Genomic DNA, 43,244 nt, shown 5'->3' with positions numbered 1-43,244 from the left:
ATCGTGGCGCTGCTGGAGGACGAGCGGGTCACCGTCGAGCTGATCAACGACGGCGTGCACCTGCACCCCTCCGTCCTGGACCTCGCCTACGGCACCGCCGGCGCGAACCGGGTCGCCCTGATCACCGACGCGATGGGCGCGGCCGGCATGGGCGACGGCCTCTACCCGCTCGGCCCGCTCCAGGTCCAGGTCAAGGACGGCGTCGCCATGCTCCCGGACGGCAGCTCCATCGCCGGGTCCACGGCGACCCTCGACCGGGTGTTCCGAAGAGCCCTCACCGTCGGGAGGCTGACGCTCGGCCAGGCCGTCGAGTCGCTGTCCGCCACCCCGGCCCGGCTGCTCGGCCTGGGCGACTCGATCGGCTCGCTGGAGACCGGCAAGCTCGCCGACCTGGTCGTGGTCGACTCGGAGGGCTACGACCTGGTCGCGGTGATGCGCCGCGGCCGGTGGATCATCGGCGGCGAGAGGTTCTCCACCGTCGAGCCCGCCTGAGCGACGCCGACGGCCGCCCTCCCCCACGCGGGGACGGGCGGCCGTCGCCGTGGAGTGGTGGTCCCGGTCGGGCCGCGGGCGGTGGTGGCTCAGGCCGCCGGTGCTGTCGCCTTGAGGACGCCGAGCAGCCGGGTGACCTCGGCGGCGACGGCCGCGCGGGCCGGCCCGAGGTAGCGGCGGGTGTCGACCAGCCGCGCGTCGTCGGCCAGGGCCCGGCGGACGGCGGTGCTGAACACCCGGTTGAGGTGGGTGGCGATGTTGACCTTCGTCATGCCGGCTTCCACGGCCGCGGTGAGGTCCCCGTCCGCCACACCCGAGGAGCCGTGCAGGACGAGCGGGACCGGCACCGCCCGGCGCAACCGTCCGATGAGCTCGAAGTCGAGCGCCGCGTCGCGGGTGGGCATCGCGTGCGAGGTGCCGACGGCCACCGCGAGCGCGTCCACGCCGGCGGCGGCGACGAACGCCGCGGCCTCGGCCGGATCGGTGCGCACACCCGGGGCGTGGACGCCGTCCTTGCCGCCGACCTCGCCCAGTTCGGCCTCCACCCAGACGCCCGCGGCGTGGCACCGCCGCACCACCTCGGCGGTGGCCCGCACGTTCTCCCCGTACGACAGCGCCGAAGCGTCGAACATCACCGAGGTGAAGCCCAAGTCCACGGCTTGGCCGACGAGTTCCACGGAGGTGGCGTGGTCCAGGTGGACCGCGACCGGCACCCGCGCGGCCCGGGCGACGGCCAGCGTGGCGGCGCCGATCGGCCCGAGGGCGCCGTGGTAGCGCACGGCGTTCTCGCTGATCTGCAGGATCACCGGCGCACCGGCGGCCTCGGCCCCGGCGACGATCGCCTGGGCGTGCTCCAGCTGGATGACGTTGAAGGCGCCGACACCGCACGCGGCTTCGGCAGCGGCGGCGGCGATCGGGCCGGTTCCGCTCAGGGGCATGGGTCGGACTCCTCGGTGGCGAAGGGGTGGACGTCCACGCGGGACCGCAGGGCGTGGTGGAGGGCGGGGTCGAAGTCGCCGGCCAGCGGTGCGGCGACGGCGGCCGCGGACAGTGCCACGGCCTCGGCCAGCCGGTCGGGCCAGGGCTCACCGCCGACCAGGCCGAGGGTGAGCGCGGCGACCGCGGCGTCGCCCGCGCCGGTGGGGTTGCCGGCCAGCCGCTCGGGCGAGCGGGCCCGCCAACCGCCGTGCGGGGTGACGGCGACGAGGCCGTCGGCGCCGAGCGAGGCGACCACCGCACCGGCGCCCGCGGCCCGCAGCCTGCGGGCGGCGGCCACCGGATCGGCCAGGCCGGTGGCGGCGGCGAGTTCCTCCGCGTTCGGCTTGACCAGGGCCGGTCCGGCCGCCAACGCCGTGCTCAGCGCCGTCCCGTCGGCGTCGAGCACCGCCGGGACGCCGTGCGCGTGCGCGCGCCGGAGCAGGTGGGCGTAGGCGTCCTCGGGCACGCCGCGCGGCAGGCTGCCGGAGAGGACCGCCGCCGCGGCGTGCGGCAGCAGGGTGTCGAGGTGGTCGAGGAACCGCGCCCATTCCCCGACGCCCACCACCGGGCCGGGTTCGAGCAGGATCGTGGTGTCCCCGGCGTCCTCCTCGACCACGGCCACCGTCCGCCGTGACTCGCCCGCGATCGCCAGCATGCGGTCGGCCAGGCCGGCGGACGCCAGTTCGGCGCGGATCGCCCGGCCGGTGAGGCCGCCGGTCAGGCCGGTGACCACGGTCGGGTGGCCGAGGGCGTGCAGGATCCGGGCGACGTTGACGCCCTTGCCGCCCGCGCGCTGGGCCACCGCCCGGACCCGGTTGCTGCCGTGCGGGCGCATCCGGTCCAGGTGGTGGGTGATGTCCAGGGCGGCGTTCAGGGTGACGGTGAGGATCACGCCGCCGCCCCCTCGCCCAGAAGGTCCCGCGCGAGCAGTCCGGCACCGAAACAGCCCGCCTCGTGGCCGAGTTCGGCGGGCAGGAGCTCGGGCATCGTCTGGAAGGAGAGCCGCGCCGTCAGAGCCGTCCGCAGTGGCGCGAAGTACGGCTCGCCCGCCCGGGCGAGGCCGCCGCCGATCACGATCCGCTCGGGGTCGAGCAGCGTGATCGCGCTCGCCAGGCCGTCGGCGAGCGCGTCGACGGCCTCCCGCCAGACGGTGGCGGCCGTGCGGTCCCCGGTCGCGGCGCGCCTGCCGACCTGCTCGGCGGTGACGCCCGCCTCCCCGGTGGCGGCGGTGTAGCGACGGGCGACGGCGGCCGCCGAGGCGAGGGTCTCCACGCAGCCGCGACGGCCGCAGGCGCACGGCTCGCCGCCGGGACGCACCACCAGGTGGCCCAGCTCGCCGGCCCGGGTGTGGCTGCCGGTGAGCGGCCGCCCGTCGACCATCAGCGCGGCGGCGATCCCGGTGCCGACGGGTACGAAGAGGAAGTCGCGGCTGCCGCGGCCGGCGCCGGCCCTGGCCTCGGCGATGCCCCCGGCCCGCACGTCGTGCCCGAACGCGACCGGGATGCCCAGGTGTTCGGACAGCAGCTGCCGGACGGGCAGGTCCCGCCAGCCGAGGTTGGCGGCCAGCACCGCGGTGCCGGCCGCCTCGTCGACGATGCCGGGCACGGCGATCCCCGCGGCGGCCGGGCGGAAGCGCCCGGCGAGTTCGGCGGCGCGGTCGAGGACGGTCTGGAGGACGGCCTCCGGCCCGCGTTCGGCGCGGGTGAACCAGCGCTCGGTGTGGCGGAGGCGGCCGTCCGCGGCCACCGCCGCGCCCTTGATGTGGGTTCCGCCGACGTCGAGGGCGATCGCCGTCGCGGTCACGGCCGGGTGAGCACGATGGAGCGGGTGAGGTTGCGCGGCTGGTCGGGGTCCAGGCCGCGGCCCTTGGCCAGTTCGACGGCGAGCCGCTGGGCGCGGATCAGGTCGGCCATCGGGTCCAGCGCGCTCACCGACAGCACGGCGCCGGTCGGCTCGACCTGGTCGACCAGCCCGGTCGGCGGCTCGCCGAAGAACCACACCACGCTGCCGCGGCCGGTGACGCTGATCGGGCCGTGCCGGTACTCCATGGCCGGGTAGGACTCGGTCCACGACCCGGAGGCCTCGCGCAGCTTGAGGGCCGCCTCGTGGGCCAGGCCGACCGTCCAGCCGGTCCCGAGGAAGGTGAACTGGCCCGCCTCGGTGGACTGTTCGGGCAACGGGGCGGTCAGCGCCCGCTCGGCGTGGGCGGCCAGGTCGGCGGGGGCGAGCCCGAGGCGGCCGCGCAGCAGCGCCAGCGCGGTGGTGGCGAAGCGGGTCTGCACCACCGACTTCTCGTCGGCGAACTCCAGGTCGACCACGGTGCCGGCGGCCGTGCCGATCGGGGTGGCGAGGTCGCCGGTGAGCGCGACGGTCGGCGTCCCGCCGCAGCGTTGCAGCGCGGCGAGCACCTCGGTCGTGGTTCCCGAGCGGGTGATGGCGACGACGCGGTCGTAGGCCCGGGCCGCCGGGAACTCGGAGGCCGCGAAGGCGTCGGTCTCACCGAGGCCGGCACCCTCGCGGAGGCCCGCGTACGCCTGCGCGATGTAGAGCGAGGTGCCGCAGCCGATCACGGCCACCCGTTCGCCGTGCTCGGGCAGTCCTGCGGGCTCCAGTTCCAGTGCCCTGCGCCAGCACTCCGGTTGGCTGGCGATCTCCCGTTCGACGTGACTCATCTGGCTCTCCTCGGTGGGGGCATGGGCGGCGCGCTCGGGGACAGGTCCGCACCGAGCGCCGCTTTCTGCTGCAAGCATCTGCTTGAAACTGCTCTATTCATAGCCCAACGCGTCATCTGTGAGCAATACTGATCCACCGAGTGCCTTGCGGCACCCGGCCGGCGAGGCAAACTCAGTTCGGCGTATCTGCTCGATGTTGAGCAAACAGTGGTCATGCAGCGCAGCTTCGTGCAGGTCGCACCATCCCCCACCCGGGCCACCGCGGGGTCGGCCCCCACTCGCAAAGGCGGTACCAGAGATGAAGCGGCGCCTTTTCGCCCTGTCCGCGGCCACCCTGGCCGGAACGCTCGCACTGTCCGGATGCGGCAAGGGCTCGGCCTCCGGTTCGACCTCCGCCGACGGGGTGACGACGATCAGGTTCGTCGCCGCCGACTACGGCTCCAACGGCCAGAACCCGAGTCAGGCGTACTGGCAGGGCGTGATCTCGGCCTTCGAGCAGCAGAACCCCGAGATCAAGGTCGACCTCCAGGTCATCAACTGGAACGACATCGACACCCAGGTCAAGACGATGGTGCAGAACGGCAACCAGCCGGACGTCCTGCAGACCGGCGGCTACGCGGACTTCGCCAAGAACGGCCAGCTCTACCCGGCCCAGGAGGTCCTCTCCGGCAGCACCGCGGCGGACCTGCTCCCCGCGATGGCGCAGGCCGGCGAGCAGGACGGCACCCGGTACGGCATCCCGTTCATCTTCACTTATGCGGTTTCGGACATGTCCTTGCTACGTTCCAGCGGTGCGATCCAGATCAAGAGATCCGGGCGTGCTGGGCTGGCGGGTGTTCTTCACCCGGCGTGAGCTCAGCTTGCCGCAGTCGAGTACGGACGTGATGGTCGATGCCGCTGCTCTGGACGACTGGTTGGACGAGAAGCGGATCGGGGACGGCTCGCCGTACCTGATCGATCCGCTCGGCCGGTACGACGTCGACCTGAACGACTACTTCGTCAGGGTGCTGGCCAACGAGCCGACCACGACCCAGGCGGCGGTCGCCTACGACCTGAAGCGGTTCCTGAAGTTCTTGTGGGACAACCGGGGCCGGCGGAGCTGGAAGGTTGCGACTGCGGACGACCGGGCCGCGTTCAAGCACTGGCGGCTGCACGACGCCGCCGGTCCGCGGGTGGAGATGACGACTTGGGACCGCGAGGTCGCCACGGTCCACCAGTTCTACCTGTGGGCCGTCGCGGCGGGCCATGCGGCCCGGAACCCGTTCCGGCAGCGGGCTTCCCGCGGCCGTGATCCGCGTCGGGCGCCGGGCGGGCCGACGCCGGCGGAGGCGTCGCACGAGGGGCGGTCCAACGACGTCGAGTGGCTGCCTGCCGGGACCTACCGGCTCTGGCGGGACACGGGGGTGCGCGGCTTCACGGTGCGGGGCCTGCCGGACCGGTCGTTCCGCGGTCGGTTCGCCTCGCGGAACGCCGCCTACACCGATGCGATGATTCGCACCGGGCTGCGGCTGTCGGAGCAGACCGCTCTGAGCCTGTTCGAGCTGCCCGAGCCGGTGCCGGGGGTGCTCAACGCCCGCACGTGGCTGCCGGAGGCGATAGCCAAGGGCGGCTCGGCCCGCAGGGTCTACTTCCCGGCGTCGGCGCTGAAGGACGTCTGGGACTACGTGGAGACGGATCGGGCGGAGGCCGTCGAGGAGGCCCGGGAGAAGGGCCTCTACGAGCGGATCCGTCGGCCGCTGATCGTCCCGGACCGGCGCCGGCCGGTGGCGGTGGTCGATGGCGAGCGGGTGGCGATCGGCAAGCTGGACGAGGGGGAGCGCCGCCGGGTCCTGATCGACACCCCGCAGGGCCTGGAGCCGGCGGCGCTGTGGCTGAACCGCTACGGCCTGCCGAGCCGGCCCTCGGGCTGGCAGGAGGTCTTCAAGACCGCCAACGCGCGCTGCGCGCGGCTGGGGCTGCGGGTTGCGTGCCACGCCCACGTCCTGCGGCACAGCTTCGCGGTGATCACGCTCGAACAGCTGTGGCGCGGGCACATCCAGGAGCTGGCGGCGATGACGCCGCGGCAGCGCGAGACCTACCAGATGGTCTTCGGCGATCCGCTGAACTGGGTGCGGATGCGCCTGGGCCACCGGTCGATCGAGACGACGCAGATCTACTTGCACACCTTGCAGGAGCTGGAGATGGAGACCCGGATGGCGCTGGTGCCGGACGGCTGGGAGCCGGCCGGTGTCCACCCCGAGGACCTGGTGGTGGCCGATGCCGCCTGAAACGGACACGGACACGGGGACGGCCGCAGGGCGCAGGGCCGGGCGGGGCAAGGTCTCGCCGCAGCCGGACGGCTTCTACGCACCCCCGGCGGCGGACGGGCCGGGCGGGCCGGTGGTGGAGTTCTTCGGCGAGGACGGGCGGCGGGCGGTGTACTCGTTCGAGCAACTGCCGTGCCCGGGCCTGCACGCCGTCCTGGCGGCGGCGTGGGCCCGGCGGGTCGGCCCGGCGGGGGGCTTGCGGACCCGCGGGGCGGCCGACGGGTCCTGGTCGGGCGTCGTGCGGCTGCTGAGGTGGCTGGGGGAGCTGGGCCGCCCGCCGCGGACCCTGGGTGCGCTGACGCTCGCCCACCTGCGCCGCTACGACCAGCACCGGCGGATGACGATTCAGGGGCCGGCGGTCGTGCAGGAGATGCACCAGGTGCGGGCGCTGCTGAAGGAGGTCGAGCCGCCCGAGGTGCTGCGGCCGCAGGTGCGGGAGTACCTGGAGCAGCCCGCCCGGCTCTACGACCGCTGGCACGTGGAGCAGGAGCGGCCGCAGGTCCCGGGGTACTCGGACCGCGAGTTCGCCGCGATCATGGCGGCCGCCCGCGGCGACGTGGCGGCCATCCGCCGCCGCCACCGGGCCGCGCGCGACCTCGTCGAGCGCTTCCGCGCGGCGCCGGAAGGCATGGACGAGCCGGCCCGCTCCCGGGCCGCCGCCCTCGCGCGGACCCTGGAGACCGGTGAGGTCCCCCTCGTGCACAAGACGCTGGCGGGCGGCGGCCGGGTCGCGGACATGGCCGCCTGGCGTGAGGCGGCCGGCGAGCTGTTCCTGACCACCCAGGACATCGTTCCCCTGCTGGTCCTCGGCGTCGGGTTGTCGGGCCGGAACACGGAGACTCTCAAGGAGCTGTCCTGCGAGCACCGGCTCCTGGAGGGCCGGGCGGTGGCGGTGAGCCTCCTCAAGCGCCGGCGGGGCAAGAGCCGCTCGCGCGAGACGATCCACTGGGAGACCGGCACCGACGGCTCGCGCCTGCGCACCCCGGGGGGCTGGTTCCTGCTGCTGCACGAGCTGGCGGCCGCCGGGCGGGTCTTCAGCGGCTCGCGCAGGGTGTGGTCGATCTGGGCGGCCCACCACCCCGCCGGCCCCAGCGAGGCGCTGGCCGCCCGGCGCGCGGCCCACGGACACATCGACCCCTTCGAGAACCGCCTGGGCCGGCAGCTGGACCTGTTCAAGTGGGCCGCCCGGCACGGGCTGACCGCGGACGACCCCGCCGACGGCGACGGGGCTGCGGGCGGGGCGCGGCCTCTGAAGCTGACCCTGGGCCGGCTGAAGAAGACGGTGGAGGTCCGCACCGCCCGAGCGGTGGGCGGGCACCTGCCGTCGGCGTCGCGCACGAACACCCCGAACGTCTCGTTCCTGCACTACCTGCGCAGCGATCCGCGGATCCGGGACTGGGCGGAGCAGGTCCTGACCGAGGCGCTGGAGGACGCCGAGGGCTCGGTGCGCGCCTTCCGCGGCCGGATCCTCGCCGGGCCCGCCGCCGAGGAGGCCGAACGCGACCCGCAGGCTGCGGCCGCGGCCCTGGGCACCACACCCGGCACGCTCGCCGCGGCGCGGGCCGGCGACCTGGACACCCTGGTGGCCGCCTGCCTGGACTTCGAGCACAGCCCCCACAGCGGCGGCGGGCCGTGCGACGTTTCGTTCCTGACCTGCCTGCGCTGCCCGAACGCGCTGGTCGCCGAGCACCACCTGCCCGCGCTGTTCGCGCTGCTGAACCAGCTGCAGGCCGACCTGGACGCGCGCGACGTCGACGACTGGGTCGGGCGCCACGGCGTCACCTGGCTGATCGTCACCCGCCTGGTCCTGCCGAAGTTCACCGCGGCCCAGCGCGAGCTGGCCCGCGCTCGGGCACCGCAGGAGCTGCCGACCGACTTCCTCGACGGATTCAAGGAGCCCTCGTGAGCGACTTTGCGGCCCCCGCTGCGGGCCCGGCCCGCGAACGCTTCCCCGCGCACGCGCCGGTGCTGGCCGGACGCCCGCTGGTGCCGGGGGTGCGGCTGGCCGACACCTCCCGGTTCGGCGACGACACCTGGCTCCTCAAGCACGCCCAGACGCAGCGGCACCAGGAGACGATCGTCATCAACTTCGCGCCCCTGCCGGCGCCTTTCCGCCGCACGGCCAAGGAGCTCGCCTTCCTGCTGCTGCGAGGGGACGTGCCGCCGGGCCTCAAGCCGGTGCGCAGCGTCGCCTCGGTCCGCAAGTACGTGACCGGGCTGAACGCCGTCTTCACCTGGCTGGAGGAACGCGGCGTGCGTGCGGTGGCGGCGGTGACCCCCGGCGACGTCGAGGCGTTCACCGCCCACGTCGCCGGCCTGCGGGTCACGCACGACACCAGGGAAGCCCGCCACCGCGCGCTGCGGCTGCTGTGGCTGTTCCGCTCCGAGATCGGCGACCCGCTCACCTTCGACCCCGCCGCCGCGGCGGCGGACCGGGCGCCGGGCGCCCCGTCACGGGCGGCGGGGCGTGGCGGCCGGGAGAACGCCACCAGCCGCATCCCCGAGCAGGTCCACGCTCCGCTGCTGGTGTGGGCGATGCGCTGGATCGACGACTTCTCCGAGGACGTCCTCGCCGCGTACGAGGAGTGGCAGCGGCTGGACCAGTGGACGAAGAGGAGCCGCAAGCGGCGCGGACAGCAGCCGATCGGACGGGCCCGGGTGATTCCGTCCGTCACCGCAGTCCTGGAACGCTACCGCGCCGAGGGCCGACCGCTGCCCGGGTGGAAGGGCGAGGCCAACCTCAGCCACCTCGCACGCGAGGCTAGGGTCCAGCGCGCAACCCTCAGCGAAGGGCACCCCTCGGCCAAGCTGGTCCGCCAGGCCGCCGCCGAACTCGGCGTCGCGGACGACACCTACCTGCGGACCCCGATGGCCGGCCTCCTGGACGGCGCGCCCTGGCGCGGCCCGGTCCCCTACGAGGGCCTCGGCCGGCTGACCCGGCTGCTGCAGACCGCCTGCTACATCACCATCGCGTTCCTGTCCGGCCTGCGCGACAGCGAGGTCAAGCACCTGAAACGCGGCTGCGTGCAGGTCTGGCGCGACGAGACCGGGCGGATCGTGCGCCGCAGGCTGCACGGCCGGGCCTTCAAGGGCGAGGCCGACCACAACGGCGCCGACGCCACCTGGGTGATCAGCGCGCCCGCCCAGCGGGCCGTCGACATCCTGGAGCGCCTCCAGCCCGCGCGGCAGAAGTACCTCTTCGCGCTGCTGCCGTCCTCGCCCGGCTACACGGCACAGCGAGGCCTCAACGAGGCCCGCACCACGAAGACGACCAACGCCGACCTACAGGAGTTCCGCGACTGGATCAACACCTACTGCCGAGGCGCCGACCGCGACGACGCCATCCCGCTGGTCAACGGCCGGCAGTGGCGGGTCACCACCAGCCAGTTCCGCCGCACCCTGGCCTGGTTCATCGCCCGCCGCCCCGGCGGCGTCATCGCCGGCGCCCTGCAGTACCGGCACCTGCGCGTGCAGATGTTCGAGGGCTACGCCGGCACCTCCGACTCCGGGTTCCGCGACGAGGTCGAGTCCGAGGAGGCGATCGCCCGCGGCGAGAAACTCGGCGACCTGATCACCAGTGACGAGTTCCACCGCCTCACCGGCCCGGCCGCGGCCGAGGCGGAGAGCCGCCTCGCCGAGTTCGAGCGGCATGTCCAGTTCCAGGGCAAGGTGATCAACGACGCCAAGCGGCTCCAGCGCCACATGGCCCGGCACGACCCCCACATCTACCCGGGCCGGTACGTCACCTGCGTCCACAACCCGGACCGGGCCCTGTGCCGCCGGGACGACGGCCAGACCGGCCCCTCGCTGCCGGACTGCCAGCCCCTGCGCTGCCGCAACGTCGCCCTGTCCGCCGAGAACACCGACCACCTGCGAGCGGCCCTGGAAGCCCACGACCGGGAACTCGCCCGCGCGGACCAGCTGGCGCCGTTCGTCCGGCACCGGATCCAAACCCGCCGACAGGAGCTCGCCGACTTCCTCACCGAAACCGCCGTCACCGGCCCGGACACCAAGACGGAGAGCCCGTGAGCCCCCGACTGCCCACCGACGAGCAGGTCCGGGCCGCGATGGAATCCGAACTCGCCGAGAGCGAGGCAGCCGCCCGGCGCGCCACCGTCACCAATGTCGAGAAGCGCCTCGGCGTCACCCACGCGACGTTCTACCGCAACTACCCGGAACTGATCGCCTGGTTCAAGACCCGGCTCGCCGACCGGCACCGCTCGGCCACGACCCCGAAGAACAGCGCTCGGGCCGATGACGCGAACGCCCGTCTCCGGCGGGAGAACGGCGACCTGCGCAAGCTGGTCCGCATCTACGCCGAAGCGATCCGCCAGCTGACCGGAGACAAGGCCGCCCTGGAGGACGAGTTGCAAGCGCTGAGCGGGGTGACCAACCTCGCCGAACGCCGCCGCCACAACGCGGACGACGGACAGAACTGAAGGCTCCGCATGACCCCGAAGTAGCCACCTGCTGCCCCGGCCTGGTGCGGTCGTCGACCCGGTCGGCGCCGACCCGTCATCAACCCAGCGACGAAGCGCCCCCGGAAGCCTCTGGATCCGCTCCGAAATCCGATGGATCCTCCGCCGCGGGCGAGGCACAATCCCGGTGAACCGCAGCGGGGGGAGCTTGTTTGGACGTGTTCGCGTGTGCCGAGTGCTGCACCGAGCTGACGGCACCGGTGTCCCGGGTCGCACTACCCGTCCACACCCACCACGGTGCCTGGGAGGAACTTCACCCTCCGCTGATGGAGCCGGGGACGTACGCCGTCGACCCCCGGCCCACCGGGCCGCCCTGGCGGTTGTGGCAGGAAGTCGGAGAGGAAGCGGCTGCCCGCCAGGGCGTGTACGCCCCGGTGTACTCCGTCTCCTTCGGCGCGCGGGGCAGGATCGTCATCGCGCCGGGTGACTCCAGGTCGATGACTCTGATCCCGGAGAGGTGCGAGGGCTACTGCCGGGGCGTGGACGGCCGGGCCGGGCCCAACCTGGCCTGCACCGGGTGTGAACGGGCCGTGGCGACCCGGATCGACGACTGCGGCTCGTGGCAGACGGTGTGGCTGGAGCCCGACGCGGTCGTTAGCCGCCCCTCGGAGCTTCCGGACAGGCCGCCGCCCGACTGGGCGGACCTGGAGCGTGCCGAGCACCGTGTCCCGCCCGTCGAACCCGACGGGTCGTGGAGTCGCCGCTGGGAGGCCGCGGTCGGCGTCATGCTGGCCCACCTCGTGACGGCCACCGAGAACCACCCGGTGCCCCTCCCCTCCGGCCCCGTCGCCGAGCTGCTCGGCCATGCCGTGGCCCGCTACCTCCCACCCGGGCCCAACCCCCGCACGGTGGAACTGGCCGGCCCGGGCATCCCCGAGCCCCGGCCCCGCCCCGACGTCCTCCTCGTCCCCCGCCATCCCGGCACGGGCGAGCCATGGCGCCCACCCGGCCTCAAGGCGACGGTGGTGCCGCTGGACAGCGGGGTCTGGGCCTACCTCACCAGCCCCGGGGAGACCTCGCCGATGCCTGCCATCGGGGCGCTCCCGGCGGGCGTCCTGCGCGACGACTACCCAATGCCATTGCGCCCTTGGCGGCTCCTGGAACCCCACGACCGCGCCTTCAGGGACACCCTGGTCGGGCTGCCCGAGATCCGTGGCCCCCGGCTGCGCAGGTATCACGACGCCGCGTACCGATCGTGAGCGCCCGTTGGGCGTTGGGGGGACTTCGGACCCGTCCCAGCGTCCGTGCCTCTGGGGTTGCGGGTGCGAGCTCGGTGTGCAAGTCAAGGGGCCGTTGTCGACTGGCCGTCGACCTGTAGAAGGAGCTGAACCACGCTGATCCAAGGGGAGTCGCCGGTCTTCTGGAACGCGCGGACCCTCCAGCGTCCTGCGGGCAGGTGAACGGGGGCTTGGTCCGGCTCGCCCCTGCCGTCCGGGTAAAGCACGCCGAGGTTCTTGCCGGCCTCGGCGGAGTCCATGAGGACTGCCGGCCCGTCGGTCTCCCAGAGACCGCACTCCTCCCACGGCGTCGCCGGGTCGTTCAGCGCCGTTTCGGCAGCGGCGAGCAGCTCGGCGTCGGAGTCGGCGGCGAGCCAGCGCACGAAGGCCCTCTGCTCGGGCAGGTAGCAGGTGGTGGCGGGCTCGTCACCCAGCACCAATGCCGAGACGTGGCTGCAGCCGCGCAGGCCGATCGCCTCGGCCAGGCCCTCGACCCCGCAGGCCCGGTCGTAGTCGTCCGACTGGTCGTTGTCACCGATGATCATGCCGTCCTCGGTGCAGCCACCCCAGTACTGCAGTGCGGACACCGGGACGACGATCAGCGGACCACCCATGGATTCGACCCAGGTCAGATCGAGGGTCATCCGGACGGCATGTGGATCAGTACTCATGTGCGCAGTGTGCCGCTGATCAGTGACAAGCAGGGAACCTGGGTGAGTCCTGTACAGCGGACAACGGACAGAACTGAAAGACCCCCATAACTCCAGCGCCCGGATGTTCCTGTTCAACAACGAGCTCTTCAGGAAGGCCGGCCTCGACCCGGCCGCCCCGCCCAGGACCTGGGCCGACCTCACCACCGCCGCCACCGCGCTGAAGAACGCCGGCGTGGAGATCCCGCTCGGCGTGCCGCTGGGCAAGGAGGAGGCGCAGGGCGAGTCGTTCATCTGGATGCTGGAGAACCACGGCGGCTACCAGGACGCCAAGGGCCGGTACAGCATCAACTCGCAGGCTAACCTCGACACCTTCGGGCAGCTCAAGAGCTGGGTGGACGCCGGCCTGACCGAGCAGAGCCCGGCCTCCGTCAACCGCACCGACCTGGCCAAGGACTTCGCCTCCGGCAAGGTCGGCATGCTCAACGGCATCCCCACCCAGCTGAACGACCTCAAGGGCATGGACGTCACCTGGACCGCGATGCCCAGCAAGGACGGCACCGGAAAGGCCACCCTCGGCGTCGCCGACTGGATGATGGCCTTCAGGAAGGGCGGCCACAAGGAACAGATCAAGGCCTTCCTCGACTTCGCCTACGGCCGGGACAACGCGGTGAGGTTCGACAAGGAGTACAGCCTGCTGCCGGTCACCCGGTCCGCGCTCACCGCGCTCCAGGCCGACCCGGACGAGCAGGCCCTGGCACCGTTCCTGCAGATCCTGCCCACCGCCACGTTCTACCCCCTCAGCGACCCGACCTGGCCTGCGGTCTCCGCGCAGATCAAGACGCAGATCGGCAGCGCGGTCAGCGACCCGAAGAAGACCCTCGACGCGCTCCAGAAGGCCGCGCAGCAGGCCGGTGAGTGACCCGGACGAGCGAACAAGGAATCCCGACACCGTGTCATCCCCCAGCAGCACAGACGCCCGGCCCGGCGAACCCGCCCGGCCGGCCGCGCCGCCGAAGCGTCCGTCGGCCCCGGGCCCGGGCCCCGCACCCGGGCGCCGTGCCCTGTTCGAACGGCTCGGGCCACTGCCGTGGCTGGCCCCGGCCATCGTGCTCATCCTCGGCGTGGTCGTGTGGCCGGTCGTCGAGATGGTCGCCACCTCACTGCGGAAGATCGACACCACCGGCACCGACCACGGCCCGGCCGGCCTGGTCAAGTACCGCAAGCTCTTCGGAGACCCCCGCCTGGCCGGAGTGCTGACCTGGACCGTCGTCTGGACGGTCGTCGTCGTCGGCCTGACCATGCTGATCTCGCTCGCGCTGGCGCAGTTGTTCAACCGGAACTTCCCCGGCCGTCGCGTCACCCGCTGGGCGCTCGTCGCGCCCTGGGCCGCCTCCGTACTGATGACCGCGATCGGCTTCCGCTGGATGCTCGACCAGGTCGCCGGCGTGTTCAACCGGCTGCTGCTCGACCTCGGCCTGATCGACCGCTCCCAGGCCTGGCTCGGCGACGCCGCCCACGCGAAGCCCTGGCTGGTGCTCGTCGCCGTCTTCGTCTCACTGCCGTTCACCACCTACACCCTGCTGGCCGGCCTGCAGACCATCCCCGAGGAGGTCCACGAGGCCGCCAGGGTCGACGGCGCCACGCCCTGGCAGACCTACCGCAAGGTCACCCTGCCGCTGCTGCGCCCGGCCTTCCTGGTCGGTCTGGTGATCAACCTGATCAACGTCTTCAACTCCTTCCCGGTCATCTGGGGCATGACCCAGGGCGGCCCGAACGCCGACACCGCCACCACCACCGTGTTCATGTACATGTTGCGCGGCTACGACGTCGCCGAGTCCGCCGCGATGTCCGTGGTCAACTTCGTCGTCGTGGTCCTCATGGTGGCCGTCTTCCTCAAGGTCAGCCGCTGGAACGAGGAGGAGGGCCGATGACCACCCTGCAGTCGCCGGCGAAGCACCGCCCGCGCGCACGGACCGTCCTGCTCACCGCACTGGCCTGGGCGCTCGCCGCGCTCTTCGTGCTCCCGTACGTCGAGATGCTGATCACCGGCGGACGCCCGGCCGGCCAGCTGCGGGACAACTCCTACCTGCCGACGCACTTCGACTTCTCCGCCTTTACCAGGGTCTGGACGGACACCACGCTCGGCCAGAACCTGCGGACCACCCTGCTGGTGGCCGGAGGCTCGACGCTGCTGGTGCTGCTGGTCGCCCTGCCCGCCGCGTACTACACCGCCCGGGTGCGCTTCCGCGGCCGCAAGGCCTTCCTGCTGCTGGTGCTGGTCACCCAGATGTTCCAGCCCACCGCCCTTCAGGTCGGCCTCTACCGGGAGTTCTTCGCGCTGGACCTGCTGGACACGCCGATCGTCCTGGTGCTCGCCAACGCCGCCTTCAACCTGGCCTTCGCGATCTGGATCCTGAGTGCCTACATCGGCTCCATCCCCAGGGAGTTGGAGGAGGCCGCGATGATCGACGGCAACGGTCGCATGGGTGCGCTGTTCCGTGTCACCCTGCCGCTGGCGCTGCCCGGCGTGGTCACCGCCGTGATCTTCACGTTCATCTCGGCCTGGAACGAGTTCATCATGGGCCTGACCCTCACCAACTCGCCCGACCGGCAGCCGCTCACGGTCGGCATCAACAACATGATCGGCGCCTACAGCGTGCAGTGGAACTACGTGTTCGCCGCCTCGCTGGTGGCCATCGTGCCGGTCGTCGTGCTGTTCGCGGTGATCGAGCGCCACGTCGTCTCCGGGCTCACCGCAGGCTCGGTCAAGTAGCCGGCGCGCCGCGCCGCCCCGCCGCGAGGCCGCGTTCCGCGGGGCGGCGCGTCCGCCGGCCCGGTCACCGGTCGGCCGGGGCCTCCGATCGGGCGGCGCCGGGCGGGGTCGCGCGCGAGCCGAGGAGCTGGGCGACCGGGTCGGCGCTGCCCGAGGCGCTCAGCTCCTGCACCAGCTCGCAGTTCCTGGCGACCCGGCCGGCGACCCAGTCGCGCAGCCACCCGGACAGTTTGGGGAGCGGCAGGTCGGACGGGGCCAGCCCGGTGAGCACGCACCCGGTCGCCGCCGCCCCGCCGACGTTGACCACCACGTCCGGCAGGACGGTGTGGCCGGCTTCGCGCAGCAGCCGGCGGGCCGGTTCGGTGCAGCTCAGGTTTCCGCCCTCGACCACCAGGCGGGCCCGGACCGCCGGCACCGCCTCCTCGTCGACCGCGGCGGGGGAGGCCGCCAGCACCAACACGTCGGCGTCGACGTGCAGCCACGCCTGCCCGGGCCCGTGGACGGTGACCCGGGCGGGCAGCCGGCTCCGGTCGATCGTGCCGTCGCTGCTGGTGAGCGCGGTGAGTTCGGCGACGGGCAGTCCGCGCTGGTCCTCGACGGTGCCCAGGACGTCGGCCACCGCCACCACCAGGTGGCCGTGGGCGGCCAGGTGGTCGGCCACCGCGCGCCCGACGGTGCCGAAGCCCTGGATCGCGACGCGCTGCGGGGTCCGGGCACCGGAGGCGCGTAGGGCGCCGAGCACCGCGACGGCCACGCCGAACCCGGTGATGTCGGCCATGTGGTCCCACAGTTCGGCCCAGCCGACGGTGAGGCGGGTGGTGCCGGGGCGGCGGGTGACGTCGTACCCGGCGGCCTCGAAGGCCTGCCGCCGGTCGGCGTAGGTGGTGCCCTGGTCGCAGCCCAGGTACACCCCGCCGTGCAGCAGCGGGGCCGCGGCGCGGCCGAACTCCCGCATCACCGCCCGCCGTTCGACGGCGGCGCCGGGATCGGGGGCGATGCCGGCCTTGGCGCCGCCGATGGGCAGGCCGACCAGCGCCAGCTTGTGGGTCATCGCCCGGGCGAGCCCGGCCAGCTCCCGCTCGGTCACCGTCGGGGTCATCCTGGTTCCGCCCATGGCCAGGCCGTCGACCATGGAGTCGACGACGACCCAGCCCCGGGCCCGGCACTCCGGGAGGTTCAGGGTGGTGGAGAGCACGGGCCCGGTCGCGGGGCGCGCACCGTGCGGCGCGAGCGTCCGGCTCACTGCGCACCACCCTCCTCCGGGACAGAGCGCAGGCGCAGGCTGCGGGGGCGCATGTCGGTCCAGACGCGTTCGATGTGCGCGAGGCAGTCGTCCTTCGCGCCCCGTACGCCGTCCTCGTGCCAGCCCGCCGGGGTCTCGCGGTCGGCGGACCAGATCGAGTACTGCTCCTCGTCGTTGACGACGACCTTCCACTGCTCGGGTGCTTCGCTGGTCATGCCGTTACCTCCGGATGTCGATGGTTGGGGGTGGAGCCGGTTCGTGGCGAGGGCCGACGCGGTGCCGCGGTGGGCGTCGAGGCCGTCCAGCCAGCCAGGCAGGCTGGGGGCGAGCAGGAGGCCCGTCCCGATGAGCACACCGGCGAAGCCCTCCTGGAGCAGGCGGGCCGCGTCCTCGGGGGAGCGGACGGCCCCGGCGCTCACCGGGCACCGGGTGCCGCTGCCCAGCACCGCGGGCAGGAGCGCCGAGCTCCGCCCGAGGTCGCCGGCGCCGCGTTCGCGGTCGCCGATGTCCTTGTTGTTCACCGCGATCACGCACTCCTCGGCGCGTGGCACACGGCTGATCTCCTCCTCGGTGACGACCTCGACGAACGGCGTCAGGCCCAGGCTCAGGCCGAGTTCGACCAGGTGGCCCAGGGTGGCGCGCGGCAGCAGCGCGGCGGTGAGCAGGACCGCGGCCGCGCCGCTCTCCCGGGCCTGGTGCAGTTGGCTCCGGCGGGTGATGAAGTCCTTCTGCAGCACGGGCAGGTCCGTCGCCGCCACGACCTCGCGCAGCAGTTCCGGGGTGCCGCCGAACCACCGCCCGGTCACCACGGACAGGCAGGGGGCGCCGACCTCCTGGTAGTCGGCGACCAGCCGGGCGGCCGACCTATCGCCGAACAGGTCGGTTCCGGTGGCGTCCTGGCGCTTGAGCTCCATGATCACCGGTCGGCGGGCGTCCAGCAGCGCCTCGATGAACGCGGCCGTCATCCGGGCCTCCCGGCCGCCCCGGCGCCGTCCGGCACCCGCCAGCCGCGCCGTACGGCCGTGACCCGCTCGGTGCTCAGCCGTCCGTCGGGGTCCCTGGCCGCGGTGTCCACGTCGATGCCCAGGAAGAGGGGGTGGTCCAGCACCGCCCGGTAGGCCTCCCGGTTGTCGGCCGAGAGGCCGCCGGCCAGCAGGAAGGGGCGCGAGAGGCGGTCCGCGATCCCGAGGACGGCCGCGCAGTCGGCCGGTTGCCCGGTGCTGCCGATCCGGCCGTCCCCGGCCACCGCGTCCAGCAGGAAGAGGTCCGTTCCCGCCCGTTCGTACGCCGGGATCAGGGACCGCTCCGCGCGGGTGTCCGCACCGAGGTGCAGCACCTTGACCACGGTGAGGTCCGTGCTGCCCTTCAGCGCGCGGACCAGGCCCGGCGGCTGGTAGCCGTGCAGTTGGACCCACGGCACCCGGGCCGCGGCCGTCGCCGCGCGCAGCGCCTCGGCGTCGTTGAGGAAGGTCACGAGGATCGGGTGCAGTCGTGCCGTCCGGTGTACGGCGTCGGCGAGCACGGTCAGTTGACTGAGCGTCAGATTCGCGTGACCCCTCGGGACGCCGTGCCACAGGCCGACGAGGTCGGCTCCGGCCCGGTCGAGCGAGGCCACGTCCTCGGCCGAGGCGGCTCCGCAGATCTTGAGCAGCATCGGGCGTCACAGCCCCAACATGGCGGCGACGCGGTTGCGCTGGATCTCCGACGTGCCCGAGTAGATCGGGCCGGCGACCGCGTCGCGCAGGTCCTTCTCCAGCCCGTACTCGGCCAGGTAGCCGCTGCCGCCGAAGATCTGCACGGCGGCCAGGGCGGAGGAGAGGTTGCTCTCGCTGGCGAGGAGCTTGCTGACGGCGATGTCCCTCGTGACGTTCTCGCCCTGCGTCAGCCGGACGGCCGTGTCGTAGAGCCACTTCCGTGCGGTGTCCAGGCCGATGCTCATCTCCACGAGCTTGTGGGAGATCGACTGGTACGAGCCGATCGGACTGCCGAACTGGACGCGTTCCTTGGCGTACTCGACGCAGCGGTCGAGCCGGTGGCGCATCTGCCCGGTGCTGATGACGAAGGAGCAGAGGATCTCCCACTTCATCACGTGGTCCAGGACCAGGAACCCGGAGCCGACCCGGCCGATCACGGCGGACGCGGGGATCCGGCAGTCGTCGAAGTGCAGTTCGCTCAGCGGCGCGGTCCGCAGCCCCATGGTGGCGACGGGCGGCCCGATGACGAGCCCCGGGGTGTCCCGCTCCACGACGAAGGCGGTGATGCTGAGCGGGCCGCTGCTCGGGTGGGTGCGCGCGTACACCACGAACACGTCGGCCACCGGGCCGTTGGTGATGAAGGACTTGCCGCCCCGCAGGACGAAGTCGTCGCCCTCGCGGGTGGCCGTGGTCCTCATCGCCAGCGCGTCGGAGCCGCTCTCGGTCTCGCTGATCGCGTGCGCGCCGATCGTCTCTCCCGAGCAGATCCCCGGCAGGTGGCGCGCCTTGAGCTCCGGCGAGCCGAACCGTTGCAGCGGGACCCCGACGCCGACCAGGTGGGTGGCGACCGAGAAGTTCAGTCCGCCGTCACGGCACCCGGTGCCGAGCCGTTCGAGCACGTGCATCGTGGTGAGCAGGTCCTGGCCCAGCCCGCCCCACTGCTCGTCGAACGGCAGGCCGAGGATCCCGGACCTCTGGATCAGCTTCCACTTGTCCCACGGGAAGGCGCCTTCGGCGTCCCCTTCGAGATGGCCGGAGCTGAGCTCCTCGCACCACTGGGCGATCCCCTCGCCCAGGGCGAGCTGGTCGGCGTTCCACCTGATCATCTGTCCGTCCCTGTCAGTACTCGGAGAAGTCGGCCGAGTCCAGGTTGTGGCGCTCGTCGCCGCGCAGCGCGGGCGAGAACACGCACACCAGGCGGAGGTCCTCCTCCGGGCTCGCGATCAGGAAGTGGGCGTCGTTGCGGTCGAGCGCGTACAGCGTGCCCGGCTCCAGCGGGTGGGAGGTGCCGTCGGTGTCCACGACCTCGCCCTTCCCCTCGATGCAGTAGCAGGCCTCCAGGTGGCGGCGGTACTCCAGCCGCGACTTGGTGCCGGCCCGGACGGTGGTGTCCGTCATCGTGTAGCCGAGGCCGTCGGACTCGAGCAGGAACCGGCGGCTGAGCCCGTTGCCCCAGTCCACGGTCTTCACGTCGGCAAGGTGTCGGACGATCATCGGTGTGCCTCCTGGCGGCTTGGTGAGTACGGCGAAACGGTCTGGATGAAGGTGTGGAACTCCTCGACCACGTCGGCCCCTTCGGCGAGGGCGTGCTCGATCCGGGCGACCCCGGCGCTGCCCACGACCGCGGCGTCGGCGCCGAGGCCGTGCAGCAGGTCGATGTCCGCCCGGGAGCGGACGCCGAACCCGACGGCGATCGGTGCGGTGGTCCTCGGCCGCAGCGCGGCCAGCGCGGCGGCCAGTTCCCGGTGGTCGGCGGTGAGCCCGCCGCCGCTGCGGCCGTAGTGGGCCACCAGGTACAGGTACGCGGTGGCGCAGTCGGCGGCCGCGGCCCGCACCTCGGGCGACGATGCGGCGTAGCAGGTGGCGACCAGGGGCAGCCCGGCCTCGCGCACCGCGTCGAGGCAGTCGGCCCGCAGCCGTGGCGGCAGTCCGTGGACCAGCAGCCCGTGGACGCCCGCGTCGGCGACCCGCCGGACGAAGCCGGGCACGGTCGGGGCCCTGACCGTGTGGCTCCAGTCGGCCAGCAGGGCCACCCGCAGGTGGCGCAGCCCGGGCAGGACCCCGGCGAGGAAGTCGAGCACCTCGTCGAGTCCGACGCCGTCGGCCAGGGCCCGCTGCGCCGAGCGGCGGATGACGGGCCCGTCGGTGACCGAGTTCGGAAAGGGCACCGCCAGCTCCAGGCAGTCCACCCGGCAGTCGTCGAGCATCCGCATCACGTCGGCCAGGACGGGCAGCGGGGGGTCTCCGGCGTTGAGGAACACGGCGAGGCCGGGCCGGTCCGGTGGCCGGCGGGCGAAGAACCCGCTCACCGCGCACGCGCCGGTCGGGTGCGGAGGCGGTCGACGAGGTCGCGGGCGGCGCCGCCGCGCAGGGCGTCCTCGGCCGCCCGGATCGCCTCCGGCCACCCGTCGATCAGCCCGCTCGCGACGGCCAGTGCGGCGGCGTTCAGGCAGACGGTCCGGGTGGCGAGCGCCGTCCCCGCCCCGGAGAGCACGCCGAGGAAGTGCTCGACCACGTCCTCTCCTCCAGCGGCCGGCCGCAGTTCGGCGATCGCGTCGGTCGCGCTCGCGGGAGCCTCGGCCGGCAGGTGGATCGGGTCGGTGCCGTCATTGGGGAGGAGGACGTTGTCGACGGAGCCGACGAGCTCGTCGACGCCCAGCTCGTTGGAGCAGAGCCAGATCCTCCGGTCGGTGACGGTGGCGGCGACCTGGCCCAGCGCCGGCAGCAGCGAACGGTCCGAGACGCCGACGAGCTGGGCGGAGACCGGCACCGCGGCCAGGAAGGGCCCGACGGAGTTGATGAACCCGCCGATCATCCGCAGGTCCATCGGCACGATGCTCCGGGCCAGCAGCGCCACCTCCCGGGGGTAGACGAAGGTCCCCGGGAAGGCGATGCCGAAGCGTTCCAGCCGCTCCTCGGTCCGCTCGTACGAGGTGGTCCGTCCGATACCGAGGCGGTCGAGCAGGTCGTGGGAGCCGCAGGTGCTCGTGTAGGCGCGGGAGCCCGTCTTGACGACGCGGACGCCCAGGGCCGCGGCAAGGAACGCCGCCGCGGTGGAGATGTTGAACGTGGCCGGCCCGCCTCCGGTGCCGACGATGTTGGCCGTGCCGTCCAGCCGCGCGGTGACGGCCGGCCGTCGATCGTCCAGCGAGCGGAGCATCGCGACCAGCGTGTCCCGGTCGGGCATCCGGGTGGACAGCGAGGACAGCAGCGCCACCGTCTCGCCGGGCCGCAGGGCGCCGTCCCGCAGCTGGTCCCAGAAGGACCCCCACAGCTCCTGGTCGACGGCGCGGTCCCGGCGGATCAGCGCTCGCAGCACCTCGTGCATGACTAGAGGGCGTCCGTCCGCTGCGGCTGGGCCTGGTCGATGAACCTGCTGATCGAGCCGACGGAGCGGAAGCTGTCCGGGTCGAGGTCGAACTCCTCGACGCGCACGTCGAAGCGGTCCTCCAGCCAGGCGATCGTCTTGAGCAGGCCGAGGCTGTCGATGACCCCGCCGTCCACGAGGTCGTAGTCGGCGTCCAACTCGTTCGGGCCGACGTCGGGCAGGAACTCCTCGATGATGAACTGGGTGACTACCGCGGCGTGGTTCACGTGGCCGTTCCTTCGGTGGGCTGGGAGGGGGAGCAGGCGCGCTCGACGGGCGCGCGGTCGATCTTTCCGGTGGACGTCCTGGGCAGCGGGTCGTCCACGATCCGCAGGGTCGAGGGGACGGCGGTGAGCGGGAGGCGCTGCGCGCAGTGCCGGCGCAGCGCCAGCGAGTTCAGCCGGCTGTCCGGGGCGCGGCGGACCAGGCCGCGCAGCAGGCGGCCGGCCACCGGGTCGGGTACGGCCACCACGGCCGCCTCGACGACCTCGGGGTGGTCGAGCAGCACCTGTTCGACCTCGTGGGTGTTGACCCGGGTGCCGCGGACCTTGACCTGGTGGTCGTTGCGGCCTTCCAGGGTGACGCGGCCGTCCTCGTCGCGCCGGACGAGGTCGCCGCTGCGGAAGTAGCGCCGGGTCTCCCCGTCGTGGTGGTGGGTCGCGAACCTGCCGGCGTCCTGGGCCCGGTCCAGGTAGCCGTCGGTCTGGAAGGGCGTCGCGACGTGGAGTTCGCCGGTGCCCGGCCCGGTCACGATCCCGCCGTCGGCGCCGACGATCACCGCGTGGACCCCGGGCAGCGGGCGCCCGATCGGCACCGGGCCGTCCGGCGGCTCGGTGCCGTCGACCTCGTGCAGGAAGCTGTCGTTGGTCTCGGTGCAGCCGTAGACGTTGTGGAGCCGGGCGCCGGGGAACAGGCGCGGCAGCTCGGCCAGGCAGCGGGCGGGCAGGCTGTCGCCGGTGAAGACGACGTGCTCGACGGTGTCGAGCCGGCGGCCGCTCTGCGCGGTCGCGTCGACCAGCAGTTGGTAGAACATCGGTACCGCCTGCACGAGTTGGACCTCGTGGCGGGAGAGCAGGTCCAGCAGGTGGCCCGGCTGGGTGGCCCGGGCCGGATCGACCAGGACGACGCGGCCGCCGTGCTTGAGCGTGGCCCAGATGTCCAGCAGGCACAGGTCGAAGGTGAGCGGCGCGTAGTTGAGGACCGTCGTTCCCCGACGGATGCCGAACCGCTCGCCGGCCCAGGTGGTGAAGCGGTCCACCGCGCCCGTGCTCAGCGGCACGATCTTCGGCCGCCCGGTGGAACCGGAGGTGGTGAACATGAAGGAGACGTCGGCGGGTTCCGTGGCGCGCGGCGGCTTCGGTTCGGCCGACCGCTCCCCGGCGTCCGGACCGGGGTCCTCCGGCGAGAGGACGTGCCGGATGCCGGCCCGCTCGGCCGGCGCGGGGGCGGTCCCGCCCTCCGGTACGGGCGCCGGCAGCAGCAGGAAGCGCCGCCCTTCCAGCAGGCAGGCGAGCACCAGGGCGATCGTCGAGGGCGACTTGGCGGCCGGGATGCCGATCGGCTCGTCGCCGTCCGGGGCGAGCCGGGCGATCCGCAGGCGCTCCCGCTCCGCCGCCCGGTGGAGTTCGCGGTAGGTCGTCTCCTCCCCGTGCCACACCAGGGCCGGATCACCGGGGTGGTCGGTGGCGTGCGAGACGAATGAACCCACCAGGCTTGGCTGCTGCATCATGACTTCTCCGAGTTCATGCAACGGGGTGGGCTCTATGGACAACGGATGAGTTCATGCAACGGGTTCACCGATCTTTTTCGGAACAATGAAGGGCCGACACGAAAGGGGCCCGTCCGGCCGCCTTCCCGGCGAAAGAAGAATTATCACGTGGCGCTCGTCCACGGAAGTGGTGTGCTCGATCTGCACCATGACGGCACGTCAGGGAGGGTGTAGCGGTCGGGCGCGCGGATGCTAGCCGTCGAGCGTGTTCAATCTACATAAGGATTAGCGGGGTCTGGCGTAAAGATTGTCCTGATGCCTTCGACCCCCTTCTCTGTCTTGCGGAGTGAGACGGGAGCTGCCTAGTATCCGCCGTACTGTTCGCGAAGAAGCGAATCGGCGAGGGGATTTCCGGGGTGCTTTAGCGCTCCCGATCGCCGTGAAAGGTGGATCCGTCATGCCTGGCTCCGATCGGAGCGCGCACGCTCCGACCCAGTTGTCCTTCGCCCAGCAACGGCTGTGGTTCCTCGACCGGCTGCGGCCGGGCCTGCCGGACCACAACGTCCCGACCGCGGTCCGCCTGCGTGGCCGGCTGGACCAGGAGGCGCTCGTCCGGGCGCTGACCGACGTCGTGCGGCGCCACGAGGTGTTGCGCGGCCGGATCGTCGACTCCGAGGACGGCCCGTGCCACGTCACGGAGCCGGTCGGGACCTTCGTGCCGACGATCACCGACCTGGCGCACACCCCGGCGGAACAGGCCTGGCAGCGGGCCCGGGAACTGGTGGCCGCCGACCTGGCGGCCCCCTTCGACCTCGGCGCCGCCCCGATGCTGCGGGCCCGACTGATCCGCGTCGCCCCCGACGACCACCTGCTGGTCCTGGTGATCCATCACATCGCCTGCGACGGCTGGTCGCTGCCGGTGCTGTGGCAGGAGTTCTCCGCCGGGTACGGCGCCGCCGTCGACGGCCGGCCGATCGCCCTGCCGGACCTGCCCGTCCAGTACGCCGACTTCGCGCACTGGCAGCGGAACCACCTGGCCGGAACCGCGCTGCAAGGCCAACTCGACTACTGGCGAGAGCACCTGGCCGACCTGGTCCCGTCGGTGCTCCCGACGGACCGGGAGCGCCCCGCGGCGTGGTCCGGTCGGGGCGACCAGGTCGAGATCGAGATCCCGGCGGAACTCGCCGACCGGATCCGCGCACTGGGGCGCACCCACGAGGTGACGCCGTTCATGACGCTGCTGGCCGCCTTCCAGGTCCTGCTCGCGCGCTGCACGGGACAGGACGACGTGACGGTGGGCACCCCGATCTCCGGGCGGACCCGGATCGAGGTGGAGCCGCTGGTCGGCTTCTTCGTCAACACCCTCGTCCTGCGCACCGACCTGTCCGGCGACCCCGGCTTCACCGACGTGCTCGCCCGGGTGCGGCGGTGCGCGGTGGAGGCCTACGCCCACCAGGACGTGCCGTTCGAGCGGCTGGTGCAGGAGCTGCGGCCCGAACGCGACCTCGGCCAGCACCCGCTGGTCACCGTCATGTTCCAGCTGGAGGATCCGCCCGCGCTCCCGTCCGGCCTTCCGGGACTGGAGGTGAGCAGCCATCAGATACCCAACGACGTGGCGAAGTTCGACATCGAGGTCTCCCTGACGGACCTCGGCGACCGCCTCACCGGCGTCATCCGCTACGCCGCCGACCTCTTCGAGCGCGACACGGTGCGGCAGCTCGCCGAGGGCTTCACGGCGCTGCTCGACCACCTCGTCGGCGCTCCCGAACGGCCGATCTCGGCCTGGCAGACCCCGCCCGGCCTCCGCGTGGGCTTCTCTGCCCCCACCGTGCACCCCGTGGCCCCGCGGCCCGACGCCTCCCAGGCCGGCGCCGCCGAGACCGAGACCGAGCTCCTGGTGCTGGAGACCTGGGCCGAGGTGCTCGGAGTCACCCCGGACGGCGTGCACAGCGACTTCTTCGAGCTGGGCGGCCATTCGCTGCTCGCCTCGAAGGTCATGTCCCGGCTCGGCCGGGCGCTCGACCTCGAACTGCCGGTCGTCCTGCTCTTCTACCACCCGACCGTCGCCGAACTCGCCGACGGCATCGACGCGGCGCTGCTGGCGGACCTCGGCGAAGCCGAGGCGGAACCGCTCCCCGCCGGAAAGGCCCGTCACCCGTGAAGGCACAGCACAGTCGCCCCGAAAAGCCCGGCCATCCGACCGCTTCCACGCGGGCCGGCCTACGCGCCCTGCTCGACCAACGCGTCCGCGCGGCCCGGGCCAGGGCCGCCGAGGGCGAGCCGGAGGCCGCGGTCCCGCCCCGCCCGGAGGGCGCGCGGGTGCCGTCGTTCACCCAGGAACGCATGTGGCTGATCGAGCGGCTGTCCGACGGCCCCGCGCTGTACAACGTCCACGAGGTCTTCCGGCTGCGCGGCCCGCTGGACCTGGCCGCCCTCGGCCACGGCCTCACCGATCTGGTGCGGCGCCATGAAGTCCTGCGCACCGCCTTCCCCGAGGAGGACGGCCGCCCCGTCCCCTCGGTGGAGCCGGCCCGGCCGGTTGACCTGCCCGTCACGGACCTCCGGACCGAGCCCGCGGAACGCCGGACGGAACTCGCCCTCGACCTCGTCCACTCCGAGATCCTGCGCCCCTTCGACCTGGCCGCCGCCCCGCTGCTGCGCGCGTCGCTGCTGCGGGTCGACGAGGACGAGCACCTCCTGGTGGTGGTCGTCCACCACATCGCGGTCGACGGCTGGTCGATGCCGCTGCTGTGGGACGACCTGTCGGCGATGTACCGGAGCCGGCTGGAAGGCCGCGAGCACGAGCTGCCGCCCTTGCGGATCCAGTACGCGGACTTCGCCCACTGGCAGCGGGCCCGGCTCTCCGGCGACCGCCTGCAGAGCCAACTGGACTACTGGAGAGCACAGTTGTCCGGGCTGTCGCCGCTGGACCTGCCCACCGACCGTCCGCGCGGACCGGTCCGTACGGGCCGGGGCGAGCGGATCACCTTCACGGTGCCCGAGGAACTGGCCGAGCGGCTGCGGCTGCTGGGCCGGCGGCACGGCGCGACGATGTTCATGACGCTGCTGGCCGGGTTCCAGGCCCTGCTGGCCCGCTACAGCGGGCAGTCCGACGTGGCGGTCGGCACGCCGGTCGCGGGCCGCACCCGGCCGGAACTCGACCCGCTGGTGGGCTCGTTCATCAACACCGTGGTCCTGCGCACCGACCTCGCGGACGACCCGGGCTTCGCCGAGCTGCTCGACCGGGTCCGCCGGACCGCCCTGGACGCCTACGCGCACCAGGACGTGCCGTTCGAGCGGCTGGTGCAGGAGCTGCGGCCGGCCCGCGGCCTCGACCGCAACCCGCTGTTCCAGGTGATGGTCGCCGGCCTGTCCGACCCGACCGCCTCGCTCCGGCTGGCCGGGGCGGAGGTCGAACAGCTGGAGGTCGACAACGGCACGGCCAAGGTCGACCTCAGCCTGGTGATCGCCGACCGGCCGGGCGGCCCGGACGGCACGGCCGGCACGAGCGGGACGACCGGCACGACCGGCACCGTGGCCTTCGACACCGCCCTGTTCGACCGCGCGAGCGTGGAGCGCCTGGTCGGCCACTACCTCCGGCTGCTGGACGCCGCGGCCGACGACCCCGACCGTCCCGTCTCCCGCCTGGACCTGCTCACCGAGGCCGAGCGCGAAGCACTGCTGGTGGCCGCCAACGCCACCGACGAACCCTTCCCCGCCGACCGCTGCGTGCACGAGCTGGTGGAGGAGCGGGCCCGGCTGACCCCCGACGCGGTGGCGGTCCGCTGCGGAAGCGAGCGACTGACCTACCGGGAACTCGAAGGCCGGGCCAACCGGTTGGCCCGACACCTGCGAGCCCGGGGAGCCCGGCCGGAACGCCTGGTCGGCGTCTGCCTGCCGCGCTCGGCGGAGCTGGTCGTGGCCCTGCTGGCCGTCCTCAAGTCGGGCGCCGCCTACCTGCCGCTGGACCCGGACCTCCCGGCCCAGCGGATGTCGTTCATGCTCGCCGACGCCGACGTGCCGCTGCTGCTCACCCGGCGCTCCCTGGCCGACCGGCTGCCGGAGCACGGCGCCGAGACGGTGTGGCTCGACGCCGAGGCCCCGCTCGTCGCGGCCCTGCCCGAGGACCGGCTGCCGCCGCTCGCGACGCCCGCCGACCTGGCGTACTCGATCTACACCTCCGGTTCGACCGGCCGCCCCAAGGCCGTGCTGGTCCCGCACGAGGGCGTGGTCAACTACCTGGTGGTCCGCGGCCGCCAGCTGGACCTCGACGGGTCCGACGTCGTCGCCTCGGTGGCCTCGATCTCCTTCGACGTCATCGTCCCCCAGGTGCTCATGCCGCTGGCCTGGGGCGCGAGCGTGGTGATCGCCCCGTCGGAGGTCGCGGTCGACGGCCCGCGCCTGACGGAGATGATGCGCGAGTTCGGCGTCACCACGCTCATGGCCACCCCGGCCACCTGGCTCCTGCTGCTGGACGGCGGCTGGCAGGGCGGCCGGTTCCAGGCGATCTGCGTGGGCGAACCGCTCCAGCCCGCCCTGGCCCGGCGGCTCCTCGACCGGGTCTCCACGCTGTGGAACGGCTACGGTCCCACCGAGGCGTCCGTCGGCTGCGTCACCCGGCGGGTGGACGCCGACCGGGACCTGGCCCGGCCGGGCGGGTCCGTGCCGATCGGCCGGCCGCTCGGCAACCTCCGGATCTACCTGCTGGACCCGGCCGGCGCCCCGGTGCCCGTCGGCGTCCCGGGGGAGATCCACATCGGCGGGGTCGGCGTCACCCGCGGGTACGCCAACCGGCCGGGGCTGACCGCCGAGCGCTTCGTGCCCGACCCGTTCGGCGCGGACGGCGGCCGGCTGTACCGGACCGGCGACCTGGCGCGGTACCTGCCGGACGGCAGCCTGGTCTTCCTCGGCCGCACCGACGAGCAGGTGAAGATCCGCGGGTACCGCATCGAGCTGGGCGAGATCGAGGCCGCGCTGTGCGCGCAGCCCGGCGTCGCCAGGGCCGCGGTGACGGTGCGCGGCGGCGGGACGGACGCCGAACTGGCCGGCTACCTGGTGTGGCAGGACCGACCGGGTGACCTGGCGGCCGTGCGGCGCTCCCTGCGCGAGACCCTGCCCGAGTTCATGGTGCCCACGACGCTGACCGCGCTCGACCGGATCCCCCTGACCACCAACGGCAAGGTGGACCGCGCGGCCCTGCCCGAGCCCGCCCGCCACGACCACGGGGCCGGTGCGCTCCCGCCACGGGACCTGCCGGAACTCCTGATGGCCAGGATCTGGGAGCGCGTGCTGGGCACCCCGCGGGTCGGCGTCCGGGACGACTTCTTCGCGCTGGGCGGGCACTCCCTGAGGGCGGTCGAGCTGGTGGAGGCCGTCCGGCGGGAGTGGGGGGTGACCGTGCCGCTGAACACGGTGTTCCGCCACCCCACCGTCGAGGGGCTGTGCGCGGAACTGCCCAACGCGGCGCGGGCCCTGCGCCGACTGGTCGTTCCGCTGGCCGAGGGGGACCGCCGCCGGGCGCCGCTGATCCTGGTGCACCCGCAGAGCGGCGACGTGTGCTCCTTCCTCCACCTGGCCGGACAGCTCACCGAGCGGCTCGCCGAATCCCCTCTGGGCGGCCGGCCCGTCTACGGTCTGGAGGCCGTCGGCTACAACACCGACGAGCCGCCCCTGGCCACCGTCGAGGAGCAGGCGCGGCGCTACCTGCGGGAGCTGCGGTCCGTCCTGCCCGACGGCCCGTACCTGCTGGCCGGCTGGTCCTTCGGCGGGCTGGTCGCCTTCGAGCTGGCCCGCCTGCTGGAGGAGCAGGGGAACCCCCCGGGGTTCCTCGGGATCATCGACGTCGGAGCGCCCGCGTCCACCGGTGAAGCCGCCGACAGGGAAGGCGGGGACCTCCACGAGCTCGACGAGGAGGCCGCCCTCGCCCTGCTGCTCCACGACGCGGACGGCCGCGAGCACCTTCCCGAGGGGGTGCGCACCGAACAACTGCGGCGCATGGCGCGGGTGTTCACCGCCAACGGCGCCGCCGCCCGGCGCTACCGGTCGACGGCACGGCTGCGGACACCGATCCACCTGTTCACCAGCGCCGAGACCCACCCCGAACTCGGCGGCCCGGTCGTGGTCCCCGCCCGGTGGCGGGACCGCACCCGGGGGGCGTTGAGCGTGGTCGAGGTCCCCGGCAACCACCACGACATGCTGTCGCCGCCGCACGTCGCCCCCTTCGCCGACACGCTGTCGGCCGTCCTGGAGGAGCTCGGATGAGCGACCGACACGAGTTGCCGCTGTCGTCGGCGCAGTCCGGCATCTGGTTCGCCCACCACCTGCGCCCCGGCAGCCCCGCCTACAACACCGGCGAGTACGTGGACATCCCCGGGCCGATCGACCCGGAGCTGTTCGAGACGGCCGTACGGCGCGTGGTGGACGAGACCGAGTCCCTGCGCGTCCGCCTCACCGACGGCGCCGACGGCCCCCGGCAGGTCGTCACCCCATTGCCCGACTGGACGATGCACCACGTCGACCTCACCTCGACACCGGACCCGCTGGGGGAGGCCGAGCGCTGGATGCGCGCCGACCTGTCCACCCCGCTCGGGCTCACCCGGGACCCGCTGTTCCGCCAGGCCCTGTTCACCGTCGCGCCGGACCGCTTCCTCTGGTACCAGCGCGTCCACCACATCGTGGTCGACGGCTTCAGCATGTCGCTCATCGCGCGCCGCGTCGCCAAGACCTACACCGGACTGGTCGGGGGCCGGGCCGGGGCGGGGCCGGCCTTCGGGCCGCTGAGCGTCCTGCTGGCGCACGACGCCGCCTACCACGCCTCCGAACAGCCCGAGCGGGACCGGGAGTTCTGGGCGGCCCGGCTGGCCGGACGGCCGGACCCGGTCAGCCTCGCCAGCCGCTCGGCGCCCGCCTCGGACGGCTTCCTGCGCCGCACCGGCAGCCTAGACGCGCCCACCCTGGCCGCGCTGCGGCGGGCCGCGCGACCCGCCGGGGCGAGCTGGCCCACCGCCTTCACCGCCGCGGTCGCCGCGTACCTCCACCGCCTCAGCGGCGAACGGGACGTCGTGCTCAGCATGCCGGTGACCGGGCGCGCCGGCTCCGCCGCGCCGGCCGTCCCCGGCATGGTGGCGAACGTGGTGCCGCTGCGGCTGCGCGTCCACCCCGAGCAGAGCCTGTCCGTGCTCGCGCGACAGGTGGCCGAGGAGGTCGCCGCCCAGCGCGGGCACCAGCGCCACCGCAGCGAGGACCTGCGCAGGGAACTGGACCCGGCCCGGTCGGAGCGGGTCCTGTTCGGGCCCGTCGTCAACATCATGTCCTTCTACTACCACCTGGACTTCGCGGGCGTCCGGGCCACCGTGCACAACCTGTCCAACGGGCCGGTCGAGGACCTCTCCTTCTCCGTCTACGACCGCTCCGACGGCACCGAGCCCCGGCTCGACCTCGACGCCAACCCCGCGCTCTACACCGAGGCCGAACTCACCGCCCACCAGCAGCGGTTCCGCCGCTTCCTGGACGCGGTGGCCGCCGACCCGGACCGGCCGATCGGCCGGCCCGACCTCCTCACCCCCGGGGAACGGCACCGGACCGTCGTGGCCGCCAACCGCACCACGCGGCCCCTGCCGCACCCGACGGTGCCGTCGGCCTTCGCGGCCGAGGTCGCGCGCAGGCCCGAGGCGCCCGCCGTGGTGTGCGGCGAAACCACCCTGTCCTACGCCGAGTTGAACGCCCGGGCCAACCGGCTGGCCCACCGGCTCATCGCCCTCGGCGTCCGCTGCGACAGCACGGTGGCCGTGCTCATGGAACGCTCCGTCGACGTGGTGGTGGCGGTCCTGGCGGTCACCAAGGCCGGCGGCGCCTACGTACCGCTGGACACCCGGGCGCCGACGGCCCGCCTGCGCCGCGTCCTGGACGACACCGGGGCGGCGGTGCTGCTCACCCACCGGGCCACCCGGGAGCACGCGCCGTCCCTCGGTACCCCCGGGGTCGTCGTCGATGCCCACCCCGGCCTCGCCGACCAGCCGGCCACCGACCCCGTCGTGCCGCTGCGCCCGGACCACCTGGCGTGCGTCCTGTACACCTCGGGCTCCACGGGCACGCCGAAGGGCGTGGCCCTGAGCCACCGCAACGTCATCAGCCTGACCGCGCAAGGCTGTTGGCGCGAGGAGGACGGCCCGCGCGTCCTCGCGCACTCCCCGCACGCCTTCGACGCCTCGACCTACGAGTGGTGGGTGCCGCTGCTCAACGGCGGCCGGGTGGTCGTGGCCCCGCCCGGCGAGCTGGCGCTCGCGGACCTCCACCGGCAGATCGTCGACCACCGGGTCGGCGCGCTCTGGCTGACGGCCGGGCTGTTCCGGGTGTTCGCCGAGGAGTCCCCCGGCACGCTGGCCGGGGTCGGCCAGGTGTGGACCGGCGGCGACATCGTGCCGGCCGACGCGGTGCGGCGCGTCCTGGACCGCTGCCCGGACTCCGTGGTGGTCGCCGGGTACGGCCCGACCGAGGCCACCACGTTCACCACCCGCCGGGTGCTCCGCCCCGGCCACGCCGTGCCCGACGTCGTCCCCCTCGGCCGGCCGGTGGACAACCGGCGGGTGTACGTCCTGGACGAGGCGCTGTCCCCGGTGCCGCCGGGGGTGGCCGGCGTGCTGTACGTCGCCGGTGCGGGCGTGGCGCGCGGGTACCTGAACGACCCCCGCCGGACGGCCGCCCAGTTCGTGCCGTGCCCGTTCGGCGAACCGGGCGAGCGGATGTACCGCACGGGCGACGTGGTCCGCTGGAACGCCGAGGGGGAGCTGGAGTTCCTCGGCCGCGCGGACGAACAGGTCAAGCTCCACGGCTTCCGCATCGAACTCGGCGAGATCGAGGCGGTCCTGGCCGGGCACCCCGCCGTCGCCCAGGCGACCGTGGTCGCCGGCCCGGGCGCCTCCTCCGGCCGGCGTCTGATCGGCTACGTCGTCCCGGCCGGGGCCCCGGGGCCAGACCCAGCGCTCGACCCGGCCTCGGTGCGGGAGCACGCCGCCGCGGCGCTGCCGGACTACATGGTGCCCTCGGCGATCGTCGTGCTCGACGCCTTCCCCCTGACGCCCAGGGGGAAGATCGACCGGGCCGCGCTGCCCGTCCCGGACCCCGAGCCGGCACCGTCCGGGCCCGGGCCGCGCACCCCGGCGGAGCGGACGATGTGCGCGCTGTTCGCCGAGGTGCTCGGCCGGCCCGAGGTGGGCGTCGACGACGGCTTCTTCGCGCTCGGCGGCAACTCCCTGCTCGCGACCCGGCTGGTCAACCGGGTGCGGGTGCGGTTCGGCCGGGACCTCACCCTCGGCGCCCTGTTCCAGGCGCCCACCCCGGCGCGCCTGGTCGAAGCCCTGGAGGAGGCCCCGGACGCCGCGGCCGTACCGGTCCTCTCACCCCGTACCCGACCCTGAGCCCCTGAGGGCGATCACAGGAAGCACCTTCGGCATGGTCCACACCCCCTCCCAGCCCGACGACACCCCGGCACCGCCCGCGACACCGGAAGCACCGACCGCCGTAGCGCCGGCGGAGTCCCAGGTCCGCCGGTACTACGAGCTGGTCGACGCCGGCGACGTGCCCGCGCTGGTCGCCCTGTTCACCCCCGACGCCCGCTACCACCGCCCCGGGTACCCGCCCATGGTCGGGCACGCCGAACTGGAACGCTTCTACCGCGACCAGCGGGTGATCCGCTCCGGCACCCACACCCTGGCCACCGTGGTCACCACCGGCGACGAGGTGGCGGTGCACGGCCTGTTCCGCGGCGTGCTGCACGACGGCGGCGAGGTCGAGCTGCGGTTCGCGGACTTCTTCCGGATGACGCCGCAGGGCCGCATCGCCGCGCGCGACACCTTCTTCCACGTGCCGGCGGTCTGAGGCACAGCCACAACCGCAACCACAGCGGCACCGGCGGCGACCGCCCTCGCGGTCGCGCGTTCACCCCCGACGGGGACACTTCAGCACAGGAAAGCGGGAAGCAGTTGACCCAGACGGTCCTCACCTCCGACATCCCGGCGTTCGTCGGCAGCGGACGGCCACCGTTCGACGCCCGGGCGATCCACGAGCTGGTCGCCGAACAGGCCGTGCGGGCCCCGCACGCGCCCGCCGTCACCTGCGACGGACGGACCCTGACCTACCGGCAGCTCGACGACCGCGCCAACCGGCTCGCCGGGCGGCTGCGGGCCGCCGGACTGGCGCCGGAGGGCGTCGTCGGCGTGCTGGTGCCGCGGTCGCCGGAGCTGATCGTGGCGCTGCTCGCCGTCCTCATCGCGGGCGGGGCGTACCTCGGGCTCGAACCGGACGACCCGGCCGCCCGCCACGCGCTGCTGCTCGAGGACGCCGGCGCGGCCATGGTGATCACCGAGGAGGCCGCGGGGCCCGAGCTGCGGGAGCGGCTGCCCGGCACCGTCGTCACGGTGACGGAGGGCGGCCCGGCGCAGGAGCCGGCCACCGCCCCGGCGGCCCCGGCCCGCCCCGGCGACCCGGACCGGCTCGCCTACGTCAGCTACACCTCCGGCTCCACCGGCGAGCCCAAGGGCGTCGGCGTGCCCCACCGGGCGGTCGACCGGCTCGTCCGGGGCGCGGACTGGGTGGACGTCCGCGCCGAGGACGTGTTCTTCCACCTCGCGCCGGTCGCGTTCGACGCCTCCACCTTCGAGATCTGGACCCCGCTCGTCAACGGCTGCCGGCTGGTCCTCTTCCCCCCGGTCGCCATCACCCTGGAGCACGTGGCGCGCGTCGTCCGCGCCGAGCGCGTGACGGTCCTGCTGCTGACCACCGGGCTCCTCCACCAGATGGTGAGCTCCCACCCGGAGGCGTTCGCCGACGTCCGGCACGTCCTCACCGGGGGCGACGTGGCCTCGCCCGGCCACGTCCAGCACCTCCTGGCCCGCCACCCGGAGCTGCTCTTCACCAACGGCTACGGGCCGACCGAGAACACCACGTACACGACCTGCTGGACCAGCAGCACCCTCCCCGAGCTGCGGAGCGTGCCGATCGGCCGCCCGATCAGCGGCACCAGGGTCGCCGTGCTCGACGAGGACCTCAGGCCGGTGCCCGTCGGCGAGTGCGGGGAGCTGTACGTCGCCGGGGCGGGCCTGGCCCGCGGCTACCTGGGCCGCCCGGCCGCGACCGCCGAACGGTTCCTGCCCGACCCGTTCGGCACCGAGCCCGGCGCCCGGATGTACCGGACCGGCGACCTCGTGCGCTGGCTGCCGGACGGCACGCTGGAGTTCGTCGGACGCGCGGACGACCAGGTCAAGGTCCAGGGCTACCGCGCCGAACCGCGCGCCGTCGAGGTCGAGTTGGAACGGCTCCCCGGGGTGCGGCACGCGGTCGTGCTGCCGCAGCCCGACCCGGCGGGCGGCACCCGGCTGCTGGCCTACGTCGTGCCCGCGGAACCCGGCCCGGAGGGCAACGCCGACCTCGGGCGGCGGCTGCGCCACGACCTGCGGGAGAGCCTGCCGGACTACCTGATCCCCTGGGCGATCCTGGTCCGTCCCGAGCTGCCGGTGAACCGCAACGGCAAGATCGACCGCCGGGCCCTGCCCACCGCCACCCGGGTCCCGCGCAACGTGCCCAACGAGTTCGTCCCGCCCGTCACCGAGGTGCAGACCCGACTGGCCGACCTGTGGGGCGACGTCCTCGGCATCGAACCGGTCGGCGTCGACGACGACTTCTTCGACCTCGGCGGGCACTCCCTGCTGGCCACGGACCTCCTGGTCGCCACCCAGCGCGAGTTCGACGTGGACCTCCCCGCGCAGACCCTCTACATGTCGCCGACCGTCGCCGAGCTGGCGACGGCCCTCATCGAGCGGCTGGGGACGGCGGGCCCGGACGGCCGGGCCGATGCGCCAGGCGGCCCGGCCGACGCGGCGGGGGAGGAGCGGCCCCGATGACGACGGTCCCCCCGACCGCGCGCTGCCCGGTCCTCGCCCCGCGGCCGGTCGACCTGATCGACCCCGACCTCTACCACGCGGGCGGGGCGCACGAGGCGTGGCGACGGCTGCGCCGCGAGGCACCGGTGAGCTGGCAACCGGTCGGCGACATCGGCTACTGGTCGATCGTCGGCCACGCCGAGGCCAACCGGGTCCTGCGCGACCACGCCACGTTCACCTCCGAACAGGGCACCCTGCTCAACCTCCTCGGCAAGGGCGACCCCGCCGGCGGCCGCCAGATGGCCGCGACCGACCCGCCCCGGCACGCCCACCTGCGCGGCCCGCTCCAGCAGGCCCTGTCGATCAAGACGGTGGAGAACGACCGGGAGGCCATCCGCCGGGTCGTCGTCGATCTGCTCCGGCCGCTGGCCGACGGCGGCCCGTACGACTTCGCCGCCGCCATGGCCACCCTGCCGATGGCGGTCATCGGCACCATGATGGCGCTGCCGCAACAGGACTGGCCGCGGCTGGTCCGGCTCGCCCACGCCTGCATCGCCGCGGACGACCCCGAGTTCCAGCTCGCCGACGGGCCCCAGGCCACCCTGGTGACCGCCCACCGCGAACTGTTCGCCTACTTCCAGGACCTCGTCACCGAGCGCCGGCGCGCACCGGGCGACGACCTGGTCAGCGTGCTGCTCACCATGGAACTGGACGGACGCCGGCTGTCGCCGGGCGAGATCGTCTCCAACTGCTACAGCCTGCTGCTCGGTGCGACCGTCACCACCGCCCAGCCGCCGATCGCGGCGATGGCCGAACTGGCCGGCACCCCGGTCCTGGACGACTGGGCGGCCCACCCGGAGCTGCTCGGCAGCGGCGTGGAGGAGGCCCTGCGCTGGGCCTCGCCCACCCAGCACTTCATGCGCCACACCACCCGCGACGTCGAGGTCCGGGGCGTGCCGATCCCCGCGGGGGACGCGGTCGTCGTCTGGCTGGCCTCGGCCAACCGCGACGAGACCGTGTTCGCCGACCCGTACACCTTCGACATCCGACGGCGGCCCAACAAGCACATCGCCTTCGGCGTCGGCGCGCACTACTGCATCGGCCACACCGTCGCACGGGTCGCGCTGCGGATCCTGTTCGCCGAACTGCTCGGCCGGTTCACCGACTTCGAGCTCGCCGGGGCGCCGCGGCGGATGCGCTCGAACGTCATCGCGGGCTTCACCCACCTGCCGGTCACCGCGCGGACCCGGTAGGGCCCGACACTCTCACCGCAGCCGAACCCGACAAGAAACCCCACACGGAAGGTCATCAGTGGACGCTCCTCCGGCCCGTACCCGCAACAAGTGGTTCCTGCGCGAGCCGTCGCCGGTGGCGCCGGCGCGGCTGTTCTGCCTGCCCTACTCCGGCTGCGGTGCCAGCATGTACCGCCAGTGGCCGTCCTCGGTCGACGGCGTCGAGGTCTGCCCCGTGCAACTGCCCGGCCGGGAGAACCGGATGCGCGAGCCCGCCCACACCACCTACCAGGCGCTGGCCGACGACCTCTGCGAGGCGCTGCGCCCCTACCTGGACCGGCCCTACGCCCTGTTCGGCCACTGCGGCTCCGCGCTGGCGGCCTACGAGACCGCCGTACGGCTGGTCCAGCGGGGCTGCCCCGCCCCGACCCGGCTGTTCGTCTCCTCCGAGGTCGCGCCGCAGGACGGCCCCTACGGCCGCTTCCTCGGCATGAACGACGACGAGCTGGCCGACGAACTGCGCGGGCTCGTCGCGGAGTTGGGCGGCACGCTGGAACCGAGCCTGCTCGCGCTCTACCTCGGCGTGCTGCGCAACGACGTCGACATGAACAAGCGCTACCACGTGGCCGAGCCGGTCCGGCTGCCGTGCCCGGTCACCGCCATCGGCTGGACCGAGGACACGGGCATCGAGCCGTCTCTGATGACCGGCTGGCCGGCCTGCGGCGACACCACCTTCGAACTCCTGGAAGGAGGCCACTACCGCTTCATCGAGGCGCCGGCGGACCTGCTGGCGCTGCTGGTCGCGGACCTGGCGCCCACCAGCTCCCGCACGTCCTGACGGCGGACCCGTCCGACCTCGGACGCGGCGCCCGACGCGACGTCCGAATGCCGCCAGCACACGGACCCTTCCACGGGTGACGATCGGGACAGCCCGACCGTACGCCGGCCACGGCCCGCCTTCCCGCGGCCCGTGCGCCTGCTCGTCCCCGCCCGTCGAAGGACCTCCCCGTGAACGACGCCCTCTTCGCCGTTGCCGAAGCTGCCACCGCCGAACCCGACACCGTCGCGCAGGCCACCGCGGCACCCGCGCCGGGCCCGGCCTCCCCGGGCCCGGCCGCCCTGCCCGCGCTCGCCCCGGTCGACTGGCAGGACGTGCGGGAGCAGCTGGACCGGGACGGGGTGGCACTCACCGGGCCCCTGCTGTCGCCCGCCCAGTGCCGGGAGCTCGCCGACACCTTCGACGACGACGGCCTGTTCCGCTCCACCGTGGTGATGCAGCGCTACGGCTTCGGCCGCGGCACCTACCGGTACTACGCCGACCCGGCCGCCGTACCGGTCCTGGACGCGCTGCGGGAGCGGCTGTACCCGCCGCTGGCGCGGATCGCCAACCAGTGGGCGGCGCGGCTGGGCGAGCGGACCTTCCCCCTCACCCTCGCCGAGCTGCACGCCGAGTGCGCCGCCGCGGGCCAGCACCGTCCCACCCCGCTGGTCCTGCGCTACGGTCCGGGCGACCACGCCTGCCTGCACCAGGACGTCTACGGCGACCTCGTCTTCCCGCTGCAGGCCACGATCATGCTGGAACGGCCCGGCGAGGACTTCACCGGAGGGGAGAACGTCTTCGTCGAACAGCGGCCCCGCTCGCAGTCCCGCGCGATCGTGGTGCGGCCGCGCCTCGGCCAGGCCCTGGTCTTCCCCGTCCAGCACCGCCCCGTCCAGGGCAGCCGCGGCTACCGGCGCCACCCGATGCGCCACGGCACCAACGCCGTCGAGTCCGGGCGCCGCACCACGCTCGGCGTGATCTTCCACAACGCCCGCTGACCGCGCGCCCGCCCGCTCACCACCAGGACACCCCGTGAACACCCTCGCCCCCGAGACCGTCCCCGACACCGCCGCCGGCAGCGTCCAGGCCGCCGTCCGCGCCCTCGACACCGCCGACTGGACCGCCCTGACCGCCGAACTCGACACCCACGGCTGCGCCCCGACGCCCCGCCTGTTCGACCCCGCCCAGTGCCGGGAGCTCGCCGCGCTCTACGACCGGCCCGAACTGTTCCGCACCACCGTCGACATGGCCCGCCACCGCTTCGGCTCCGGCCAGTACCGCTACTTCACCCACGACCTGCCCGAACCCGTCGCCGTCCTGCGCGAGGCCCTCTACCCCCACCTGCTCACCGTCGCCCGCACCTGGGCAGACAAGCTCCGCCGCCCCGCCCCCTGGCCCGACACCCTCGCCGAGTGGACCGCCATGTGCCACGCCGCCGGCCAGGACAAGAGCTCCCAGATCCTGCTGCGCTACGGCCCCGGCGACTGGAACGCCCTGCACCGCGACGTCTTCGGCGACCTCGTCTTCCCCCTCCAGGTGGTCATCGGCCTCGACGCCCACGGCACCGACTACACCGGCGGCGAGTTCCTCCTCGTCGAACAGCGCCCCCGCGCCCAGTCCCGCGGTACCGCCACCGTCGTCCCCCAGGGCCACGGCCTGGTCTTCACCACCCGCGACCGCCCCGTCCCCTCGGCCCGCGGCCACCGTGCCGGCCCCGTCCGGCACGGCGTCAGCACCGTGCGCAGCGGCCGCCGCCACACCCTCGGCCTCGTCTTCCACGACGCCTGAGGCCCCGCCGCCATGGCCGCCACCGGCACACCCGGGCCCGCCGCCGACACCGCTGCGCCCACTGTCGGCACCGCCCCGGTCCCGTCCCGCCGCTACACCCTGACCGGACCCGACAACCGCCCCTACTCCAGCACCACGCCCGGCACCCTCGGCGGCCACCGCCGGGGCCGCCTCTACGGCCGCCTCGACTGTCCCTCCGCCCTGCGCACCATCGCCGCCGGCGGCTACGTGCGCCACCGCGTCTTCTTCGCCGACGAGGCCACCGCGATCGCTGCCGCCTACCGGCCCTGTTCGGTGTGCCTGCCCGAGAAGTACCGGCAGTGGAAGACCCGCCGGAAGGACCGCACCCCGTGAACCCCCGCCCCGCACCCGACCGCTCCCCGCTCCTCCCCGAACCCGGGCCGACCGCCTACGGCGACCTCCCCGCACCCGCCCCCCACACCGCCCCCGAACTCGCGGCCCTGCTGCGCCTGCTCGCCGACCACCGCCGCCCGGCCCCGCACGGCGTCGCGATCGGCCACAGCCGCGACGACGCCTCCCGCGCGGCGGCCGCCGCCTTCGCCGACGCCTGGCAGGCCGCCGGCCACGCCGTCCTGGCCGTCGTCGACTGGCCCGAACAGGCCGCCTCCTGGCTGCGGCCCGCCCACCGCCTCACCGCCCCCGAGCCCGACGCCCTCGTCATCGCCGCCGCCCCGCTCGGCTGGGCCCAACTCGCCCGACGCCTGCGCCACAGCACCCCCTGGCGCCCGGACCGCACCTTCGGCTTCGCGTCCCTCGCCGAGCCGGTCGCCGCCGCGCTCGCCGGGCCCGGCGTCCTGGACGGCGTACGCGGCGCGGGCGCGGACGGCGGCACCTGGCGCGTCGCCTCCGGCTGGACCGACTCCTTCCCGCCTGCCACCCCGGGCGCCGCCGCGTGACGACCACCCCCGCCCTGTTCGGCCCGCCGCCCGCCGGCTACGAGCGCCGCGAGATCGCGCCGGGCGCCGTCCACCTGCCCGGCTGGCTCACCCCCGACCGGCAGCGCGACCTCGTCGCCGCCTGCCGCGCCTGGGCCACCGGGCCCGTCCCGATCCGGCACACCCGGCTGCCGCGCGGCGGCGTCATGTCCGTACAGACCGTGTGCCTGGGCTGGCACTGGCAGCCCTACGCCTACACCCGCACCGCCGACGACGTGAACGGCCGCCGCGTCGCCCGCCTCCCCGACTGGCTCGCCGACCTCGGCCGCCGGGCGGTGGCCGACGCCTACCAGGACCCCGGCCAGGGCGCCGGCTACGAACCCGACGCCGCGCTGGTCAACTTCTACGACGCCGACGCCCGGCTCGGCATGCACCAGGACAAGGACGAGCGCTCCCTCGCCCCGGTGGTCTCCCTCAGCATCGGCGACACCTGCCTCTTCCGCTTCGGCAACACCCGTACCCGCAACCGGCCCTGGACCGACCTGACCCTCGCCTCCGGCGACCTGCTCGTCTTCGGCGGCCCCTCCCGCCTCGCGTACCACGCCGTGCCGAAGATCCTCCCCGGCACCGGCGACCCCGCCGTCGGCCCCGCCCGGGGCCGCCTCAACATCACCCTGCGCGTCACCGGACTCACCGACCGCGCCCCCGAGGCGACCGGAGCGCCCCCCGCCGGGGCCGCCCCCGTCGCCTCGCCGGAGTCGGGAACGCGCTACTGACGGGCCCCCACCGCAGCCCCGAGCCCGAGCAGCGCCACCCCGGCCACCCCCGACAGCCCCCGTTGCACCTTGCGCCGCAGCAGGACGCGCTGGATCGCGCCCAGGACCGCGACCACCACGACGTACCAGGCCAGGGCCAGCAGCCAGAACAGCCCGGCCAGGAGCACGTGCTGGGAGAGCTCGGACATGCCGGGCAGCTGGAACTGCGGGAAGAGGGAGAGGTAGAAGGCGGCGACCTTCGGGTTGAGCAGATTGCTCAGCAGGCCCTGGCGGAAGTCCGCCCCGCTGTCCGGCGCCCCGCCACCGCCGCCACGGCCGTGGCCGGCGGGCTGCGCGGCCGTCGCGTCGTCAGCTCCGTCCTCGCGTCGGCCGAGGCGGATGAAGTCGATCAGGGACCGGATGCCCAGGTAGGCGAGGTACAGGGCGCCGGCGATCCGCACGGCGGTGTAGAGCACTTCGGAGCCCGTGAGCAGCGCGGTCAGGCCCGCGACGGCCGCGCCGGCGAGGACCGCGTTGCCGAGCATGATGCCCATCGCGGTCGCGGCCGCGCCCCGGCGGCCGCCCCGTGCCGCGTTCCGCAGCAGGAGCACCAGGTCGGGGCCCGGAACAACGATGATCAGAAGAGAAGCGAGTACGAACGTCAGTAGCTGCGCAGTCATACACCAATCATGGCGCGGTTGAGAAGGGTTTTGGGCAAGTTGGTGAGAACGGCCGGTTCCTCCGTGTCCCGAAGCGTGGCGGTCGTCTGCATTCAGGGGACTTGTCCGTTCGACTGCCGCCGCCGTTCTCATATTCCGTCAGAAATCCTCTCAGCATGTGAGACCGGCGAAATCGGACCATGCGGTCCCTGGTCGATTCGCAGACTTACCGATGTGAATGCCACGAGGCCTTCCGCGCTTGTTAGAGTCGAATCACCCGAAGCAACCCGGGTCTCCGGAGTTCGGTATCCGGAGTCGCACGACTTCTTCGACCCGCACGCGACCGTGATGGAGTGAGATCGCATGAAGTCCCGACTCGACCGCTACGAGGAATTCATCGAGAAGGAGTACCGGGCCGGCCTGACGAAGCCCGACGAGTACTCGCTCGACGACGTCACCCCGGACCTTCGACAGCGTCTCTCCGAAGGGAGGTTCAAGCGCATCGTCTTCACCGGAATGGGCTGCTCGGCCATCGTCTCGGATATCGTCCGCGGCTACTTCACGGAGATCGGCCTGCCCCTCGAAGTGCACGTCGTGAACGACTACGACTTCCGCTTCCTGGCCGCTCCCTCGGTCCTCGAGGACGAGGCGACCCTGTACATCATCAGCTCCTACAGCGGGCACTCGCAGGAGCCGGTCCTCGCCTACCAGCGGCTTCGCGCCGTCCGGGACCAGGTGCTCCTGCTCACCTCCGGCGGCAAACTGGCCGAGCTCGGGCGGGCGGACGGCGCCTCCATCGCCTACTGGCGGCTGCGCGAACCGGACCGCGAGTACCCGCTCTTCCACGTCTCGCAGTACTTCGCCATCCTGATGGACATGTTCCACGAATTCGGGGTGCTGAGCGACGACCACCACGCCCGGCTGGGCGAATTGGCGGGCCTGCTCGAGGCGGATTTCGAGGAGAACGGCCGCGAGGCCGCCCGTCGGATCGCCGACGCGAGCGAGGACGCGAACATCATCATGATCGCGTCCCCGAAATGGCACGAGAGCCTGCTCAAGCTGGCCAAGATGCACTTCAACGAGATGGCCATGGTTCCGACCGCCCGGAACTACTTCCACGAATTCTGCCACAGCGAGGTGGCCACGCTTTCCGATCCGGTGCGGAAGCACAGCACGGTCTGGTTCTCCGACGCGGACGACGACGAGTACACCCTCGCCAAGGGTGAGAACCTGCAGCGTCTGCTGACCGACGACCGACCGGAGAACCGGAACATCCGGTTCTCCCGGGTGCACCTTTCGGAGGGGGACTTCCTTCGGAAGTACTTCACCGCCCTCAACGTGGTGCAGCACGCGGCACTCCGCCTCGGCCGGCACCACGAGACGCGGTCGCGCGACCTCATCTCCGAATCCGCCGGAAACCCCTGGTACCACAGCACCACCATCGAGTCCGAGCTGACGGCGTAACACCCGGACGGAGAGAACGGAGAGGACTGTGGTGGCGGACATGGATGACACCAGTCCGCTGCACCTGTTCGACGTCACAGGCAAGGTGGCCCTGATCACTGGGGCCACCCGCGGGCTGGGCCAGGCCATCGCGGCCGGCCTGGCCCGCGCCGGTGCCAGAGTGATCGTCGCCG

39 protein-coding genes and 1 pseudogene (1 of these 40 cut by a window edge) are annotated in these 43,244 nt (G+C 73.5%); 24 read left to right on the top strand and 16 right to left on the bottom strand.

The features are described from left to right. The coding region (locus ACFCY1_RS14005; RefSeq protein WP_375874697.1) for an amidohydrolase family protein at window positions 1-492 on the top strand (492 nt) is incomplete at its 5' end. Between the two features lie 89 nt (window positions 493-581). Here ACFCY1_RS14005 and ACFCY1_RS14000 read toward each other — a convergent pair. From ACFCY1_RS14000 to ACFCY1_RS13985, 4 genes are read right to left on the bottom strand one after another with little or no spacing between them, the layout of a single operon-like run. Next, a complete protein-coding gene (locus ACFCY1_RS14000) occupies window positions 582-1,430 on the bottom strand; it encodes a ketose-bisphosphate aldolase (protein WP_375874696.1) in 849 nt (282 codons plus the stop codon). Further along, window positions 1,421-2,362 carry a 1-phosphofructokinase family hexose kinase gene (locus ACFCY1_RS13995; RefSeq protein ID WP_375874695.1) on the bottom strand — a complete coding sequence of 314 codons (942 nt, stop codon included), beginning with the start codon at window positions 2,360-2,362 and terminating at the stop codon, window positions 1,421-1,423. The genes ACFCY1_RS14000 and ACFCY1_RS13995 overlap by 10 nt, the downstream gene beginning before the upstream one ends. Continuing rightward, window positions 2,359-3,273, bottom strand: a complete 915-nt coding sequence (locus ACFCY1_RS13990; protein WP_375874694.1) for an ROK family protein — start codon at window positions 3,271-3,273, stop codon at window positions 2,359-2,361. The genes ACFCY1_RS13995 and ACFCY1_RS13990 overlap by 4 nt, the downstream gene beginning before the upstream one ends. After that, window positions 3,270-4,142: an SIS domain-containing protein gene (locus tag ACFCY1_RS13985; protein WP_375874693.1), complete on the bottom strand. Its 873-nt coding sequence runs from the start codon at window positions 4,140-4,142 to the stop codon at window positions 3,270-3,272. The genes ACFCY1_RS13990 and ACFCY1_RS13985 overlap by 4 nt, the downstream gene beginning before the upstream one ends. Window positions 4,143-4,440: 298 nt before the next feature. Between ACFCY1_RS13985 and ACFCY1_RS13980 the strand changes: the two genes are divergently transcribed. The 6 genes from ACFCY1_RS13980 to ACFCY1_RS13955 all read left to right on the top strand — a co-directional run bounded on the left by ACFCY1_RS13980 (window position 4,441) and on the right by ACFCY1_RS13955 (window position 12,125). Then, a complete protein-coding gene (locus ACFCY1_RS13980; protein WP_375874692.1) occupies window positions 4,441-4,995 on the top strand; it encodes an ABC transporter substrate-binding protein in 555 nt (184 codons plus the stop codon). Then, complete coding sequence (locus ACFCY1_RS13975) at window positions 4,961-6,409, top strand: tyrosine-type recombinase/integrase (RefSeq protein ID WP_375874691.1); 1,449 nt, start codon at window positions 4,961-4,963, stop codon at window positions 6,407-6,409. Before ACFCY1_RS13980 ends, ACFCY1_RS13975 begins: the two co-directional genes overlap by 35 nt. Next, window positions 6,399-8,354, top strand: coding sequence for a hypothetical protein (locus ACFCY1_RS13970; RefSeq protein ID WP_375874690.1), 1,956 nt, complete (start codon window positions 6,399-6,401; stop codon window positions 8,352-8,354). The genes ACFCY1_RS13975 and ACFCY1_RS13970 overlap by 11 nt, the downstream gene beginning before the upstream one ends. Then, entirely contained in the window at window positions 8,351-10,477 is a 2,127-nt protein-coding gene (locus ACFCY1_RS13965) for a hypothetical protein (protein ID WP_375874689.1), read from the top strand. Before ACFCY1_RS13970 ends, ACFCY1_RS13965 begins: the two co-directional genes overlap by 4 nt. Beyond that, window positions 10,474-10,887, top strand: coding sequence for a hypothetical protein (locus ACFCY1_RS13960; protein ID WP_375874688.1), 414 nt, complete (start codon window positions 10,474-10,476; stop codon window positions 10,885-10,887). The genes ACFCY1_RS13965 and ACFCY1_RS13960 overlap by 4 nt, the downstream gene beginning before the upstream one ends. Window positions 10,888-11,192: 305 nt before the next feature. Beyond that, window positions 11,193-12,125 carry a hypothetical protein gene (locus ACFCY1_RS13955; protein ID WP_375874687.1) on the top strand — a complete coding sequence of 311 codons (933 nt, stop codon included), beginning with the start codon at window positions 11,193-11,195 and terminating at the stop codon, window positions 12,123-12,125. An 83-nt stretch (window positions 12,126-12,208) separates the two neighbouring features. Here ACFCY1_RS13955 and ACFCY1_RS13950 read toward each other — a convergent pair whose 3' ends face one another. Beyond that, window positions 12,209-12,814, bottom strand: coding sequence for an Imm21 family immunity protein (locus tag ACFCY1_RS13950; protein WP_375874686.1), 606 nt, complete (start codon window positions 12,812-12,814; stop codon window positions 12,209-12,211). 49 nt (window positions 12,815-12,863) lie between these two features. Here ACFCY1_RS13950 and ACFCY1_RS13945 point away from each other — a divergent pair, with 49 nt between their 5' ends. Genes ACFCY1_RS13945 through ACFCY1_RS13935 form a run of 3 tightly spaced genes read left to right on the top strand, consistent with a single transcriptional unit; the run spans window position 12,864 to window position 15,569 of the window. Then, entirely contained in the window at window positions 12,864-13,715 is an 852-nt protein-coding gene (locus ACFCY1_RS13945) for an extracellular solute-binding protein (RefSeq protein ID WP_375874702.1), read from the top strand. Window positions 13,716-13,746: 31 nt separating this feature from the next. Beyond that, window positions 13,747-14,727 carry a carbohydrate ABC transporter permease gene (locus ACFCY1_RS13940; RefSeq protein WP_375874685.1) on the top strand — a complete coding sequence of 327 codons (981 nt, stop codon included), beginning with the start codon at window positions 13,747-13,749 and terminating at the stop codon, window positions 14,725-14,727. Further along, window positions 14,724-15,569 carry a carbohydrate ABC transporter permease gene (locus tag ACFCY1_RS13935; protein ID WP_375874684.1) on the top strand — a complete coding sequence of 282 codons (846 nt, stop codon included), beginning with the start codon at window positions 14,724-14,726 and terminating at the stop codon, window positions 15,567-15,569. Before ACFCY1_RS13940 ends, ACFCY1_RS13935 begins: the two co-directional genes overlap by 4 nt. A gap of 64 nt (window positions 15,570-15,633) precedes the next feature. Here ACFCY1_RS13935 and ACFCY1_RS13930 read toward each other — a convergent pair whose 3' ends face one another. The 10 genes and pseudogenes from ACFCY1_RS13930 to ACFCY1_RS13885 all read right to left on the bottom strand — a co-directional run bounded on the left by ACFCY1_RS13930 (window position 15,634) and on the right by ACFCY1_RS13885 (window position 23,602). After that, on the bottom strand, window positions 15,634-16,812 hold the full coding sequence (locus tag ACFCY1_RS13930) for a Glu/Leu/Phe/Val dehydrogenase dimerization domain-containing protein (RefSeq protein WP_375874683.1): 1,179 nt from the start codon (window positions 16,810-16,812) through the stop codon (window positions 15,634-15,636). Next, window positions 16,809-17,027, bottom strand: a complete 219-nt coding sequence (locus ACFCY1_RS13925; RefSeq protein ID WP_049650321.1) for an MbtH family NRPS accessory protein — start codon at window positions 17,025-17,027, stop codon at window positions 16,809-16,811. The genes ACFCY1_RS13930 and ACFCY1_RS13925 overlap by 4 nt, the downstream gene beginning before the upstream one ends. Window positions 17,028-17,195: 168 nt before the next feature. After that, window positions 17,196-17,726 (bottom strand): annotated as a pseudogene (locus ACFCY1_RS13920) (indole-3-glycerol-phosphate synthase); the annotation flags it as partial. Between the two features lie 47 nt (window positions 17,727-17,773). Then, the gene (locus ACFCY1_RS13915; protein WP_375874682.1) at window positions 17,774-18,466 is read right to left on the bottom strand and encodes an N-(5'-phosphoribosyl)anthranilate isomerase; all 693 of its coding nucleotides are present in this window, start codon (window positions 18,464-18,466) and stop codon (window positions 17,774-17,776) included. 6 nt (window positions 18,467-18,472) lie between these two features. After that, window positions 18,473-19,612, bottom strand: coding sequence for an acyl-CoA dehydrogenase family protein (locus ACFCY1_RS13910; protein ID WP_049650324.1), 1,140 nt, complete (start codon window positions 19,610-19,612; stop codon window positions 18,473-18,475). 13 nt (window positions 19,613-19,625) lie between these two features. Continuing rightward, window positions 19,626-20,000 carry an ectoine synthase gene (locus tag ACFCY1_RS13905; RefSeq protein ID WP_049650325.1) on the bottom strand — a complete coding sequence of 125 codons (375 nt, stop codon included), beginning with the start codon at window positions 19,998-20,000 and terminating at the stop codon, window positions 19,626-19,628. Beyond that, window positions 19,997-20,815 carry a tryptophan synthase subunit alpha gene (trpA, locus tag ACFCY1_RS13900; protein ID WP_375874681.1) on the bottom strand — a complete coding sequence of 273 codons (819 nt, stop codon included), beginning with the start codon at window positions 20,813-20,815 and terminating at the stop codon, window positions 19,997-19,999. The genes ACFCY1_RS13905 and trpA overlap by 4 nt, the downstream gene beginning before the upstream one ends. After that, entirely contained in the window at window positions 20,812-21,834 is a 1,023-nt protein-coding gene (locus ACFCY1_RS13895) for an anthranilate phosphoribosyltransferase (RefSeq protein ID WP_375874680.1), read from the bottom strand. The genes trpA and ACFCY1_RS13895 overlap by 4 nt, the downstream gene beginning before the upstream one ends. Before the next feature lie 2 nt (window positions 21,835-21,836). Continuing rightward, complete coding sequence (locus ACFCY1_RS13890; protein ID WP_074005830.1) at window positions 21,837-22,100, bottom strand: phosphopantetheine-binding protein; 264 nt, start codon at window positions 22,098-22,100, stop codon at window positions 21,837-21,839. Then, on the bottom strand, window positions 22,097-23,602 hold the full coding sequence (locus ACFCY1_RS13885; RefSeq protein WP_375874679.1) for an AMP-binding protein: 1,506 nt from the start codon (window positions 23,600-23,602) through the stop codon (window positions 22,097-22,099). The genes ACFCY1_RS13890 and ACFCY1_RS13885 overlap by 4 nt, the downstream gene beginning before the upstream one ends. Window positions 23,603-24,038: 436 nt before the next feature. On the opposite strand from ACFCY1_RS13885, the gene ACFCY1_RS13880 reads away from it, so the two are divergent. The 12 genes from ACFCY1_RS13880 to ACFCY1_RS13825 all read left to right on the top strand — a co-directional run bounded on the left by ACFCY1_RS13880 (window position 24,039) and on the right by ACFCY1_RS13825 (window position 40,969). Continuing rightward, window positions 24,039-25,742, top strand: coding sequence for a condensation domain-containing protein (locus ACFCY1_RS13880; protein WP_375874678.1), 1,704 nt, complete (start codon window positions 24,039-24,041; stop codon window positions 25,740-25,742). After that, a complete protein-coding gene (locus ACFCY1_RS13875) occupies window positions 25,739-29,842 on the top strand; it encodes an amino acid adenylation domain-containing protein (protein WP_375874677.1) in 4,104 nt (1,367 codons plus the stop codon). The genes ACFCY1_RS13880 and ACFCY1_RS13875 overlap by 4 nt, the downstream gene beginning before the upstream one ends. After that, complete coding sequence (locus tag ACFCY1_RS13870) at window positions 29,839-32,997, top strand: amino acid adenylation domain-containing protein (RefSeq protein WP_375874676.1); 3,159 nt, start codon at window positions 29,839-29,841, stop codon at window positions 32,995-32,997. The genes ACFCY1_RS13875 and ACFCY1_RS13870 overlap by 4 nt, the downstream gene beginning before the upstream one ends. Before the next feature lie 34 nt (window positions 32,998-33,031). Beyond that, the gene (locus ACFCY1_RS13865) at window positions 33,032-33,457 is read left to right on the top strand and encodes a nuclear transport factor 2 family protein (RefSeq protein ID WP_375874675.1); all 426 of its coding nucleotides are present in this window, start codon (window positions 33,032-33,034) and stop codon (window positions 33,455-33,457) included. Between the two features lie 104 nt (window positions 33,458-33,561). Continuing rightward, window positions 33,562-35,478, top strand: a complete 1,917-nt coding sequence (locus tag ACFCY1_RS13860) for an amino acid adenylation domain-containing protein (RefSeq protein WP_375874674.1) — start codon at window positions 33,562-33,564, stop codon at window positions 35,476-35,478. After that, the gene (locus tag ACFCY1_RS13855; protein WP_049650333.1) at window positions 35,475-36,710 is read left to right on the top strand and encodes a cytochrome P450; all 1,236 of its coding nucleotides are present in this window, start codon (window positions 35,475-35,477) and stop codon (window positions 36,708-36,710) included. Before ACFCY1_RS13860 ends, ACFCY1_RS13855 begins: the two co-directional genes overlap by 4 nt. 58 nt (window positions 36,711-36,768) lie before the next feature. After that, complete coding sequence (locus tag ACFCY1_RS13850; RefSeq protein ID WP_049650334.1) at window positions 36,769-37,527, top strand: thioesterase II family protein; 759 nt, start codon at window positions 36,769-36,771, stop codon at window positions 37,525-37,527. A gap of 170 nt (window positions 37,528-37,697) precedes the next feature. Beyond that, entirely contained in the window at window positions 37,698-38,507 is an 810-nt protein-coding gene (locus tag ACFCY1_RS13845) for a 2OG-Fe(II) oxygenase (RefSeq protein WP_234348262.1), read from the top strand. Between the two features lie 127 nt (window positions 38,508-38,634). Beyond that, entirely contained in the window at window positions 38,635-39,297 is a 663-nt protein-coding gene (locus tag ACFCY1_RS13840) for a 2OG-Fe(II) oxygenase (protein WP_375874701.1), read from the top strand. Window positions 39,298-39,309: 12 nt separating this feature from the next. Then, window positions 39,310-39,651 (top strand): metal-binding protein, encoded by a 342-nt coding sequence (locus ACFCY1_RS13835; RefSeq protein ID WP_375874673.1) that lies wholly within the window; start codon window positions 39,310-39,312, stop codon window positions 39,649-39,651. Then, window positions 39,648-40,214: a hypothetical protein gene (locus ACFCY1_RS13830; protein ID WP_375874672.1), complete on the top strand. Its 567-nt coding sequence runs from the start codon at window positions 39,648-39,650 to the stop codon at window positions 40,212-40,214. The genes ACFCY1_RS13835 and ACFCY1_RS13830 overlap by 4 nt, the downstream gene beginning before the upstream one ends. After that, window positions 40,211-40,969 (top strand): alpha-ketoglutarate-dependent dioxygenase AlkB, encoded by a 759-nt coding sequence (locus ACFCY1_RS13825; protein WP_375874671.1) that lies wholly within the window; start codon window positions 40,211-40,213, stop codon window positions 40,967-40,969. The genes ACFCY1_RS13830 and ACFCY1_RS13825 overlap by 4 nt, the downstream gene beginning before the upstream one ends. Here ACFCY1_RS13825 and ACFCY1_RS13820 read toward each other — a convergent pair. Continuing rightward, window positions 40,963-41,628: a LysE family translocator gene (locus tag ACFCY1_RS13820; protein WP_063780371.1), complete on the bottom strand. Its 666-nt coding sequence runs from the start codon at window positions 41,626-41,628 to the stop codon at window positions 40,963-40,965. The two genes, ACFCY1_RS13825 and ACFCY1_RS13820, sit on opposite strands and share 7 nt — an antisense overlap. A gap of 342 nt (window positions 41,629-41,970) precedes the next feature. Between ACFCY1_RS13820 and ACFCY1_RS13815 the strand changes: the two genes are divergently transcribed. Continuing rightward, window positions 41,971-43,071 (top strand): SIS domain-containing protein, encoded by a 1,101-nt coding sequence (locus ACFCY1_RS13815; protein WP_074005839.1) that lies wholly within the window; start codon window positions 41,971-41,973, stop codon window positions 43,069-43,071. A gap of 40 nt (window positions 43,072-43,111) precedes the next feature. After that, window positions 43,112-43,244, top strand: partial view of an SDR family NAD(P)-dependent oxidoreductase gene (locus tag ACFCY1_RS13810; protein ID WP_375874670.1) — the start only. The gene runs 644 nt beyond the window's last position; 133 of the gene's 777 nt are visible here — the first part of the coding sequence; its start codon is at window positions 43,112-43,114; the stop codon falls past the right edge of the window.

This window comes from Kitasatospora sp. NPDC056273, assembly GCF_042268845.1.
Lineage (GTDB): Bacteria > Actinomycetota > Actinomycetes > Streptomycetales > Streptomycetaceae > Kitasatospora.
This window is presented reverse-complemented; position numbering and strand designations above follow the sequence as displayed.

Bases quoted from the DNA above. Each gene is read 5' to 3' on its own strand.
- ACFCY1_RS14000 (WP_375874696.1), bottom strand. From the start codon at position 1,430: ATGCCCCTGAGCGGAACCGGCCCGATCGCCGCCGCCGCTGCCGAAGCC.
- ACFCY1_RS13985 (WP_375874693.1), bottom strand. From the start codon at position 4,142: ATGAGTCACGTCGAACGGGAGATCGCCAGCCAACCGGAGTGCTGGCGC.
- ACFCY1_RS13980 (WP_375874692.1), top strand. From the start codon at position 4,441: ATGAAGCGGCGCCTTTTCGCCCTGTCCGCGGCCACCCTGGCCGGAACG.
- ACFCY1_RS13970 (WP_375874690.1), top strand. From the start codon at position 6,399: ATGCCGCCTGAAACGGACACGGACACGGGGACGGCCGCAGGGCGCAGG.
- ACFCY1_RS13955 (WP_375874687.1), top strand. From the start codon at position 11,193: ATGGAGCCGGGGACGTACGCCGTCGACCCCCGGCCCACCGGGCCGCCC.
- ACFCY1_RS13950 (WP_375874686.1), bottom strand. From the start codon at position 12,814: ATGAGTACTGATCCACATGCCGTCCGGATGACCCTCGATCTGACCTGG.
- ACFCY1_RS13935 (WP_375874684.1), top strand. From the start codon at position 14,724: ATGACCACCCTGCAGTCGCCGGCGAAGCACCGCCCGCGCGCACGGACC.
- ACFCY1_RS13925 (WP_049650321.1), bottom strand. From the start codon at position 17,027: ATGACCAGCGAAGCACCCGAGCAGTGGAAGGTCGTCGTCAACGACGAG.
- ACFCY1_RS13915 (WP_375874682.1), bottom strand. From the start codon at position 18,466: ATGCTGCTCAAGATCTGCGGAGCCGCCTCGGCCGAGGACGTGGCCTCG.
- ACFCY1_RS13910 (WP_049650324.1), bottom strand. From the start codon at position 19,612: ATGATCAGGTGGAACGCCGACCAGCTCGCCCTGGGCGAGGGGATCGCC.
- ACFCY1_RS13905 (WP_049650325.1), bottom strand. From the start codon at position 20,000: ATGATCGTCCGACACCTTGCCGACGTGAAGACCGTGGACTGGGGCAAC.
- ACFCY1_RS13895 (WP_375874680.1), bottom strand. From the start codon at position 21,834: ATGCACGAGGTGCTGCGAGCGCTGATCCGCCGGGACCGCGCCGTCGAC.
- ACFCY1_RS13885 (WP_375874679.1), bottom strand. From the start codon at position 23,602: ATGATGCAGCAGCCAAGCCTGGTGGGTTCATTCGTCTCGCACGCCACC.
- ACFCY1_RS13880 (WP_375874678.1), top strand. From the start codon at position 24,039: ATGCCTGGCTCCGATCGGAGCGCGCACGCTCCGACCCAGTTGTCCTTC.
- ACFCY1_RS13870 (WP_375874676.1), top strand. From the start codon at position 29,839: ATGAGCGACCGACACGAGTTGCCGCTGTCGTCGGCGCAGTCCGGCATC.
- ACFCY1_RS13865 (WP_375874675.1), top strand. From the start codon at position 33,032: ATGGTCCACACCCCCTCCCAGCCCGACGACACCCCGGCACCGCCCGCG.
- ACFCY1_RS13855 (WP_049650333.1), top strand. From the start codon at position 35,475: ATGACGACGGTCCCCCCGACCGCGCGCTGCCCGGTCCTCGCCCCGCGG.
- ACFCY1_RS13835 (WP_375874673.1), top strand. From the start codon at position 39,310: ATGGCCGCCACCGGCACACCCGGGCCCGCCGCCGACACCGCTGCGCCC.
- ACFCY1_RS13820 (WP_063780371.1), bottom strand. From the start codon at position 41,628: ATGACTGCGCAGCTACTGACGTTCGTACTCGCTTCTCTTCTGATCATC.
- ACFCY1_RS13815 (WP_074005839.1), top strand. From the start codon at position 41,971: ATGAAGTCCCGACTCGACCGCTACGAGGAATTCATCGAGAAGGAGTAC.